Below are 47,570 nucleotides of genomic sequence, written 5' to 3' on the forward strand. Positions count from 1 at the left end.
GAAACGTCAGGTCCAGGCTGCTGAATTGGATTTCGAACAGTTCCAGTTCAATGCCAAGCGGGCTCTGAATGAGCAAGCTGGTGGAGGGCCTGAAGCGGCTCGGGCTCTCCAGGAGCAGATCGAGTACGAAAAAGCCCAGCGCGGCCATGCTCTCCAGGAGTTGAAAGACAAGCTGGAACGGGCAGAGAACCTGGAAATTGGCAGTGAAGTCGGTCATGGTACACTGGAACGTTCCGTAGAGATTACGGTCGGCAGCGACCTGGAAGCCCTGATGGGGGCGGAAATCGTCGTGGAAGACGGCAAAGTCGTCGGATTCAGAGCGTAAGCCTATGGAACAGCATATCGTGATTGGCAAAATTGTCGCCCCGCATGGCGTGCGGGGCGAATTTCGCATTATGCCGCAGACGGACCATCCGGAGCGGTACGCCAAAATGAAGAAAATCACCCTGGATAATGGGCGGGAATTCACGGTGGTCAGCCTTCGCCAGCATAAGAATGTGTATCTGATGAAGGTGGAAGGCATCGATACCATGGACGACGCAGAGACCCTTCGGGGCCGGACCATCGTCCTGCGCCCAGAAGAACTGCCCCCTCTGCCGGAAGGGCAGTTCTACGTCCGGGATATCATCGGTTTTGCAGTCGTCACGCCGGAGGGAGAGCCTGTGGGCACCCTGAAGGATGTGATCAGTCCCGGTTCCACCGATGTGTTCGTCATCGCTCCGCCCCAGGGAGAAGAAATCCTGGTGGCGGCCATTGGGGAAAACATCCGGAAAATCGACTGGGAAACGAAGCAGATCGTAGTTGTGCTGCCGGAGTGGATCTGATATGAAATTCGTCTTTATCACCCTCTTTCCGGAAATGATCAAGAGCACCAGTACCTGGAGCATCCTGGGCCGGGCAGCCAAGGAAGGCCTCCTTACCGTGGAGTGCGTGGATCCTCGGGACTATGCCACGGACCGGCACCGGAGCGTGGATGATACCACCTGCGGCGGCGGAGCCGGTATGGTCCTGAAGCCCCAGACCTATCTGGCTGCTTTGGATCGGGCCCGGGAACTGGCCCCTGGCGCCTTGGTAGCTGCCCTGACACCGGTAGGGGAATCCCTCCGCCAGGAGAGAGTCTGCCAACTGGCTCGGAGCGGCCGGGACTTGATCCTGCTCTGCGGCCATTATGAAGGGTTCGATGAACGGATCTTGGAAGAGGCGGATCTCCGGCTTTCCATCGGAGATTTTGTCCTTACGGGAGGGGAACTGCCGGCCCTGTGCCTCATGGATGCCGTGGCTCGGTTCATCCCCGGTGTATTGGGCAAGCAGGTGAGCGCAGAAGAGGATTCTTTCCATGACAGCCTGCTGGAATACCCCCAATATACCCGTCCGGTGGAGTATCAGGGCAAAACCGTACCAGAGATCCTGCTCTCTGGAGACCACGCAAAGATCGGCCAATGGAGACGGAAGGAAAGCCTGCGGGCCACCTTGCGCCACCGTCCGGAGCTGCTGCGGTCCATGCAGTGGCAGAAGGGGGACGGGAAACTGTTCCTGGCTGTGGAAGAAGAAGAAAAAGAGAAGTCCCGGGCAGAAGGGAAAAGCCAGGAATCCTGACTTTTTGGTTGCACCGGGAGCCGGCTGTATGGTATAATACAGCGTATGCATTAACGGGCGGTCCGCTGTTAGCACGTGGCTAGACATGAACGTCTTGGATTCTGAGGAGGAAATTATAAATGAACGTTATTGAAGCAATTGAAAAGGAACAGCTGCGTTCCGACATTCCTGAATTCCGTCCTGGCGATACCCTGAAAGTCTATGTGAAGGTCGTCGAAGGGACCCGTGAACGGGTTCAGCTGTTTGAAGGCGTTTGCATTGCCCGGAGCGGTGCTGGTGCCCGGGAAATGTTCACCGTCCGCCGCATTGCTTCCGGTGTGGGCGTAGAAAGAATGTTCCCTGTCCATTCCCCGCGTCTGGAAAAGATCGTTGTATCCCACAGAGGTGTGGTACGCAGAGCGAAACTGTACTATCTGCGTAAACTGACCGGTAAAGCCGCTCGTATCAGAGAACGTCGGTAATCGGATCAATGAGGCAGTTGCTCCGGCAACTGCCTTTTTTATTGCAAAGGAGAAGTCATGAACGAAGAAAAGAAATCCGGCTCCTGGCAGGATACGGTCAGTGACTGGCTGATCTCCATCATCGTGGCGGTGGTGCTGGCCTTTGGGATCCGTACTTTCCTGGTGGAACCCTATATGGTATCCGGTCCTTCCATGATGAATACCCTGCAGGATCGGGAACGGCTGCTGGTGAACAAACTGGTCTACTATACCCGCCAGCCTAAACGGGGAGAGATCATCGTCTTCAAGTATCCCAGCGATACCCGCCGGGATTTCATCAAACGGGTCATTGCCGTGGGCGGGGATACCATCGAGATCCGGGACGGAAAGACCTATGTGAATGGGAAAGCCTTGGATGAAAGCTATATCCGGGAACCCTTCCATACCAACCTGCCTAAGACTACAGTCCCTGCCGGCCATATCTTTGTCATGGGGGACAACCGGAACAATTCGGAAGACAGCCGGTTCCGGGATGTGGGCTTCGTGGACTTGAGCCTGGTGAAAGGGAAAGCCAGTGTCATCTTCTGGCCCCTGGGGCAAGTGAGGATGCTGCCGTGATAAAAGGGGTGTTGCACGTGTGTGATTTTCACACGTGCAACACCCCCGGTCTCATAAGCCGCATAGCGGCTCGGTCTCGGGTCTCGAGTCTCGAGCCGAATGAGAAATTTGCAAGCAAATTTTTTGAATGTACAAACCCTAATCTGCTAATGATAAGATATTCGTTTCTATATCCAGTACGATACTGGTTCTACACCTTCAAAAGAACCTGGCCATGGGGACAGGTTCTATCCAACGGCTCGCGACTCACGACTCGAGACCCGAGACCTCAAAAAGAGGCTGTTGCGCATGCAACAGCCCCTTGGTCACGGGTCGTGAGTCTCGGGCTTGTTAGTGCAGAATGAAGATCCAGTTTTGCCATCCCAACCGATTTTCTCTTATCGTCCTATAGAAAAAGAAAAGACGGCTTAAACGTCCAGGCTCGCAACCCGTGACTCGCGACCGGGGGTGTGAATTCATTCACACCCCCCTTTTACTGCACCAAATTCCCGATAATGACCTGCTTTTTCCATGATTCGCTTCTCTTGGGGAATCATGGTATAATGGGGCCTATGCAAACAGACCGGGCACAAGTGTGCCTGTTTTTAGGATAGAAAGGAAGTTTCCATGGAAAATACAATCGGCGGCAAAAAATTCCACATCCAGTGGTTCCCCGGTCACATGACCAAGGCCAAACGGATGATGGAGGCTAACCTGAAACTGGTGGATGTGGTGGTCGAACTCTTGGATGCCCGGATTCCCCGGTCCAGTGCCAACCCCATGCTCCAGCAGCTGCTCGGCAGCAAGGCGAAGATCGTGGTCTTGAATAAAACGGATATGGCCGATCCGGACCGGACTCAAGCCTGGCTGTCTTATTTCAAGAAAAACAGTTTCACGGCTCTGGAAGTGGACTGTCAGAAGGGCAAGGGAATCAAAGCTCTGGTCAGCGCCATCCAGAAAGCCGGGGAGCCCACTTTGGAAAAATGGCGGAAGAAAGGCGTCCGGAACCGGTCCATCCGGGTGATGATCGTAGGAATCCCCAATGTAGGGAAATCTACACTGATCAACCGGTTGCTGGGGAAGAACAAAGCAGCTGCCCAGAACAAGCCAGGAGTGACCCGGGGACCCCAGTGGGTGATCTTGGGCAAGGGACTGGAGCTCCTGGATACCCCTGGGGTCCTGTGGCCCAAATTCGATGATCCGGAAACCGGTTTCTGCCTGGCTGTCACTGGAGCCATCCGCGAAGAAGTCTTCGACCAGGAAACGGCCGTGCATATCCTGATCCAGCGGCTGCTGAAGCTGTATCCTCAGGAACTGGCTGCCAGTTATAAAATCGGACTGGCACCGGAAGACACAGTGGAAACCGTGGAGGAAAAAATCGCCCGGGCCCGGGGTTGCCTGAAAGTGGGTGGGATGCTGGACATGAACAAGACCATCCAGATGGTCCTCCGAGATTTCAAAACCGGAAAACTAGGCGCTTTCAGCTTAGAAAAGGCGCCTGGGGAAGGGGCGGAACCATGAAGTGGGGAGAAAGCCTCCAGGCTATCCGTCAAAAATTGAAGGCTGGTGCCGCACCGGAAGAATTGGCCGTATGGCGCCAAGATTCCCGGGCCGGAGTCCGGAAAATGCTGGAAGCCTACGACCGGAGACAAGCCGCCCAAAAAGCAGAACAGGAACGGCTGGAACGCTTCCAAGATATGGAACGGACCTTTTGGGGAAAAGGGATGGACCAGGTGGCTGGCTGTGATGAAGCGGGCAGGGGTCCCTTGTCTGGACCGCTGGTGACGGCAGCCGTGATCCTGCCCCATACCATCTGGCTGCCAGGGCTGAACGATTCCAAAAAAGTCACGGCTGCCCGGCGGGAAACTTTGTATCAGGAAATCTTGGAGCAGGCGGTGAGCGTGACCGTCAGCATCCTGGGGCCCCGGGAAATCGATCACCTGAATATCTATCAGGCGGCTAAAAAGGCCATGACTCTTTGCCTGACTCATTTGAAAGTCCGGCCTCAGGCGGCTATCACCGACGCCATGCCTTTGGAAATCCCAGGGATGACGGTGGAGGACGTGATCCACGGGGACAGCAGGAGTGCTGCAGTTGCGGCCGCTTCCATCATTGCTAAGGTGACCCGGGATCATCTGATGGAGAAACTGGATCAGCAGTACCCTCAGTACGGATTTGCCAAACACAAAGGGTATGGGACTGCCCAGCATCTCCAGGCCATCCTGGACTGCGGCCCCTGTCCCTGGCACCGGCGGAGCTATGAACCCATGAAATCCATGGAGCTGAAGGAAGAAGGCGTCAGCGAAAATCAGCTTCTGCAGCTGAAGTAGAGGGCAGCAGCTCTGGCCGCCAGTCGGGAGTCAGGAGTTTGGAGATTCAGGATAGGACCTGTCTTGATGCCAGGTCCTTCTGACTGTGCAGAATCAGGATGGAGGGAATCCTGGGATTTCATTGCCTGCAAATTTAACCAAGGGCTCCAGACTTCAGACTGATCCGGTAACAGCTCTGCAGCTATAAAAGGAGGTTATCAGTATGGTCCATCAGCGCCGCCGGTTCGGGAATCAGGGCGAAGATATGGCGGCTCGGTATCTAGAACGGCAGGGGTATGAAATCCTGGACCGGAACTACAGCTGTGCCTGGGGAGAAATCGATATCGTGGCCCGGCATTGGGGTGTGGTAGCTTTTGTGGAAGTGAAGAGCCGGCACAGCCTGAAATTCGGCCGCCCAGCCGCTGCTGTGACCCGGACCAAGCAGATCCGGCTGCGGAAAACGGCCTGGTGTTATCTCCAGGAACATCCGAGGTTCCGGCAACGGTGCCGGTTCGATATCATTGAAATCCTGGACCTTTATGGTAAAATTTCTCTGAATCATTTGAAGAATTGCTTTTAAATGTAAATTCTGCCAGCGGTCAGCTGTCAATGGTCAACTGCTGAAGGAAGCCAGCAGAGCTGGCTTTGAACTTGCAGCCGCTTTGTTTTTATCTACGATGAACAAACTACGACAAACAAGGAACGATTTACGATAAATGACGCACGATACGCAGCAAAGGAGCTGATCCCATGTATGCACGGACCTGGGGAGAGACTACCCGAGGCATCAACGGAGAAATGGTTACGGTAGAAGTGGATGTGACAAACGGCATGCCGGCCTTTGAGATGGTAGGGCTGCCGGATGTGGCGGTGAAAGAGGCCCGGGAACGGGTCAAGGCAGCGGTGAAGAATTCAGGATTCCGATTCCCCGACACCCATATCACGGTGAACTTGGCTCCGGCAGACTTGAAAAAAGATGGGGCCGGACTGGATCTGCCCATCGCTATGGGTGTCCTGGCAGCCAAACAGTATGTCACCCTGCCGGACCCTATGCCCGTCTTTGCCGGGGAACTGGCTCTGGATGGTTCCCTGCGCCCAGTGAATGGGATCCTGCCCATGATCATCCGGGCCAGGGAAGAGGGGATCCCAGCCATCTTCATCCCGTCCGGCAATCGGGCAGAAGGAGAATTGGTGGACGGGATCGCCGTGTATACGGCTGATGATCTGGGCCAGATCATCGATCATTTCCAAGGCAGGCAGCTTCTCCAGCCTTTGGCCAAGAAGGCCCTGGAATTGGAACGGCCTCAGGAAGAACTGGTGGATTTTGCTGATGTCCAGGGGCAGAAGGTGGCCAAACGGGCGCTGGAAATCGCCGCGGCTGGAGGCCATAATGTGCTGATGGTAGGGGCCCCTGGAGCGGGGAAGACCATGTTGGCACGGCGGCTGCCCACCATCCTGCCACCCATGACGGAAGAAGAAGCGCTGGAAGTCACCAAGATCTACAGTATCTCCGGTCTCCTCCAGGGCCATCATGGTATCATGGCGGAACGGCCGTTCCGCAGTCCCCATCATACCGTATCCCAGTCCGCCCTCATCGGCGGCGGCAGCATTCCCCGGCCGGGAGAAGTGACACTCAGCCACCATGGAGTCCTGTTCCTGGATGAACTGCCGGAATTTTCCCGGAGCGCTTTGGAAGTGCTCCGGCAGCCTTTGGAAGACGGGATGGTCACTATCAGCCGGGTCCAGGCTTCTCTCACGTATCCGGCCCGGTTCATCCTGGTGGCCGCCCAGAATCCCTGTCCCTGCGGTTTCTGGGGGGAAGAAGACCAGCTGCACCAGTGTACCTGCCGGCCGGGAGACATCGCCCGATACCAGAAAAAGATATCCGGTCCGCTGCTGGACCGGATCGATATCCAGATCCATGTCCCCCGGCTCCAGTATCAGGAAATGAAAAGCCGGAAACGGGGAGAAAGTTCGGCTGCGATCCGCCAGCGGGTGGTGGCAGCCCGGCAGATCCAGAGGGAACGGCTCAAAGGGACCCATCTGTTCTGCAATGCCAGTATGGGACGCCGGGAAGTCAAGGCGTATTGTCCTCTTTCTCCCCAGGCGGAAGCGCTGCTGGAAAGGTATTTCATCAGTTTGGGGCTCAGTGCCCGGAGCCACGACAGGATCATCAAAGTGGCTCGGACCATTGCAGATTTGGCTGGCAGCCGGGAAATCACATCTCTCCATCTGGGGGAGGCCATCCAGCTGCGGACCAGCATACAAGGATGAGGGGAGGCGGGCAGGTATGGAAATCGTGGTATTCCTTCTATACGGCATCCTGGGCTGCTGTACCGGCAGTTTCCTTTGCCTTTGTGCAGCGCGGTTCCAGCGGGATGAGTCCGTCTTCTTTCCCCGGTCCCACTGCGACCGCTGCGGCCATCCTTTGGGGACCCGGGATCTGATACCTCTGTTCAGCTATTTATACCAAAAGGGGCATTGCCGATATTGTGGGTGCAAACTGCCAGCTTCCCTATTTTGGCGGGAAGCGGCCACCGGCCTCCTGTTCATCCTGGCGGCCCGGCTCCCTGGGCCTCTATCCGTACTGGGGGTCCGCTGGCTCCTGATATCCCTGATGCTGCTCCTGTCTTGGCTGGATATGGACGAACTCCAGCTCTATGAAGATCTGCTCTATCCGCTGGGCATCCTCTTCCTGGTCCTGCGGATGCTGCAGGGAAAATCCCTTATTCAGGGCCTTGTCGGGGCAGTCCTTCTGGGTGGCTTCCTCCAGCTGATCCACTGGCTTTCGCCCCAGGGGATGGGCGCCGGGGATCCGAGACTGGCGGCTGTCCTGGGCCTTTGGCTGGGACCGGTCCAGGGATTCAAAAGCTTTTTCCTGGCCCTTGGAGCAGGCCTTTCTTTTGCCCTGGTACGGGGAATGCGGGCCAAGGAGAACCGTTGGGCCAGCGTCCAGGCTCCTGTGCCGCTGGCTCCCTTTTTCTGCGGCTGCGGGCTGCTGCTCCAGTTCTTGGATCTGGGGGGTCTGCCAGGGGGAACTGAGGGGCCCGGGATGCTGTATTTCCTGGGAGTACTGGACTGGGGCTCTCTGCAGGGACGGCACAGGCTGGAGGAGGCCATCCATTGGTTCCGGCGTATCCTGGAACCTTGGCCGGCACAGCTCCTGGGTGTCCAGTTGGGAAAAGATCGGGTGACCCTGGCTCAAGTGCGGCGAAAGGGAAAAAAATGGGAAGTGGAACGGGTTCAGGAACTATCCTGGCCGGATCGGATCCAGAAAAGCTTAGGGCGGAAGCAGACGGAAGAAACCATATGGTGGCTCCGGGAAGTGTGTGCCAAACAGGGCTTTACTGTCCGGCAGACAGTTTTTTCTCTGGCACCCGATCTGATGGTTTTCCGGGAATTGACCCTGCCAGGGCTGTCTCTCCGGGAACAGGAGGAGACTGCTCCCTGGGAGATCCTCCAGCAGATTCCCTACGGACCCGGGACTTTCCAGCTGGCCCTTTCTCCTTTTCCAAAGCAGCCGGACCTTCTCCTGGCAGGGGCTGTGTCCACAGAAGTCCTGGAAATCTGCAGGGATCTGGCTGACGGGATGGAATGGGAACTGCTGCAAGTGGAAGCGGCTCCTCAGGCTTGGGGACGCTGGTTGGAAGAAGAGCCGGCGGCTTTCCTATTGGCTCTGGGAGATGCCTCTCTCCAGGGGGCCTGGTACAGGAAGGGACAGCTGCTGGGCACCTGCCGTCTGGAGCCGACGGAGAAAATGGCGGAAGGAGGGGAGACCCTTTTGCAGCGGCTGTGGGAAATGGCCGGCCCTTCTGTGGCGGAACAGTTCCAGGAAGGGCCTACTGGAGTGTTCCTGGTTGGAGGACAGAAAGACGAACAACAGTCTTGGCTGGATTGTTTCCAAGTGCTCTGGGACTGTCCGGCGGCCAGCCTCTCCCTGGGACCCTGGTTCTGCTGGGCGCCCTATTATGAAGCAGGGAAAAAGGCACCTCTTTCGGCAGGTTTGTGCGGTACTTTGGGCAGTCTCCTGCCGAAAAGGAAAAAAGCTCCTTTCTGTTATGGTGCCGGTTCCCCTGGCTGCTTCCTGCAGCGGGAAGGGTGGAGCCGGCTGGGGAAGGGACTGCTGGCTTTTTCCCTGGTGCTCTGGCTGGCGGGGACAGGTGCCTTGTACCTGGCAGAACGGAATCTGGACCAATGCCGGCAGCAGCTCCAGCAGGCCTCTGGCTGGGAACACCTTTGGCAGAAGCAGCTGGAAAATAGGAAAGAACTGGAGCGGCAGGAGCGCATCCAAAAAGAGCAGAGCAGGCGGCCACTGCCATGGGGAGGAGTGCTCACCCTGCTAGGCCATACCCTTCCTTCCAGCTGTTGGGTGACCCAGGTGGAACAGGAAACGGGCCGGAACGGATCGACCCTTCTGCTGCAAGGGAAGAGCTTAGGACGGGAGAGCCTCCTCCAACTTGTACGGCGCCTCCAGAAGCAGCCTGGAGTGGCTAGTGTGCGTCTGGAACGGATGGAACATGGGAGTGAAGCCCCAAGGGTGGAAACCTTTGCCCTCCGGCTGCAATGGAAGGGAGGGGAATATGGGACCTGATCGAAAATCTGATATCATGCACTGGCTGCGGAAAGGGAAGCAACCTATAGGGATCTTCCTGCTGCTGGCTCTGCTGTGGGGCGGAGTCCTGTTCCCCTTGGGACAGCGAATCGGGAGAGGATGCCAGCAACAGCGGCAGCTCCAGCAGCGACTCCAGCACCTGGCTGCTTTTGCCCGGAGCTGGGATCCTCAGGAAGCCCGAGAGGAAGCCAGCCATCTCACAAAGGTGCGAAAGAAGAGGGAAGCCCCCGTATCCCGGGAAAACTGGCTGGAAGCCCTGACCCAGACTGCTGAGAACAGCCAGATCCGCTGTCTGCGTCTCCTTCCCCTGGAATCAGGAGAAAAGACGGGAGAAGCCGGTATCGACGTAGTCATGGAAGGTCCTTATCCCGGGTTCTTGCTTTTCTTCCGGCAGTGGGAAGAAACCTATCCGGGCACCTGGATCTGGGATGGGCGGCTGGAGAGCCGGGAAAATGGGAAAAAACTGCTCTTTCAGGGAAAATTCTTCTCTGGACCGATAAAAAGTTCCAAAGGAAGAGAAATCGGCAGGAATCATTGACCGACTTCGTTAATAATGAGATAATAGAATGTAAACGGATTATTTCCTGTTGAGGAACGTTTGCTTGTTACCGAGGGGAGGACCTATATTATGAGCATCAGCTGTGTCGCACCGCATGCACAGAAAAAAACGAAAACGTCAAAGGACCGGATTTTTGGAGCCAGTGAAGCTGCCCAGAAACGGATCAGCGAAATCGGAGCAGAAAACGTGGTCAACGCCACCATCGGCTGCATCCTGGACAATGATGAGAACTTCGTGGTGCTGCCTACCGTGAGCAAGGTCTATCGGAGCCTGAAAGATGCGGAATATTTCAAATATGCTCCCATCATGGGTCTGCCGGAATACCTGGAACTGGTGCAGAATGCCTGTTTCTGCCAGTCCCGTCCGGAAGGCTTTACGGCTGCCATCGCTACTGCCGGCGGTACCGGAGCCATCCACCATGCTGTCTGGAACTATACGGAATCCGGAGATACCATCCTGACTTCTGAATGGTACTGGGGAGCGTACAAACAGATCTGTGAGGATATGGACCGCCATCTGGATACGTATCCCATGGTCACGGAAGAACAAAAATTCAATCTGGCCGGCTGTGAACAGAAAGTCCGGGAGATCCTGTCCAAACAGGACCGGATCCTGCTGATCATCAATACCCCTGCCCATAATCCCACCGGGTTCAGCCTCACTCCGGAAGAAATCGAGAACGTAGTGAAGATGCTGGAAGAAGTCCTGTCTGGTACGGATAAGACGGCTGCCCTCTGCTTGGATGTAGCTTATATCGATTATGCCGGGGAACGGGAAGAAGTCCGGAGAATCTTCCGGAAGCTGTCCAATCTGCCGAAGAACATCTTCGGACTCATCGCCTATAGCCTGTCCAAGAGCTTTTCCATGTATGGCCAGCGCTGTGGGGCTCTGATCGGGGTCACCAGCGATGAAAAGCAGATCCTGGAATTCATCAATGCGAACAAATACACCAGCCGGGCCTGCTGGTCCAACTGCAACCGGGGTGCCATGGATACCTTGGATACCATCTACAGCGATCCGGCACTCCTGGATACCATCCAGCGGGAACGGGCCCATTATTACAGCATGATCCAGGAACGGGGCGATATCTTCACGGAAGAAGCACAGAAATGCGGGCTGAAGATGCTGCCGTATATTTCTGGGTTCTTCCTGTCCATTCCGGCCAAAGATCCGGAAGCCGTCTGCAATAAGCTCCATGAAGACAATATCTTCTGCGTGCCTCTGGCTGCCGGTGTACGGGTGGCTGTGTGCGGGGTGCCCAAGAAAAAAATCTACGGCATGGCTGCGAAGATCAAAGAAGCCATGGACGCTGTGGGGGAAGACTGAAAAATTAAAGACAAAAGGGGAGCGGAAGAGATGGAGATCATTGGGCCCGACGGAGCAAGGAAAAAGTATCAGGCAGGGACACCGCTTTTGACCATCGCCAGGGACTATCAGGCGCAGTATGCCAGTCCCATTGCTTTGGGGGTGATCAACGGCGAGATACAGCCTCTGCAGATGTGTCCCCGGGAAGGGGACCATGTAGGCTTCTACACCTTGGACAGTGAGATGGGGTATCGGGCTTACATCGCCACCTTCCAGTTCGCTCTGATCGCAGCCATGGCCCGGCAGCGGCCGGAAATCCGCCTGGAAGTAGAAAATACCTTCGGCCATGGACTGTACTGCGCTGTGAAGAACCGGATCTTCCTGAGCAAGTACGATCTGGAAGATATCACCCTCTGTATGGAAAAGATGATCCGGGATCAGGAGCCTATCCAGGTGAAACAGGTGGAACGGGATGGAGCCTGGCCTTATGTGGATCCCCATTTCTATCAGGATGAGGCACCGCTATTGGAAGCCCTCCCGGAAGAACGCCGGATCAAGATCTATCAACTGGGGGACCGGTATGCGTATTTTGTCACGCCTCTCCTGCCCAATCTGGGCTGCTTAAAGGCCTTCCAGCTCGTCTGGTTGGGGTCCGGGATCCTGCTCCGGTACGGACGGCAGGATCAGCTGGAGAAACTGGAACCCTACGTGGAACGGAAGAAACTGGCCCAAGTCTATGCCGATTCTGAAAAGATGGGGCAGGTGATGCATTGTCCTACGGTGGCCGCTCTGAATCAATATATCCGGGAAGGCAACAGCCGGGGGATCATCCAGATGTGCGAAGCCTATCATGAAAAATCCATTGCCCGGATCGCCGATGAGATCGATGCAGACGGACGGAACATCCGCCTGGTCCTGATCGCCGGGCCCTCTTCTTCCGGCAAGACCACGTTTTCCCAGCGCCTGGCGGTACAGATGCGGGTCAATGGCCTCCGGCCCATCCCCATTTCCCTAGATAATTATTTCAAAGAACGGGAACAGACGCCCCGGCTGCCCGATGGAAGCTACGATTTCGAATCCATCGAAGCCCTGGATACGGAACTGTTCAATGAACATATGGAACGGCTGCTCCGGGAGGAGACCGTAGAGATCCCTTACTTCAACTTCAAGACAGGGCATCGGGAATACCGGGGCCAGAAGGAATTCCTGGGGGATGACGGGGTCCTGGTGGTAGAAGGGATCCATGGGATGAACGAGAAACTGTCTGCCCGGGTCCGGCGCCGGAACAAGATGAAGATCTACATCAGTGCTCTGACCCCTCTTTCCTTCGATGATTACAACCGGATCCCCACTACAGATATGCGCCTCCTGCGGCGGATGGTGCGGGATTCCCAGTTCCGGTCCCACGATGCCCGCCAGACCATCCAGAACTGGAGCAAGGTCCGGGCAGGGGAAGAAAAGAATATCTTCCCCTTCAGTGAAGAGGCGGACATCATGTTCAATACTACGCTGATCTATGAACTGGCTGTTTTCAAGAAATATGCCTGCCCGCTCCTGGAACAGATACCCCGGGACGCAGCAGAATATCCGGTTGCACGGAATTTCCTGGACATGCTGCAGATCGTGGAACCCATCGATGATAAGGCCATTCCCAATAACTCCATTATCCGGGAATTCATCGGCCATTCAATTTTTGGAGATTTATTATAAGGAGAACAACATGCATATTTCTCAGCGGACGCTGCATATACCTACGTCTCCCATCCGGAAGCTGGCTCCCATTGCCAACCGGGTGGAAAAAACCAAGAAAATCTATCACTTAAATATCGGACAGCCGGATATCCCTACCCCGGAAAGCTTCTTTGAAGGGGTGGCCTCCTATCATCCAAAAGTGGTGGCCTATGGCAAATCCCAAGGGAACGAGAAACTGCTCCAGGGGATCCAGGACTATTATGCCGGCTGGGGAATGGAGTACGATCTGGATGATATCTTTGTGACCAATGGGGGCAGTGAAGCCGTTTCTTTTGCTGTGATGACTACCTGCGACCCTGGGGACAATATCTTGATGTTCGAGCCCTTCTATGCCAATTACAAGAGCTTTACCGGGGCCTACAATGTGGAAATCAACGGGGTCCCCACGTCCCCGGACACCGGCTATCATCTGCCGGATGAAGCCACGGTGGAAAAATACATCAACGACCGGACCCGGGCCATCTTGATCTGCAACCCGGGGAATCCCACTGGGGTGATCTATACCCGGGCGGAGATGGATATACTGTCCCGGATCGTCCGGAAATATGACTTGACCCTGATTGCCGATGAAGTGTACCGGGAATTCGTCTATGACGGGGTCTACACCAGCTTTGGCCAGCTCCGGGAACTGGATGACTATCTGGTGCTCATCGATTCCGTGTCCAAACGGTACAGTGCCTGCGGAGCCCGGAGCGGCTGCGTGATCACCCGGAACAAGGCACTCCAGCAAGAACTGCTGAAATGCTGCCAGGCCCGTCTGTCTTGCCCCAACATCGAACAGCTGGGAGCGGCGGCCCTGTACACCACCCCCAAATCCTACTGGGAAGAAGTGAAGAAGGAATATACCAAACGGCGGGATACCATCAAGGCCTGCCTGGCCCAGATGGAGGGAGTGATCTCTTCCGATCCCAAAGGGGCCTTCTATGTGATGGTGAAGATGCCCATCGACGATACGGAAAGATTCGCTAAATGGCTGCTGGAAGAGTTCGACATCGATGGAGAGACCATCATGATCACTCCGGGCAACGGATTCTATGCTTCCGATATGAGCCGAGGAAAGGACGAAGCCCGTCTGGCCTACGTGCTCAATACCGAAGACCTGAAAAAAGCCATGCGCATCCTGGAAGAAGGATTGAAGAACTATCCGGGACGGAAATAAGAAATGACGGGAGGGTGCTGCAAGCGTGCAAAGCTCACGCATGCAGCGCCTTCCCTTTCTGTCAGCTGACACACCAGGAACCCTGGCACCCTTTTTTCCTTCCCTTCCTCCGTTTTTTACGCTATAATAAAGGGTACGATTGAAAAACGAGAGGAGATGATCCCATGGCAGCAGGTTTTGCCCAGCTGAAAGTGAATGATACAATGGTGGACAAACTCCACCGGACTGGAAAATATATCCCGACGCCTGTGCAGGAGCGTGCCATCCCGGCTCTTTTGAACGGGCGGGACGTGATCGCCCGTGCCCAGACAGGGGTGGGGAAGACACTGTCCTTTGTGATCCCCCTGTTCGATAAAGTGGACCCGAAAAAAGAATTCGTCCAGGCACTGATCCTTTCTCCCACCCGGGAACTGGCCCAGCAGACGGCTGGCGAGATCCGGAAACTGGACGGGGATACTGGCATTTATACCCTGACGGTGAGCGGCGGACGGGATTTCGAGGAAGAAAAACGAAAAATCGGCCATAAGGCCCAGGTGTTGGTAGGGACTCCAGGACGGCTACTGGACCACCTGCGGAAAGGCAACACCAGCCTGGGCGGGGTGAGATACCTGGTGTTGGATGAAGTGGATGAGATGCTCCGCCAGGGCTTCGGAGAGGATATCGAGACTCTTTTGGGACTGATGCCCCAGGTCCATCAGACCATGGTCTGTTCCGCCACCCTAGATGAAGAAGTCCGGAAACTGAGCCGGAAACTCACCACCAATCCCCTGGTCATCGACATCGCTCCCCAGGAAGCCACCGCTTCCACCATCCACCAGATCTGCATCAAGGTCAGCGAGGAACACAAACAGGAAGCCTTGGCATCCTTGATCCGCCGGTACAATCCTTTTTTGATGCTGGTGTTCTGCTGCAGCAAGGAGCGGGCCATCGAGCTGTCTGACTGGCTCTACGGGGCAGGCTTCAACGTGGATGTGCTCCACGGGGATATGTCCCAGACCAAGCGACGTCAGGTGATGGAAAACTTCCGGAAGGCCAAGCTCCAGATCCTGGTTGCCAGTGATATCGCGGCCCGGGGCCTGGATGTGGAAGGCATCACCCAGGTGGTGAATTACGACATCCCCCACGACCCTGATTGGTATGTACACCGGATCGGACGGACCGGACGGGCCGGCAGCGAGGGGACGGCCATTACCTTCTACACCGCCGATGAGACCCGGTGGCTCCAGAACTTGGAGAAGAAGCTGGCCATCACCCTGGAACGGCAGAACCTGGCCGGGGAAAAAGTCCGGCGGACGGTGAAACCGGTACGTCCCAAGAAGAAACGGGTGCCCAGACGGGGCAAGAGTGCCGTGGGTCCTAACAAACGGGGAACCAAATACGCGGAAGCGTCCCGGAAACAGAAAAAGAAAGAAAAATAAAGAATAGCAAGTAAAAATGGAGAGGTGCTAACCATGAGTGAAGTACGTGTACGTTTTGCCCCCAGTCCTACGGGGTATCTGCATATCGGCGGGGCCCGGACGGCTCTGTTCAACTGGCTGTTTGCCCGGAGCCAGGGGGGAAAGATGATCCTGCGGATCGAAGATACGGACCGGGACCGGCTGAAGGAAGATTCCGTCTCCCAGATCATCACCAGCCTGAAATGGCTGGGACTGGATTGGGATGAAGGCCCGGAAGTGGGTGGGGACCATGGTCCTTATTACCAGTTCGAGCGGCTGGATCTGTACCGGAAATACTGCCAGCAGCTGGTGGACGAAGGTAAGGCCTACTACTGCTTCTGCTCTCCGGCGGATCTGGAAGCCCAGCGGGAAGAACAGCGGAAGAAAAAGCAGCCCTTCCATTATGCCGGGGTCTGCCGAGACCTGGATCCGGCAGAGGCCAAGAAGAGAGTGGCAGCCGGAGAACCTCATTCTGTCCGGATCAAGCTGCCTCGGGAAGGGACCATCACCGTCCATGATATGATCCATGGGGACGTGACCTTCAACTGGGACCAGTTCGACGATTTCGTCATCATGAAATCCAACGGCATCCCCACCTACAACTTCGCTGTGGTGGTAGACGACCATCTCATGGGCATGACCCATGTGCTGCGGGCGGAAGAACACCTGACCAACACTCCCAAGCAGCTGGTGATCTATGATGCTCTGGGCTGGAAGGCTCCAGAATTCGGCCACATGCCCATGATCCTGGCACCGGACCGGAGCAAGCTGAGTAAACGCCACGGAGCTACGTCTGTGGAAGAGTTCCGGGATAAGGGCTATCTCCACGAAGCCATCATCAACTATCTGACCCTTTTGGGATGGGCTCCCGGCAACGATCAGGAGATCTTTTCCCTGGAAGATACGGTGAAAGCCTTCGACTTCAGCAAGATGTCCAAAAAGGCCGCCATCTATGATGTGAAGAAACTCACCTGGCTCAACGGCCAATACCTTTCCAGCCTGCCTCTGCGGGAAATCGCCGATGCGGCGGTGCCTTTCTTCAAAGCAGCTGGGCTCATCGACGATACTTATCTGCCCGCCCATCAGGCCTACTTCGATCATCTGGTGGATGTGGTCCGGGTGCGGGTGAAGACCCTGGTGGAACTGGCAGAAGGCTCCCGGTATTTCTTTGAAGATGTAGACAGCTATGATCCCAAAGGCGTAGCCAAGTCTTTCAAGCCAGAAGCTGCGGATCTGCTCCAGAAAGCCCATGATGCCCTGGCCACCCTGCCAGTATTCGACCTGGCGACTACGGAAGCCTGCTACAACAAGCTGGCAGAAGAACTGGGCCTGTCCCTGGGCAAAGTGATCCATCCTACCCGTCTGGCCCTTACAGGACGGACCTTCAGCCCAGGCATGTTCGATGTGATGGTGCTGCTGGGCCGGGAAAAGACCCTGGAACGGCTGGAAAAGGCCATCGCCTTCATCAAAGAACAGGCCTGATGCCATGGACAAATATATCTGCCTGGATATCGGTGGCACAGCCATCAAATACGGCCTGGCAGACAGCAGGGGGAGACTGTTCAACAAGGACAGTCTCCCCAATTGCATCGCCAAAGACGGAGTGGAGGCTTTCCTGGACCAGGTGATGGGACTGATCAGCTCCTATCAGAAATATTTCAAAGTCCAGGGGGCAGCTGTTTCCATGGCCGGGATGGTCAATCCCCAGACGGGGGAAGTGATCCATGCTGCCCCTCATTTTCCGGGGCTCACCGGGGTCAATCTGGTACAGCTGGTCTCCCGCCGGCTGCACCTGCCCTGTTGGGTGGAAAATGATGTGAATGCGGCGGCTCTGGGAGAATACTGGCTGGGGAACGGACGGGGAGCGAAAAGCTTGTTCTGCATCACTATCGGCACCGGTATCGGCGGAGCTTTCGTATGGGATGGGCGGCTGTGGCCGGGACACTGCTTCACCGCCGGAGAGGCAGGCCAGGCTAAACTGGGGAGCCGGATCCCCTGGGAAGAAGGGGCTTCGGTGACCGCCCTGATCCGGAAGGCGGCCCGGCTGAAAGGAGTAGAACCGGAAAGCCTGAATGGGAAGATGATCTGCGAGATGGTCCGCCATGGGGACAGACCTCTCCATCGGCTGCTCCGGGAAACCGTCCACCAGTGGGCCACCGGCATTGCAGCGATCTGTTACCTGCTGAATCCCCAGCGGGTGATCCTGGGGGGAGGCATCATGGCCCAGGCGGATCTGTTGGAACCCATGCTCCGGGACAGCTTGCAGAAAGAGCTGTTGCCCGTGGTCCTGGAGCAGACCGCTGTGGCCTTTGCGGGCCTGGGGAACGATGCCGGGCTGATCGGCGCCCTGTATAACTTCCTGGCCAGGGAAAAGAAAAAAGTTGACAATACCTGTAATATACTGTACAATATTACGGTATCACTTTGAGCATGCGCCGTTAGCCCCGGCCCGTACCCAAAGACTCATCACTGGATACAGTTCAAGTTTGAGTTTTGATTAGGAGGAATAAGGATGAAAACATACATGGCCACCCCGGCTACCATTGAACGTAAATGGTATGTAGTGGATGCCGCTGACAAGACTCTGGGCCGTCTGGCTGCCGAAGTCGCCAAAGTGCTCCGCGGTAAAAATAAACCGACTTTTACCCCCCATATGGATACCGGTGATCACGTGATCATCATCAATGCGGCTCAGGTAAAACTGACCGGCAAGAAACTGGTCCAGAAGATTTACTTCCGTCATTCCGGGTATCTGGGCGGCGATAAATATACCAAAGCAGGGGATATGCTGAAAAACGACCCTGTAAGAATGGTAGAACTGGCTGTCCGGGGTATGGTTCCTCATAACCGTCTGGGCAATCAGATCATCAAGAAACTGCATGTATACGCTGGTTCTGAACATCCTCATGCTGCACAAAAGCCTGAAGTTCTGACCATCGATATTCGCTAAGAGGAGAGGAGAACTAGAAAATGGCAAAAGTTACGTATGATGCAACTGGCAGCCGCAAAAGCTCTGTTGCCCGTGTTCGCCTTGTTCCGGGCGAAGGCAAGATCGTAGTGAACGGCCGTGAACTGGGTCAGTATTTCGGCCTGAAGACCCTGGAACTGGTAGTCCGTCAACCGCTGGATACTACCGAAACCCTGGGCAAATATGATGTCATTGCCAACGTTGTTGGCGGTGGGATTTCCGGCCAGGCTGGTGCAATCCGTCATGGTATTGCCCGTGCCCTGCTGAAAGTGGACGCTGATTTCCGTCCTCTGCTGAAGAAAGCTGGCCTCTTGACCCGCGATCCTCGGGAAAAGGAACGCCGCAAGTATGGTCTGAAAAAAGCAAGAAAAGCTTCCCAGTTCAGCAAACGGTAATTCGTTCTGCAAACTGTTGCAAATTTATGCAAGAAGAAAGCGCACCCCAAGACGGGATGCGCTTTCTTTTTATTTCAAAGATGGATAAAACCTGCACAAAACCAGGCTGATTTTTTCTACAGGGTACAAAAAGGGTACCCACAGGGCACACAATCATATCTGATTGATGGCTTCGACAAACTGCCCAATCGTCTTGTGGGTATAGACACGGTTCGTAATATCTTTGGACGAATGCCCCAGGATGAGTTGGATGATCTTCAGCTCGACCCCGGCATTGCTCAGCAGAGTGGCACAGGTATGCCGGCAGTCATGGGGCAGGTGCTGCATGAGGCGCAGGTCCTGCGAGCGTTTCCAGACGTGCTCGTTCAGACAGTCATAAGAAACAGGAAGCTGCTGATATGTTAAACGAGAAATTAAATAATAAGTATTTCGATTGGAGATCCCCTAAGCTGCAAAGATATTACAGATTGAACAAGCAGAATTTGAAACTTGTGGTTGGTAACGGGGATAGAATGATAAACACATACTATATCGTAAAACGTAACAATCTAGCGATTTACCTACCCAAAGAAATCGTTGAAAAATTAAAAAAATAAATTTATAATGGCATCGAAGGGAGGTGGCGTTATGGAGACCTATAGACTGGATCCCGATAGAGAAACAATGAAATGTCCTGTATGCGAGAAGAGCGTTGTCGGGGATTTTGACGTATGTCCTGTATGTGGGTGGGAAAATGACTATGGTCAGCGGGCAGTTCCAAATGTGAGAGAAGGCGCCAATAAAATGTCCCTGAATGAAGCCCGTAAGGCCTGGAAAAAAGGAAAGCAAATTTACTGATGGATAACATCCGAATCATTTATCGTATTCTATCCGTGCTGGAAGCCAGCATGGATACAGAAACGTTCGATGAGCGCAGCCTTTCACCGGAAACCCTGGGAATCACCTGGGCTGGTTTCTAGCCCTGATGAGGATGCTAATCCAGGGAGGGCTGGTGGAAGGAATCTCCGTGGACGTGGATACAGATGGGCACTTCCTGGTCAGCAAAGGACGTCCAAGGATTACTCTGAAAGGCCTGGATCGACTGTACCCGGATGATTATGAAAGACCAAAGCCTAACCCCCCTATATCACCATGTGATTTAATATAACCGCATGCGGTACAGCTTGCTGAGGAAGGTATTCATTATCGTCGATTGTGATAGGAATTTGTTGCGTATCAGATAGAAATTTGAATAAAGGCGCCAGCCGTCCCTAGCGGGGCGGCATTTTTATACCCGAAAACAGGATGAAAACCAAAGACGCACTGACAATCGGAATCAAGCTGGGCAGGCTGCAGCAAACCCTGGACGTCTGGGAAGAGAGCAAACAATAGGCAGTTTTCGTTCCTTATGTTGGCGCCCATCAGTGCAGCATTGTCAATTACGGTCCCAGCAGCAGCCCGATGGGATATTTGGCTTCAGTACTGAGCTGGTGATGAAAACGGACCCAAAGTCCGCCCTGCAGGGGCGGGGGACCATCCGCAAGGATGGTGGTGGGGGCATCGGCGTCAGCCGATATTTTGCAGGGCCAGCAGACAAACCTGGAGCGTTGGGCAGGAACGCTGGAACAAGGAAGTGGTGTCCACATTTTCCTTTACTGTATCCCTGGACGGTGTGACCGTATCCCCGCCAAGGTATTCGGTCCTATCAGGACCTCATGCCCCTACCACCGGGCTTGGAGGGGACCCCTTACCCGCTGACGCAGGGCCTTTCCCTCTTTCAGGGAGACACATGCTGGTGTCGATTCCTACTCATTGCTGCATAACTATACTGTGATGAAGGCTTTACCGAGAACTTGTTGACACATACGTATCGTACAGAATTCTGTCACGACAGAAACGGTTTATGGTATAATAGACTGACAAAATGGTCTGAACTTCCTGCCAGATCCATCAATCCCCAAGGAGGCTTTCCTGTTATGAATAAAACCAGTTTGCTGCTGCTGCCCCTGATTGCGGGGACTTTTTCCTTTTCTGCGCCGGTCCGGGCCCAGGTATCGGCCAATGTCCCGGTGGACAGCCATTATTATGATTCCATCGACAAATTGTCCGGGATGGGCTATCTGGATTCCCTGCCCAATGGAGCGCGGCCCTACAGTCGGCAGCAGATGGCCCGCTGGGTGCGGGAAGCGGAAGAGAAAGCTGCGGAAAAACCTCTGCCGGCCTATCTGGCCGCTGATCTGGCTGCCTTGAAACAGTGGGTGGTACCGGAAGCAGAGGAAATCCAGAGAGAGGGAAATGGACGGGATCCCTTCCGGCTGCGGAAATTCACCGTAGGCACAGGCTATCTCCACAGTGATCGATTCAGCTACCAGGATCGGCGGACGGCTAGCGAATGGGCACCCTTTGGAGAGAAACGGAACGGGCATAAAATCGGCCGGAATGGCGGAGCCGGGGCGGAGCTGGAAGCTTCCGGGAACCTGGGCAGCGAAGTGGCCTTGGGGATCCGGGGCCGGGCTGCCTGGGACAAAGACAATGAAGGGACGGCCAGTCTGGAAGAAGCCTATGTGAAGACCCGGACTGGAGCCTGGTCTTGGGAACTGGGCCGGGAAGCCTTGATCTGGGGCCAGGGTGCCAGCGGGAATCTGCTCCTGGGGAACAATATGAAACCCATGACCTTGCTCCAAGCTCACTTGAACGAGCCCCTCCAGGCCGGAGGATTCTTCCGGTTCCTGGGCCAGGTGGATTTCCACGCCTTCTACGGACGGCTGGATGGAGACCGGGCTGAGGATGCGTCCAGATGGGGTCGGCAGGATTACGATCATCCGGGCCTCCTGGGGCTGCGTCTGGATGTGACCCCGACCCGGTGGTTCACCCTGGGGCTTTCCCGGGTATCCCTCCTGGGAGGGGAGGGCAACGGCTTGGATTCCCACGACTGGGGCAAGTGGAGCTACGGACACAATGCAGACCACAAGGACAAATGGGATGACATCGCTGGCTTGGATTTCCGTTTCCGTCTGCCAGGGGTCCAGTTCTATGGTGAAATGTACGGAGAGGATCAGGCTCACGGGCTGCCTTCGGATTGGGGATACCGGGGCGGGGCCTATTTTCCCCAGCTGACGAAGGACGGATCCTGGGATCTTCTCCTGGAAACGGCTTATACGAACCGGGACTGGTATACCCATGGGACGTACCAGGACGGGTGGACCTACAGCGGAGATATCCTGGGGGATACTATGGGCAATGATGCCCGGAAGTATTATGCCCGGGTGAACCATTATTTCCCCGGAGCGGACCGGCTGGGTCTCTATTACCAGCGGACGGAAAGAGACCGGGGCGCGGACGGACCGGTGGTCCAGGAAGCAGGACTGACGGGACGGAAGAGACTGAAGGAAAATCTCTACCTGAACGGGACCGTAGGGTATGCGGCTGTGAAGCAGGGAAACAAAGACCACGCACTGTTCGCCGGAGCAGAAGCCGAGTGGGAATTTTAAAGAAGGAGGTGCTGCACCTTCAACAGAACCTAGACATGGGACAGATTCTATCCAAAAGCGACTGACGTATGATGAAAGGGGTCGTTGCACGAGTGTGGTTTACACGTGCAACAACCCCTTTTATGCTATAATAGTACCCATCGAACAGGAGGTGGGGTTATGGGCCGTCGGATATTTTGGATACTGCTGGTACTGCTGCTGGGGTTCATCTGGGGACATTCCCTCCAAAACGGCACAGTATCCCAGGCAGAAAGCCAGTCCGTACTCCATTTGGCCCTGGCTCGGTGGGGAAGTCTGCCGGGCATGGGGTATCTGAACTTCTATACCATCCGGAAACTGGCCCATCTCACAGAATTTGCGGCCCTGGGAATGGTCCTTTCCGGGCTGGCTGGGTTTTATGGGAAACGGAGCCTCTTCTCAGTGCTTTGCTGGGGAGCCTGTGTGGGAGCGGTGGATGAATGGATCCAGCTGTTCAGCCCGGGCCGCAGTGCCCAGTTATCGGATGTGGTGCTGGATACCTGCGGGGTGCTGGCCGGGGCTCTGGTGCTGCAGTTGATGTATCGGCTGCTGCGGGGAAAACGGACAAAGGAGAAAGACGGACAATGACGAGATTGGAAAAGCTGAGCCGGGAGCTGGTGGATGTGGTAGTGAATCTGGGGTATCCAGCGGAACTGGGTGAGTTGATGGCCCAGAACTTGGGCACGGAGAGCACGGTGGAACGGATGATCCAGTACCTGCTCCATGTCCAGCCGGCTACTGCGGAAGAAATGGTGGATGAAATGCTGGCCATCTGTGACGAAAGGGACAAATGGGTCCAGAAGAAAAAGAACGAGTACTACAACCGGAAGGTCAATGAGTGGATCAACCGGTAAACGGGGAGTGCTGCACAGAACCTGCAGTACTCCCCTATTCTTTTTATCTATACCAATCCCAATCTTTTATCCATTATACAAAATTCCCGCTCTTTCTTATAATAAGACCCATGAAGAAACAATAACTATCTGATGGCTCAGAATACAGAGGGGGATTTTAAGAATGACTTTGCAGGCACCATTTCGTTTTGATATTGTAGGAAGTTTCCTGCGTCCGGACCGGATCAAAGAGGTCAGGGCCCGTTTTGCCCGGGGCGAGATCGCCGCCCTGGACCTGAAGCAGGTGGAAGACGAGGAGATCGCCAGGCTCATCGAAAAACAGAAGGCTGCCGGGCTCCACACTATCACCGACGGTGAATTCCGGCGGAGCTACTGGCACCTGGACTTTTTCTGGGGTTTCCAGGGAATCACCCACATTGAACTGGATCACGGCTACCAGTTCCACGGAGAGGAGACCACCCGGGGCACCGCCATCGTCACCGGGAAAATCGGCGGAGAAAATCATCCATTTGTGGAGCACTTCAAGTATGTGAAGGGATTTGAGGATTATGATACACTGGCCCGGCAGACCATGCCCGCGCCGGCACAGCTTCTGGCGGAACTGTACCGGGGAGACAACGGGAAAATCACCGATGCGGTGTACCCGGACCGGGAAGAGCTGCTACAGGATATTGCCGCCGCCTACAGGCAGGTAATCCGGGATCTGTACCATGCCGGCTGCCGGAATATCCAGTTCGATGACTGCACCTGGGGCATGTTCTGCGATACAGAATACTGGAACAAGCGCCAGAAGGGAGCTGTTTCCCTGAAGGCCATTGCGGAGGAATACCTCAGATTGAACAACCTGGCGCTGGAAGACCGTCCCAAAGATCTGGTAGTCACCACCCATGTGTGCCGGGGCAATTACCATTCCACCTGGGCGGCCCGGGGCGGCTACGGCCCCATTGCTCCGCTGCTGTTCGGCAGGGAGAATGTAGATGCTTTTTATCTGGAATTCGATGATGAACGGTCTGGAAGCTTTGCACCGCTGAAGGAAGTGGTTCCCGGGAAAAAGGTGGTGCTGGGCCTCATTACCACCAAGCGGCCGGAACTGGAAGACAGGGAACAGGTCATCGCCCGGATCCGGGAAGCGGCCCGGTATGTTCCCCTGGAAAACCTTTGCCTCAGTCCTCAGTGCGGTTTTGCCTCCTGCGAAATCGGCAACAGGCTGACGGAAGAACAGCAATGGGCCAAATTGGCTCTGGTCCGTTCCATCGTCCAGGAGGTATGGGGGAAATAAGGGGGCGGAGATGTGCAGCTCTTGACATCTCCTCTGTTTCCGACTATGATAGACACATGAATTACTAGTAAAATAATATGAATTAAAAGGGGAGCGATGAGATGAAGGGAAAGAAGAAACTTCTGCTGTTTTTAACGGGTATGGTGACGGCGGCGCTGCTGGCAGCCGGCTGCGGCGGCAGCGGCGGGGACAAGAAGAGCACCAGCAGCGGCAAGCCCATTAAAATCGGGGCGACCGCAGGGCCTCATGCGGATGTGGTCCATGCAGTGGCGGACGAAGCCAAGAAGCAGGGAATCAATGTGGAAGTGGTGGAGTTCTCCGATTACATCACCCCGGACAAAGCTCTGGCGGAAGGAGACTTGGATCTGAATAGCTATCAGCATGCTCCCTTCCTGGCCAACTTCAACAAACAGAACGGGACCAAGCTGGTACCCATCGGGAATACCATCCTGATGCGCATGGGCATCTACAGTGACAAGATCCATGACCTGAAAAAGATTCCAGACGGGGCCACGGTGGCCATTCCCAATGATCCTACCAACGGAGGACGGGGACTGGTGCTGCTGGAAAAAGCCGGCCTGCTCAAACTGAAACAGGGGGTGGGTTTCAAGGCCACGGTCAATGATGTGGTGGAAAACCCCAAGAACCTGAAGTTCAAGGAACTGGAAGCGGCCCAGCTGCCACGGAGCCTGGCAGATGTGGATCTGGCCGTAATCACCATGAACTATGTGATGAGCTCCGGCATGGATGTGAAGAAGCAGGGCCTGTTCTGGGAAAAGGATGATGAACCTCTGGCTGTGATGGTGCTGGCTGCCCGGGAAAAAGATAAGGATAGGGCGGAATATAAAAAAATCGCTGAAATCTTCCATTCCGAAGCCGTAAAGAAATTCATCGAAGAGAAATTCAAAGGGACCATTGTACCGGCAAAATGAAAGCAGGGGGTGCTGCATATGGCAGCACCCCCTGGTCGCGCGTCACGGGTCATGGGCCGCGAGCCTGGCCGTTCAAACCGGTTGTCTCATTTCTATATGAAGATAAGAGAAAATCGAATGAAGCTGTGAAACTGGATCTTCGGGCTACACCAACAAGCCCGCGACTCACGGCTCGCGACCCGCGACCTAAAAAGAGACTGTTGCATTTGCAACAGCCTCTTTTATCATTTCAATATTGGTGCCGAAGGCCGGACTCGAACCGGCACGCTTTGAGGGCGCTTGATTTTGAGTCAAGTGCGTCTGCCAATTCCGCCACTTCGGCAAGCGTGATGGATATCACAACAAAATTATTCTAGCATGGCTGGCTTCCTATTGTCAAGCCAAAGATTTCATAATGGCACATCCAGGAGAGTTTCTTCTTCCAATTTGACTGGACCACCGATGGTAAGACTGGTGATGTGCCCTTCTTTCCATTCGGCTTCGATATCGATCCGGCCGCCAGGCTCTTGGAGGGACGCCGCCAGGGAACGGTTCTGCCGCAGGGCCAGGGCAGCTGCTACAGCCGCCGATCCGCTGCCACAGCTATTTTCCCGATACAGGGTACCGGTAGAAGAAACGTAGACGATGGGCAGCATCTTCAAAGTGCTGATCTCAACCAGCATCAGACCATAGGCCTCTGGTTCCTTGCCTCGGGAAATCTCTCGCTGGAGAGAATAGAACAGCTGGTCCTGGTCCACTTCCTCCACATTCAAGGTGAAATAGATATAATGGGTGATGCCGGGCAGGACCACTTCCTGGCATTCTACGCTTTCCCGTTCATAAGAAAGTTTGACCTTTTTCATCCCTAAGGGAGGCGGGAGCTGGACGCTGGCATTAAAAATATGATCCTTCACTTTTTGGACTTTTACAGGAAGGGGAACCGGGCAGCCGCTGCAGGAAACATTGAACTCCCCTTCCTTTTCCCCCTGGAAGAAGAGGGTGCAGGCTCCGGCCGAACGGGTGGCATTGCCGCAGAATTCCCCTCCCATCATTTCTACGTGGGGCTGGCCATTTTCCAGAGAAAGACAGCCCACCTGCTCTACGGAGGAATCCAGAGCCAGGAGCTTCTGGTTCAGTACTTTCCGGATTTCCGGGGCTGCTGGATCCAATACAAATAAGGTTATGTTGCCGCTGGGATCTGCCTTGATGGTTCGGATTTGCATAGGCAACGACCCTCCTTTCTGTGCTGCATCTGTATGGAAAGTCCACATCATTCTTTTATAATTGAATCTTATAGTTTATATTATAGCGAGTTACAAGGCATTCGACAAGAAGAAATACTTGATTATTGGGTAATTTCTGAAAATAATAAAGAAAAAGAGGTTTTATGATAGAATAGGAAGCGTGTCAATCAAAAAGTTTACTGATGTATGGAGGGGCAAGCGTTGGGGTATCGTAAATCTTTCAAGAACTGGCTGTGTGCAAGCCTGGCTCTGCTGTTTCCTTTGGGAGCACAGGCATCTATACAGGATCTTGCCTGGCAGGACGGAGTCCCTGCCTATCAGGAAGTCAAGGGTTCCATCACCCATGATGGTCCCACTCTTATTTTTTCAGACAGCCCGGAAATGGTGGGGAAGACCGGCATCATGTATCGGGATACGGTGGAAGGGCCGGTACGGCTGTTCTTCCACCATGTGAACGATACCCATACGGACAAACGGCTGGCGGTGCTCCTGCGCCGGACGACTCTTCGGCCTATCCAGGCAGCTTTTGGCAGGACCGGCATCTCACGGCCTAATGAAGACTGGCTGGCGGCAGGGAAAGAAGCCCAGGAGCGGTACTACCGATCAGTGCCCAACGGACGGAAATTCCTGCTGAATGGACCCAGGGATATCCTGAACAACGGAAAAGGGTACATCCTCCATCCCCAGGAACTGGTGACGGGGATCGTGGACCTGACCTTCGATAAACCGGTAGAAGTGTCTTTCATCATGATGCCGGTAGAAGCGGATCCCCGGATCTCCGCAGAAGTGTATACCATCCTGCCTCCGGATCAAGGAGGCCATGTGCTCCGGGGAACTTTTGCAGGGGCTGATGCCCATGTGACCTTGGCAGGATCTTTTGATGCGGATGCCGGCGTGATATGGGGCGTGGAACTGGCCGATGACAGTAAAGATCCTTATCTCCGGGGGACGGATGTGACGCGGAATGTTCCGGTGGTGAACTATGGGAACTATGGAGTCATGTATGATGTAAACTTCCGGACCCACGGGAAGAATGCCACCCAGCTGCGGTTCAATCCTTACGGCGGGCCTTATGCAGGAGAAGGGATCCTGGCGGAAGAAGGGGGAACAGCTCGCTATCTGCGGATCCCTGACAAACGCCTCTCTTTTGGCTGGGACCATGATGGAGAAACTATGGTGCTGGGGACGGTGACTCCGGGGAAAAAGGGAACCTTCTATTTTTCTCCTCCAGGATCTTCCAATCTTCCGGTGCGGATTTTCTGGGAAGGGAGAGCCGGTACTTGGCAGCCGGAAAAATCCGGCAAGGTACGGACCGCAGAACAGATCCTGGCGGAACGGCTGGCTCGGAAAGAACAAAAGACGAGTAGCATTAAAAGAAAATAATTATTAAAAAGGCTTGACTATTTTCTAAGTTTGCTGTATTATAAGGGTGTCAAGAAAAAGGAACAACATGGGGGGAACAAAGAGCTGTGCGTGCGCTGTACAGCCGTTCTCTGCAAAGGATCCCCTAGTGGGGAAAGAAAAAAAGGAGGATTTGACAATGGCTGAATTGAAAGGTTCTCAAACTGAAAAAAACTTATGGACTGCATTTGCAGGTGAATCCCAGGCATACAATAAATATGGGTATTATGCCAGCGTAGCCAAGAAGGAAGGATATGAACGGGTTGCCCAGAACTTCCTGGAAACTTCCGGCAATGAAAAAGAACATGCCAAGATCTGGTTCAAGGCTCTCCATGGGGGCTCCATCCCTGATACGGTTGCTAACCTGAAAGATGCTGCTGCCGGCGAAAACTACGAATGGACGGAAATGTACAAGGAATTCGCAGAAACGGCCGAAAAGGAAGGGTTCAAGGATCTGGCTTATAAGTTCAAGGCTGTGGGTGCCATTGAAAAGCATCATGAAGAACGCTACAGAGCCCTGCTGAAGAAAGTGGAAGAAGGGACCATGTTCCAGCGCAGCGAAAAGACCGTATGGATCTGCTCCAACTGTGGCCATATCGTGGAAGCGGAAAAAGCTCCGGAAGTCTGCCCGGTCTGCGCTCATCCCAAATCCTATTTCATGGTCAACTGCGAATGCTTCTGAGCATGAAAATGGGGGTGTGAAAGATTCACACCCCCGGTCTCATAAGCCGCATAGCGGCTCGGTCTCGAGTCTCGAGCCGAATGAGAAATTTGCAAGCAAATTTTTTGAATGTACAAACCCTCATCTGCTAACGATAAGATATTCGTTTCTATATCCAGCACGATACTGGTTCTACACCTTCAAAAGAACCTGGCCATGGGGACAGGTTCTATCCAACGGCTCGAGACTCACAACTCGAGACCCGAGACCTCAAAAAGGGGCTGTTGCATGCGCAACAGCCCCTTTTTTTAGTGGTTGGTCATCCCCAGTCCTTTCAGCATCTCCATATCTTCTTTGATGGTGGTGCCGCTGGTGGTGAGCATATTGCCTGTAATGGATGCGGAGGCCCCTGCTTTCAGTGCCGTGGCTCCATTCTGGGGCAGCAGCTTCCGTCCTGCAGCCAGCCGGATGTTGGCAGTGGGATTGATGAATCGGAAAATGGCGATGGTCCGGAGGATCTCTTCCGCAGGAAGGGGTTTGCGACCTTCCATGCCGGTGCCGGGAATGGCCATCAGGGCATTGATGGGGATGGATTCGATACCCAGGCTCTGGAGGGTGAAGGCCATATCCAGCCGGTCCTGCCAGGTCTCGCCCATACCGATGATGCCCCCGGAACAGACGCACATGCCTTCCGCCTGGGCGGCTTTGATGGTCCGGATCCGGTCGTCGAAGGTGTGGCTGGTGCAGATCTGGGGGAAGTACCGGCGGGAGGTTTCGATATTGTGGTGGTAGCTGGTGACACCGGCTTCCCGGAGGCGGCGGAACTGTTCCCGGCTGAGGATACCGTGGGAAGCGCACAAATCGATGGTCAGGTCTTTTTTCATGGCCCGGTAGATCTCCAGGGCCTTTTCAAAATCTTTACCGGTAAGGGCCCGTCCCGATGTGACCATGGCGAACCGGTTGGCCCCAGCATCTTGATCGGCTTTGGCGGTTTCCATCACTTCTTCCTTGGAAAGGAAGCCGTATTCCTCACAGCCGGTATGGTGGCAGGCCGCCTGGGCACAGTATTTGCAGTTTTCTCCGCAGCGGCCGCTCCGGGCGTTGATGATGGTGCAGAAGTCCACATGGTTGCCGCAGAAATGTTTTTGGATCCGGCCGGCTTCTTCCTGGAGTTCTTCCAGGGGCTGGGTCAGGAGTTCCTGGACTTCCGGATCTGCCGGTTTCAGCCGGTATCCTTCCACAATCCGGTCCGTCAGTGCGCGCAAAGCTTCTATCTTCAATGATCTCATCCCTTCTGGTATAATATGCTTATCAGTATAAGGAAAGAAAATTTTCTCGTCAACTAGTCAAAATACAAGGTTAACATAAAAAGTATAAAGGAGGAAAATCATGGAACTGCTCTTTATCTACATGGATGGATGTCCCTACTGCCGACTGGCCAATGAGGTGCTGGAAGATCTGTTTGCCAGCCATCCGGAATACAAAAAGATCCCTCTGGTGAAGGTGAATGAAAACCGGGAACCGGAAAAACTGAAGGGTCGGAATTACTACTACGTACCCACTTTCTTCTATGGAGAAGAAAAAATCTACGAAGCCCAGCCAGGGGACGGCCGGGAAAAGATGGAAAAGATCCTGGGAGATTTTTTCCAAAAGGCTGCTGATTGATGAAAGGGGGTGTCGCACGTTCTGTGCAACACCCCCTTTCATTCCATCAATATTCTTTTGCAGGTTTCGTTCTTCATGACCATCTTCAGTAGCAGGTTCCCCAGCACTGTGACACTGAGGAATTCTCCGGCACCGATGTAGATCATGGCGGCACCTAAGGACAAGTCTGGGGGCAGGGCCGCCAGTACCTCTAGCTCGGCTCCGATCAGGATCCCGTTACTTACTACCGGGCACAGGGAGGCCAGGTAAGGGCTTTTCATCCGATGCATGGGCCAGATCCCCAGGAAAGTGGCCAGAGTGCCCAGGAGCATATCCGGCAGGCCAAAAGGGCTCCCCAGGTTGGCTAAAAAGCATCCGGCCGTGAGTCCGGGGATCCATTTGGGATTGTAGAAAGCCAGCAGGGTCAGGCATTCAGAAAAACGCACTTGGACGGGTCCGTAGCTGAGAGGGGCCAGGCCCAGGGTAAGGGCGGCGTAGACAGCAGCCAAAAGGGCATTCCGCAGCAGCCAGGTCTCCTTTCCCATCTTTCAAGCCTGTCCTTCCAGCAGACGGGCCTTCAGTTCTTTGTATTTCCGGGAATAGAAGGGCTTCAGCTGGGCTTCTCGGTGGTCATAGCCATAGGCTCGTTTGGAAATGGTCAGGATGGGGGGCGCCTGGATCCGCTTGGCTACGGCCAGGCCGCAGAACAGCTTCCACCACCGTTCCAGATCCTCGATGAAGGAACGGGCATCCGGGAAGAGCTGGTCCACCAGGCCTTTTTCACAGCCCAGATGTTCTTCCAGGGTCCCCTCCACGTACCAGGTCAGGAGTTCCTCCGGAGAAGTCTTGTACCAGCTTTCTACGAAAGCCTGGAGCAGGTAATCGTGATAGGGGTAGACCAGGGGATCACCGCCTTTGCCCACCGTCTGGGCAGCGGACAGTTCCGCACTGGGCTTGATCCGGAAGATTTCGTCCGGGATGACTTCTTTTTGGAATACAGCTTCATTTAGATACCGGCCTAGCGCGTAGACTTGGTGTTTCCACAAATCTCCGATGAGAGCCAGGACCCCGGCGATATCTCCGTAGAAGGTGGCATAGCCTACGGTCATCTCTGCCTTATTGGAGTTGCAGGAGAACCCTCCCCCGAAAAGAGAAGCCAGGCCGGCCAGCACACGGGCGCCCCGGTCCCGGGCCTGGATGTTCTCCGCGGCAAAAGGGGTGACTTTCAGATGGAATTCCTCGCCGGTGGCGTAATTGTGCACCGGAGTACTGCTGAACTGGAGGATGGTCTGATCCACCACTTCCTGGATGGGGAAGATGGCGTAGTGGGTCCCCAGGGCTTCTGCCATCTTCTGGGCCAGCCCTTTGGTGAGTTCTGAATTGTACTGGCTGGGCATATTCACTAAAAGGACGTTTTCCGGTCCCAGGATATCCACATAGAACGCTGCCGTCACGGCAGAATCGATGCCTCCCGAGACGCCGATGGTCATCTTCCGGATCCCCAGCTGTTCCAGGAACAGGGAAGCCCCGTAGCGGAGAGAAGTGTAGATGGCTTGGGCATCGGTCAGGGGAGGCTGGAGGCCTCGTTCTCCCTGGAGCCGGCCCGTATCTGGATCCCAGCGGCTCATCAGCAGATCTTCTTGGAAGGCTGGAGAATCAGTGATCATTTCTCCCTGGGCATCATACATGCAGCTGCAGCCGTCATAGGTGAATACATTCTTGCCGTTGTTCTGGATCCCTACATTGTTGCAGTAGATCAGGGGGATGCCGCAGGAACGGGACTGGTTCACGAACAGGTCGTGGCGTTTCCGGTTCTTGTGGAAGGTATAGGGGGAACAGGATAAGTTGCAGAGGATCTGGGCCCCATTCTTCTTTAACAGCTCCGGTACGTCATAATAGTAATTTTCTGTCCAGCCGTCCTCGCACAGGAGGACTCCCAGCTGCAGCTCCCGGCCTCGGATGGTCACGGCCACCGGCTTCACCAAGTCTTCGATGGAAACATTCCGGCCCAGTTCCGGCAGCAGTTTGGCGATGCTATGGAAATACCGGCTGTCATCGAATTCCCGATAGTCGGGGAGGGAAGTCTTGCTGATGAAGGGATAAGGCAGGCCGCCTCGGAGGAGTTTTCCGTCCTGGGCCACAAAAGCAGCGTTGTATTTCCGTACTCGCCCGTCTTCGTTGACTTTAGAAGGATCGGTGGCGATATTGCCGAAAATCACGCAGATCCCTTCACTGGCAGCAATGATTTCCTGTCCCCAGGCTGCACAGTCTTGGAGGAAGGCACTCTGTTCCCACAAGTCGCCTAGCAGATAGCCAGGGACCATCAATTCCGGCAGGAGCAGGATATCCACCCGGGCCTCCCGGGCTTTGGCGATAGCGGCCAGGGCCCTGCGGGTATTGGCTTCCGGATTTCCTGGTTCCACTTGGATTTGTGCACAAGCAATTTTTACGTCCATTTGTTTCTCGCTCCATAAATTGATATAATAAACCAATAACTGCTTTCATTATAGCAAAAGGGGACGGGATAGGAAAGGCGCCTTGAAAAGGACGAACAAAGAAAATTCTTCGCCTGTAAATGTTGCGTATATACATCGCATATGCTATGATACCATATGCGATAAGCAGAAAGTAGGGGGGACTATGTTATACATTAGCACAAGAGGGAAAACAGATATGGTGAGCTCCGCTCACGCGATTTCCAATGGACTGGCGGCGGATGGGGGACTCTTCGTCCCGAAAGAATTCCCACCCATCAGTTTGGCGGAAATTGATGCCATGCGGGAAGCGTCCTATAGTGACCGGGCCTTGACGGTACTGGCCCGCTTCTTGACGGACTACAGTGAAGACGAATTGCGGAACTGTGTGGAAACGGCGTACAGCAAGGATCGTTTCGGGGATTTCCCAGCCCCCCTGCACCTGCTGAAGGAGAACCTGGATGTGCTGGAACTGTGGCACGGCCCCACTTGTGCATTTAAAGACATGGCCCTGCAGATCCTGCCCCTGTTCCTGACCAAAGCGGTCCAGAAGACCGGGGAACAAAAGAAACTGGTGATCCTGGTGGCTACCTCCGGAGATACGGGAAAGGCGGCCATGGCCGGGTTCGCTGATGTGCCGGAAACGGAAGTCATCGTGTTCTATCCCCAGGAAGGCGTCAGCGATATCCAGAAGCTCCAGATGGTGACCCAAAAAGGAGCTAACGTCCATGCGGTGGCTGTGCAAGGGAATTTCGACGATGCCCAGACCGGGGTGAAGATCCTCTTTGGCAGCCAGCCTCTGGAGGAAGAGCTCCAGGAACATGGCTGTGCCTTTTCGTCTGCCAACTCCATCAACTGGGGACGGCTGGTCCCTCAGATCGTATACTATTTCAGCGCCTATGCCGATGCAGTGAACAGCGGACGGATCGAAAACGGGGCTCCGGTGAACTTCGCCGTGCCTACGGGGAATTTCGGAGACATCCTGGCCGGCTTCTATGCCAAACTGATGGGCCTGCCGGTGAACAAGTTCATCTGTGCCTCCAACAGCAATAATGTACTGACGGACTTCATCAATACGGGGATCTACAACCGGAAGCGCCCCTTCCACAAGACCATTTCTCCTTCTATGGATATCCTGGTCTCCAGCAATCTGGAACGGCTGCTGTTCGAGGAAACCGGCCACGATGCAGCACAGGTGGCGGAGTGGATGAAGGAATTGAACGAAAAGGGCGAATACAAGATCGGCACCGAGCTCCAGAACCAGATCCTGAAGGATTTCTTCGGGACATGGGTGGACGAAGTGGAAACCAAAGAGACCATCGGGGATGTATACAACAATTATGGGTATGTGATGGATCCCCATACGGCTGTGGCCTACAAAGCGATGGAAAAATACCGTCTGATGACGGGGGACGAAACCTACAGCATCGTCCTGAGTACTGCCAGCCCCTTCAAGTTCAATGATGTGGTCCTGGCGTCCCTGGATCCGGATACCTATGAAGGGAAAGGACTAGATCCCTTCGTGGCCATGGAAGATCTGAGCAAACTGGCGAAGATGCCCATCCCGGCCAGCATGCAGGAACTGCCCAAACTCCAGAGACGGGAAAGCGATGTGGTGGAAAAGGGCCAGCTGGAAGCAGAAGTGAAGAAGCTTTTGGGCTTGGAGTAAAGAGTTGACAGGGGGTGTTGCACGCAATGTGCAACACCCCCTTGTTATACCTCTTATAAGGAAGTAACTATAAAAAGTGTAACTTTTGTTTCAATTATCTCTAAAAATATACAGTTCCCGGCTTATTTTTTTTGACAAAGTATGGTATGATAGAGAACATATAGATTGATCGATTTTTTATATGATTCAAAGGGGAGCAAGAAATGGAAGTCACTGTTATTACAAACATCAGACGGAAAGTGCTGACCATGCTGTCGAAAATGGCTTACGACGGGAACCTGCCGGACCATGTCTATGACATCCTGCAGATCGTCAATGAGAACACTCCCAGGACCCGCTGCTGTGTCCACAAGGAACGGGCAGTCCTGAAGGAGCGGATCTGTGTGGCCCTGGGTGTAGATACAGATATGAACATCATCGAAGCGGCCAACAAAGCCATTTCTGAACCGGTGGACCGGACCCAGCACGTAATCGCTGTGCTGCCGGAAGGCTGCTCTGCCTGCCCGGTGAACAAATACATGATTACCGACGTGTGCCGTCGCTGCCTGACCCATCGGTGCATGAACGGCTGTCCGAAGAAGGCCATTTCCGTCTACCAGGGCCGTGCCCACATCGATTACGATATGTGCATCGAATGCGGCAACTGCAAGCGGGCCTGCCCCTACGGCGCAGTGGTGGAAATCGCCCGCCCTTGCGAAAATGCCTGCAAGGTCCACGCCCTCCATACTGGTACCAACAAAAAGGCAGAAATCGACAAGAACATCTGCGTAGAATGCGGTGCCTGCAGGGGTGCCTGCCCCTTCGGCGCCATCGAAGAACGCAGCCATATCGTCCAATTGATCCAGGCCATCAAGAGCGGAAAAGAAGTGGTGGCCCTCTTGGCTCCTTCCTTTGTGGGCCAGTTCGGACTGAAGGTCCATCCGGGCCAGATCGTCAAAGCCTGCCAGGAACTAGGGTTCGCTTCTGTGAAGGAAGTGGCCCTGGGTGCTGATATGACCACCATCTCCGAAGCGGAAGAATTCCTGGAAAAGGTGCCCACCGGTAAACAGAAAGTGATGACCAGCTCTTGCTGCCCGGCTTTCGTGGCTACGGTGAAACGCCATGCGCCGGAATTGGCTGACTGTATCTCCGATGCGGTGTCTCCCATGGTGGCCCGGAGCAAACTAGAGAAATATAAGCATCCCGGTGCCCTCACCTGCTTCATCGGTCCCTGCATCGCCAAGAAGGTGGAAGCCCGGGAACATCCGGATGAAATCGATTTCGTACTGACTTTCGAAGAACTGAAGTGCATGATGGACAGCCGGGACATCGATCCGGCCAAATGCGAGGAAGCCCCTTTCCATGCGGCCTCTTCCGCCGATGGCTGCAGCTTCCCCCAGGCGGCCGGGGTCAGCAATGCCGTCAAGGATTACGTCCGGGACAACCATCCGGAAGTGGATGTGGATGCTCTGAAGACCCTGTACTGCAACGGGCTGGATGAATGTCTCCAGGCTTTGAAAGATGTGGAAGCCGGAAAACTGGATATCCAGTATCTGGAAGGGATGGCCTGCCAGAAGGGCTGCCTCAACGGGCCAGGGGCTCTGACGGAACCGGGCCTCACCCGGGTGCTGCTGAAACGCTTTGCAGATACCACCCAGGCAGACAGCGCCGGCAAGATCGAACAGGCTATGGACGGCGTGAAGAACGTAGATATGGAACGGGTATATTTGCGCAAATAAACAGAGTGTGATAAAATAGCCGGGTATGAGTACGTTGAAACGAGGGCTCCATACCCGGCGTTTTCGAATTTATGTAGGAGGAATCAAGAATGTCAGGACATTCCAAGTGGGCGAATATCAAATTCAAAAAAGGCAAGGCTGATGCACTCCGTGGGAAGATCACCACGAAGATCGGCCGTGAAATCACGATTGCGGTACGCATGGGCGGTCCTGATCCTACTGGCAATATGAGACTGAAGCTGGCTCTGTCCAAAGCCAAGGCCAACAACATTCCCAAGGATAATATCAAACGGGCCATCGCCAAAGGCCAGGGTGCCACCGAAGGGTCCAACTACGAACAGATCACCTACGAAGGCTATGGCCCGGCTGGGGTGGCCATCATGGTCAGCGCCCTGACGGACAACCGGAACCGGACGGCAGCCGATGTGCGCCATGTATTCTCCAAAGGCGGGAATATGGGAGAATCCGGCTGTGTGGGCTGGATGTTCAAGAATAAAGGGGTCTTCACGGTAGAAAAGGAAGGGGCGCCTTCTGAAGACGAAGTGATGGAAGTGGCACTGGATGCTGGTGCAGAAGATATGGAGACCACTGACGATGCCTATGTGATCACCACGGCTCCGGAAGATTACGATGCAGTGGAAAAGGCTTTGGCCGACCACAACATCGAAGTGGCCATGAGCGAGCTGTCCCTGATCCCGGATAACACCGTTGCCGTCGCAGGGGAAGAGGCAGAGAAGGTCCAGAACATGATCGACGCGTTCAATGATCTGGACGATGTGCAGGACGTTTATACGAACGCTGACCTGCCTGATGAAGAATAAGGGGAACTGCTGTCTGCACTGAACAGCCATCCCAGGAGTACATATGGCCGGCCAGCTGGGGAATCCTTCCCTGGAGGCCGGCTTTTTCACCATAAGGAGGGAATTGCACATGCTGGCATTGGGTATCGACCCGGGTACGGCGATCTGCGGCTACGGGCTGGTGCGGCTGGAACGGAGCCGGCTGATCCCCGTCCATTATGGAGCCGTCTTTACGGATAAGGATATGCTGCCGGAGAGGCGGCTGAATAAGATCTATGAAGAGCTGACGGAACTGATCCAGCGTTTCCAGCCGGACTTCATGTCCGTGGAAAAGCTCTTCTTCAACCGGAATGTGACCACGGCCATCGCCGTAGGAGAGGCCCGGGGGGTCATCCTGCTGACAGCGGCCCAGGCCGGCATCCCGGTCTATGGATATACGCCCATCCAGGTGAAGCAGGCCATCACCGGGACCGGGCGAGCCAATAAGGAACAGGTGACCTATATGGTGCAGAAACTGCTCCATATCCAGGAAAAGCCCAAACCGGACGATGTGGCCGACGCCCTGGCCATCGGCATCACAGGGCTCAATTTCATCCGGGAACAGGAACTGCGGGAGAGGATGCGATGATTGGATTCATTACAGGACGAGTGGACCATATCGGGACGAATTTCTGCCTAGTGGACACCCAAGGCGTGGGCTACCGGATCTTTCTGAACACCGGGGACCTTTCCCGGATCCAGGTGGATCAGAAAGTGAAGATCTATACCTATCTGTCCGTACGGGAGGATGCCCTCCAGCTGTTCGGCTTCCTGTCCTACGATGCCTATTCTCTGTTCACCCAGCTGATCACCGTCAGCGGCATCGGGCCCAAGGTGGCCCAGGGGATCCTGTCCGCGGCCAAGGTGGACGCCTTTTATCTGGCAGTGAAGAATCGGGATCTGAAATTCCTCACCAAGCTGCCCGGGATCGGGAAAAAGACAGCTGAACGGCTGCTGCTGGAACTGAAAGATATGACGGGTCCGGAAGGAATGGAAGAGGATGGGACTGCAGGCGGCTATGAGGGCGATGTGCCGGACGACGACACCACGCCCCTGGGGGCGGTGGCTGAAGGGCTCAGCTACCTGGGTTATACCCAGGGGGAAATCGCCCAAGTGCTGAAGAAACTGAAAGTGACCGCTGACAGCCAGGCAGAAGACCTCTTGAAAGAAGCACTGCGCCTGATGGCCAGGAGGAGTTAAATGGAAGATACCAATCGTGTGATCGCCGGGCACGAGCAGGAACAGGACGGCTGGCAGTACAGCCTGCGTCCCCGGCGGCTGGCGGAATACATAGGCCAGTCCAAAGTGAAACGGAACATGGAGATTTTCATCCAGGCCGCCTTGAAACGGAAGGAAGCCCTGGACCATGTGCTGCTCTACGGGCCCCCGGGCCTGGGGAAGACCACCCTGGCCAACATCATCGCCAACGAATTGAATGTGAACATCCGGATCACCAGCGGGCCGGCGCTGGAACGGCAGGGAGATCTGGCGGCCATCCTCACCAACCTGAGCGACAGCGATGTGTTGTTCATCGATGAAATCCATCGGCTGCCCAAGACCGTAGAAGAAATCCTCTATTCGGCCATGGAGGACTACGCCCTGGACATCATCATCGGGAAGGGGCCGGCGGCCCGGAGCGTCCGTCTGGATCTGCCCCGGTTCACCCTTGTGGGGGCTACGACTCGGATGGGTGCTATCGCAGCTCCGCTCCGGGACCGGTTCGGGGTGATCTGCCACCTGGAATTCTATACCCCGGAAGAGCTCCAGATCATCGTGGAGCGGGCGGCGGAGATCCTGGGGGTCTCTATCGAATCCGACGGAGCCTATGAGATCGGCCGCCGGAGCCGGGGAACGCCCCGGGTGGCCAACCGGCTGCTGAAACGGGTCCGGGATTTTGCTGAAGTGGCCGGCCACCAGGTGATTACCCGAGATGTATGCCGGGATGCCATGGAACGGCTGGAAATCGATGACCTGGGCCTGGACCAGAACGATCGGCGGCTGCTGAAGAAGCTGGTAAAGGACTTCGGGGGACGGCCGGTGGGGGTGGATACCCTGGCGGCTTCCCTCAACGAAGAGACCGAGACTCTGGAAGATGTCTATGAACCCTACCTGATGCAGCTGGGCATGCTCCAGCGGACTCCCAAGGGACGGCAGGCCACCTTGGCCGCCTACCAGTATCTGGGGGTGCCCTATCCCACGGAGGACGGATCCCGATGAAAAAGAAACTGGGGGTTTTGCTTGGACTCTGCCTGCTGCTGAGCCAGGGATTGGCTTTGGCCGCAGGAGGCGGCCCGAAGCTGCGGGTAGGGCTGGCGGTGGACCAGTTCTCTGCGCCGATCAGTTCTGCCGGCAAGATCAAAGTGGTGGAACCGGGCGGAAGGACGACCGTGCTGCAGCCAGGGAGCCATTTCATCAGCGTGAAGAACGGCAGCCTTTATGCGGACCAGAAAAAACTGGGCAGCAGCCAGGTTTCCCTCTTGGCTGCCGATGCCAAGAATCCAGTGCTGGTCCATCAGAAGAAATACCGGGGAGCCCTGACGGTGCTCCTGAATAGCGGGAAAAAGAACCTGAACCTGGTGAACACCCTGCCGGTGGAACAGTATCTCTACGGAGTAGTGGCCAAGGAAGTACTGCCCCTGTGGCCGGACGAAGCCATCAAGGCCCAGGCCGTAGCGGCCCGGAGTTTTGCCTTGTACAGCCTGGATCAGAGAAAATACCCTAATTTCGATATCCGGGCCAACGAGCTGGGACAGGTGTACGGCGGGATCACCGCCGAGCATGCCAATACCACGAAACTGGTGGATGCCACCAGCGGGGTGGCGGCTCTCTATGGAGGCGCTCCCATCCAGGCAGTGTTCCACAGCAGCGGAGGCGGCTATACGGAAGCAGCCAGTGCCGTTTGGGGGAAGGAGATCCCTTATCTCCAGGCAGTTCCCGACTATGATCAGGATTCCCCCAGATACGCCTGGACCAAAGTGTTCACCAAAGTCCAGCTGACCCGGCTCCTGAGCCAGGGGGGCTATGATCTGGGTGACCTCCAGGGCATCCGTCTGTCTGCCCGGACAGCGGCTCCCATGCGCTGGACCCCTGACCGGGGTGTATCCGGCCGGGTGAAACGGATGACTTTCGTCGGGTCTAGGAAGAACGTCACCCTCACCGGGAGCCAGGTCCGTTCCCTGCTGAACCTGGACAGTTCCCTGTTCGATGTCCGGATCGGCCTGGAACGGCCCAAAGAGCTGGATGTGACCCTCACCAATGGATATGGGTATCCCATCGGGAAGAAGACCATTCCCATCGGCGGGGATAAAAAAGCAGATACGGAAGGCACCAGCGTGGGAGATATGCGCCTTTTCACCAATGTAGAAGGAGAAAAGGTGATCTTCACCGGCAACGGGTTCGGCCACGGGGTGGGCCTGAGCCAGTGGGGTGCCCGGGGCATGGCCCTTCAGAAGGATAAACGGGGAAAAAACAACGATTACAAGACCATCCTGTCCCATTATTATCAGGGGATCACGGTGAAACAGGTCTATTAGGAGAATAAAAAATGGAAGTTACTGATTTCGATTATGATCTGCCAGAGGAACTCATTGCCCAGACACCGGTGGAACCACGGGATTCTTCCCGGCTCCTGGTGATGGATAAGGAAACGGGAGAATTGGAACACCGGCATTTCTACAACCTGCCGGAATACCTGAAACCCGGAGACCTGCTGGTATTCAACGATACCCGGGTGATCCCAGCCCGGCTCCATGGAGTGAAGACCACGGGAGCCCATGTGGAGGTATTCCTGCTGACCCGGAAAAACGCCACGGACTGGGAAGTGCTGGTGAAACCGGGGAAAAAGCTCCAGAAGGGGGCCCAGATCAAATTCAGCGAGGAACTGAGCTGTGAGATCCTGGAGACCACGGATTTCGGAGGACGGATCGCCCGGTTCCATTATGACGGGATCTTCGAAGAGATCCTGGACCGGCTGGGGGAGACCCCGCTGCCTCCCTACATCCACGAAAAACTCAAAGACAGCGAACGGTACCAGACCGTGTACAACCGGGAACGGGGCAGCGCAGCTGCTCCTACAGCCGGTCTCCATTTCACCAAGGAACTGCTGAAGAAAATCAAGGATATGGGGGTGGAGGAAGTCTTCGTCACCCTCCATGTGGGCCTGGGGACCTTCCGTCCGGTGAATGAGAGCCGGATCGAAGACCACAAGATGCACCGGGAATTCTACACCGTTTCCCAAGAAGCGGCAGACGCCATCAACAAGGCCAAACGGGAAGGGCGGCGGATCATCGCCGTGGGCACCACCTCTGTCCGGACCCTGGAAAGCGCTGGGGCCAGCGGAGAAATGAAAGCCGGAGGGAACTGGACCAGCATCTTCATCTATCCTGGCTACCAGTTCCGGTTCGTGGATGCCCTGGTGACCAACTTCCACCTGCCCCAGAGTACGCTGATCATGCTGGTATCCGCTCTCAGCTCCCGGGAGAACATCCTCCATGCCTACAAGACGGCCGTGGAACAGAAATACCGGTTCTTCAGCTTCGGCGATGCCATGTTCATTCATTAAAGGAGAAAAAATGCATTCCGTCTATTTCGAACTCATCAAGGAAGACCCCCGGAGCGGGGCCCGTCTGGGGAAACTCCACACCCCCCACGGGACTTTCGACACCCCTATGTTCATGCCGGTGGGAACCCAGGCTACAGTGAAGACCCTGACCCCGGAAGAACTGTACGCCATGCATTCCCAGGTGATCCTGTCCAATACCTATCACCTGTTCCTCCGGCCGGGGACGGAGCTGATCCGGAAAGCCGGCGGCCTCCACAAATTCATGAACTACCAGCGGGGGATGCTTACCGACAGCGGCGGCTTCCAGGTGTTCAGCCTGGGAGAGATGCGGAAGATCACCGAAGAAGGGGTGATGTTCCGGTCCCATCTGGACGGTTCCCGGCAGTTCCTCAACCCGGAAGTGGCTACGAAAGCCCAGGAAGACCTGGGGGCGGATATCATCATGGCCTTCGATGAATGTATCCCTTATCCTGCGGATCACGCCTACGCCAAACAGTCCACGGAACGGACCACCCGCTGGGCACGCCGCTGCCTGGAAGCCAAGACCCGGGAAGATCAGGGGCTCTTCGGGATCATCCAGGGAGGCATGTACCCGGATCTGCGGGAATACAGTGCCAAGGCTATCACGGATATGGATTTCGCCGGTTTCGCCATCGGCGGCCTGTCTGTAGGGGAACCCCATCCCCTGATGTACGATATCCTGGACAAGACCACCCAGCACATGCCCAAGGACAAGGCCCGGTATCTCATGGGAGTAGGGACTCCCGACTGCCTGGTGGAAGGGGTGAACCTGGGAGTGGATATGTTCGACTGTGTGTATCCTACCCGGGTAGCCAGGAATGGCACCGCCATGCTCCCTACGGGACGGCTGGTGGTGCGCAACGCCCAGTACGCTGAAGACTGGCGGCCCATCGATGAGCACTGTGACTGCTATACCTGCCGCCATTTCAGCCGGGCCTATATCCGCCACCTGTTCAAGGCGGAGGAAATCCTGGCTCTCCGGCTCTTATCTATACATAATCTCCATTTTCTGATAAAATTTGCAGAGGATATGAGAACTGCCATCGCTAACGATACGTTCCCGGAATTCCGGGCAGCGTTCTTAGAGAATTATGAAACTACGAGGAGGTAATTTTTGATGGAAAATCTGCTTCAAATGGCCTGGCCTTTCATTCTCATGGGTGTGATCTTCTACTTGATGATCTACCGTCCCCAGAAACGGGATCAGAAGAAACGCAGCGAGATGCTGGATTCCCTGAAGGTGGGCACCAACATCGTCACCATCGGCGGTATCCTGGGCACCATCACGAAAGTCTATGAGGACAAGATCCGGATCAAAGTGGCGGAAGGCGTGGAGATGCACATCCGCAAAACAGCCGTAGGCGGCGTGATCACCTCTGCCTTCGACAAGAAGAATAACCGGAAAGCTGCCAAGAAAGAAGAAGCTCCTAAGAAGGACGAGGCCCCTAAGGCGGAACCGGAAAGCAAGCCCGCAGAAGTTGCCGAAGCTCCGGCAGCAGACGCCTCCAAGGCTGAAGGGATCGGAGAAGGAAAGTAATGGATAAGAAAGCGGTCCGCCAGGAAATCAGGGAGAAGATCCAGAAACTGAACCAGCGGGAAATCCATAAATACAACCGGGAGATCAACAGCCATATCGTCAACAGCCGGCTGTTCCTGGAAGGGAAAGTGATCATGGGCTACCTGGGAGAACCGGGAGAAGTGAACATCGACCAGTCCCTCCAGACCGCCCTCAACATGGGCAAGACTGTCTGCGTGCCCCAGATCCTGGAAGGACCAGGGGTCATGGCAGCGGCCCGGCTGGTGACCCTGAAGAAGCTGGGGCGGGATCGGTATGGCATCCGTACGCCCCAGGAACCTGTGGAAACCATCGCTCCGGAAGACATCGACCTGGTACTGACACCGGGCCTGGGATTCACGGCCCAGGGGGAACGGCTGGGACGGGGAGCCGGCTATTATGACCGGTTCCTGCCACGGTGTACCAAAGGGGTTCCCATGGCAATCGGGTATGAAGTGCAGGTCCAGAAAGAGCTGCCCACCAATGCCCATGATGCAAAAGTCCGTTATCTGTGTACGGAAAAAGGACTGCGGGTATGCAAGAATAACGGAAAATAAGGAGGAATCGTTTTGGAGGGTAAAAATCGGGTCAAGCTGCTGGTTTCAGTGCTGGCCATCGTGATTGCATTTGCCGTATTCATCAAGCCACTGGCCAGTACGGTAAAACAGGGCTTGGACCTGCAGGGAGGCACCCATGTGGTACTCCAGGCCCAGGAAACACCGGAGAGCAAGGTGGATGATGACGCCATCAACCGGTCCATCCAGATCATCAGCCGCCGGGTCAACGAACTGGGCCTGACGGAACCGGTGATCCAACGCCAGGGCAAGGACAAGATCATCGTGGAACTGCCTGGAGTAAAGGATCCGGAACAGGCCATTGCCATGCTGGGCAAGACGGCCATGCTGGAATTCAAGGATATGGAAGGGAACACCGTCCTCACAGGGAAGGACCTGAAAGATTCCAAGGCCAGTGCCGATCAAAGCGGGCAGCCGGTGGTCACGCTCCAATTCAGTGATGAAGGAGCCAAGAAATTCGCCGATCTGACGGCCCGGAATGTAGGCCGGCAGATCGCCATCCTGTTGGACGGCAAGGTACTCACCGCGCCTCGGGTCAGTGAACCCATCACCGGAGGCAATGCCCAGATCACAGGTTCTAAGGACGCCAAGGAAGCCGAACACCTGGCCATCCTCCTGCGCAGCGGCTCCCTGCCGGTGAAACTGGAAGTGGTGGAAAACCGGACTGTGGGACCCACCCTGGGACAGGACGCCAAGGATGCCAGCATGAAAGCCTTTGCCATCGGCCTGGCGGGAGTATTCCTGTTCATGCTGCTGTACTACCGGTTGGCAGGACTGGTGGCAGATATCGTACTGCTGCTCTACACCCTGCTGCTGCTGGCGGTGATGAAGGGCCTGAACGCCACTTTGACCCTGCCGGGTATCGCCGGGATCATCCTGTCCATCGGGATGGCTGTGGATGCCAACGTCCTGATCTTTGAACGGTTCAAGGAAGAAATCCAGGCCGGCAAGACTCTCCGGGCTGCTGTGAATTCCGGCTTCTCCCGAGCCTTCACCACCATCCTGGATTCCAATGTGACCACCCTCATGGCCGCAGCGGTGCTGTTCTATCTGGGAACCGGGCCCATCAAGGGCTTTGCAGTGACACTGGCCCTTGGGGTCCTGATCAGCATGTTCACGGCGGTGACGGTGACTAAGTTCATCCTCGGCGCCTTCATTGGCAGCAACTTTACGAAAAATCCGGCCTGGTTCGGGGCGAAAGCCTTCCAGCCGAAAGCGAAAGACGGAAAAGGGGAGGCGGCACGATGAATAAATTTTCCATAGTCAAGCATGCCAAGATCTTCTTTTCCATCACTGCGGTGGTGCTGATCGTAGGAATCGTTTCCATGTTCACCCGGGGATTCAACCTGGGCATCGATTTCACTGGCGGCAGCATCCTGGATATCAAATTCGACCAGCCGGTATCCGTAGCCCAGGTTCGGACTGTGCTCAGCGACCATCAGCTGGGCAGCAGTGTGATCCAGCTGGGCAGCAGCGACCAGCAGGTAGAAACCAGCCAGTCGGTCTTGATCCGTACCGGGATCATCAGCGACAGCCAGCGGGTGGAAGTGATGAACGACCTGACCGGCCGCCTGGGGAAGAATGAAGTGCTCCGGGTAGAAAACGTAGGGGCTACCGTGGGCGGCGACCTGGTGAAATCTGCCATCGGAGCAGTGGTCCTCAGCTGGGTGCTGATGATCATCTACATCACCATACGGTTCGAGCTGCGTTTCGCATTGGCCGCCATCGTGGCCCTGATCATCGATGTGCTGGTGACCCTTACCTGGTTCTCGGTGCTCCATCTGGAAATCGATTCTTCCTTCGTGGCTGCACTGCTTACGGTAGTAGGGTATTCCGTCAACGGCACTATCGTGGTGTTCGACCGGATCCGGGAGAACCTCCACACCCATCGCCGGAGCGAAAGCCTGGGGGATCTGGTGGATACTAGCATCTGGCAGACCATGACCCGGAGTGTATATACCACCCTGACAACCTTGTTTGCGGTGGTGGCCATCTTCCTGTTCGGGGGAGAGACCATCCACAACTTCTCCTTTGCCATGCTGGTGGGCTTTGGCAGCGGGTTCTATACCTCCACCTTCCTCGCCGGGAGCATGTGGCTGTTCTTTAAGAAGAAACTAGGGAGATAAGGCGCTTTGGCGCCTTACCTCCGGTCTCGGTCCGATTGACAGAACCCGTCCCTAGGGCCGGGTTCTTTTTTATTTGGCAGAAGCAGCCTGATGTCGGCGCCAGTAACGGATATCTTGTATTCAGTTGGATAATACGGTTTTCCATATTCATAAAATTTGGTTGCAAATTTTTTCACTCGGCTCGAGAACCGAGACCCGAGACTCGTGACCGGCTGCTGCTTTGGCAGCAGCCCATAAGGAAAGGACTGATACCATGAAAATCGCAGTGCCTATGTTTGTACGGGAAAAGGATAAAAAAGTCTTGGAAGCAGCGGCTCCTGGGGCAGAATTTGTCTATGGGAAGGCGGCAGCTGACCTTAAGGGAGCGGAAGTGATCATCGGCAATATCGCTCCTAAAAAGTTGGCAAATCTGCCGGACTTGAAATGGCTCCAGCTCAATTCCGCCGGAGCTGATGCCTACTGCAAACCGGGAATCCTGTCTCCTCGCGTGCAGCTGACCAACAGCACCGGGGCCTATGGGCAGGCGCTTTCGGAACATATGCTGGCCCTTGTCCTCTCCCTCCAGAAGAAGTTGTACCTGTACCAACGGAATCAGAGCCGACACCAGTGGAAGGACGAAGGGGAAGTGACCAGCCTGGCCGGAGCTACAGTGGTGATCGTGGGCTTCGGGGATATCGGCAGGGCCTTCGGGAAGCTGTGCCGCCTCCTGGGAGCCCGTGTGCTCGGCATCCGGCGGCACCAGGGTCCTGTCCCGCCTGAAACGGATGAAATAGGGACTCTGGCAGAATTGCCGAAATTCCTGGCCCAGGCGGATGTAGTAGCCAGTGTGCTTCCCGGAACGCCGGAGACCGCCCATTTCTATGATGCCCAGCTTTTCAAAGCCATGAAACAGGGGGCCTTGTTCCTCAACTGCGGCCGGGGCAATGCGGTGGTCCAGGCAGACTTGCGACAGGCCCTGCTGGAAGGACATCTGGCCGGAGCGGCCTTGGATGTGACGGATCCGGAGCCTTTGCCTCCAGATAGCCCGCTGTGGGATGTGCCCAATCTCCTGATCACGCCCCATATCAGCGGGGATTATCACCTGCCCCAGACTTGGGACCGGGTAGTGGCTATAGCCGCTCGGAACCTGCGGCATTACCTGGCTGGAGAACCTCTGGAAAATGCAGTGGATCGGAAAACGGGATATAAGACGAGTATATAAGGTCTGGAGGGGCTGTTGCACGTTAATGGTCGATGAGACCTCTTGAAAGCCCTTTTATCTGTGTCCTGTCATTATGGACTAAAAGAGGCATCGAAAAATGATCCATCATTTTTCGATGCCTCTTTCTTTGTCTTTCAGTCCGCCCCCTTGGGAGCGGGGGACCGTGCTTGCCCGGTGGTGGGGGTGTCTGTCGATTGACGTCGGTTGTCTCCGTTGCTGTC

Annotated in this window: 48 protein-coding genes and 1 tRNA gene (1 of these 49 cut by a window edge); 43 read left to right on the forward strand and 6 right to left on the reverse strand. The window is 55.3% G+C overall.

All coding sequences use genetic code 11. From position 1 onward, the window contains the following. The 19 genes from ACTUHY_RS03040 to rpsI all read left to right on the forward strand — a co-directional run. Positions 1 to 325, forward strand: partial view of a YlqD family protein gene (locus tag ACTUHY_RS03040; RefSeq protein WP_278673607.1) — the 3' portion only. 83 nt of this gene lie to the left of the window's left edge; only the last 325 of its 408 coding nucleotides appear in the window; its start codon lies off the left edge, out of view; its stop codon occupies positions 323 to 325. Positions 326 to 329: 4 nt separating this feature from the next. Further along, positions 330 to 824: a ribosome maturation factor RimM gene (gene rimM / locus ACTUHY_RS03045; protein WP_278673606.1), complete on the forward strand. Its 495-nt coding sequence runs from the start codon at positions 330 to 332 to the stop codon at positions 822 to 824. A gap of 1 nt (position 825) precedes the next feature. Beyond that, positions 826 to 1,596, forward strand: a complete 771-nt coding sequence (gene trmD, locus ACTUHY_RS03050; RefSeq protein ID WP_442826547.1) for a tRNA (guanosine(37)-N1)-methyltransferase TrmD — start codon at positions 826 to 828, stop codon at positions 1,594 to 1,596. A 119-nt stretch (positions 1,597 to 1,715) separates the two neighbouring features. Continuing rightward, positions 1,716 to 2,057, forward strand: coding sequence for a 50S ribosomal protein L19 (rplS, locus tag ACTUHY_RS03055; protein WP_278673604.1), 342 nt, complete (start codon positions 1,716 to 1,718; stop codon positions 2,055 to 2,057). Positions 2,058 to 2,114: 57 nt separating this feature from the next. Beyond that, complete coding sequence (gene lepB / locus ACTUHY_RS03060) at positions 2,115 to 2,654, forward strand: signal peptidase I (protein ID WP_278673603.1); 540 nt, start codon at positions 2,115 to 2,117, stop codon at positions 2,652 to 2,654. A gap of 606 nt (positions 2,655 to 3,260) precedes the next feature. Further along, positions 3,261 to 4,154, forward strand: coding sequence for a ribosome biogenesis GTPase YlqF (gene ylqF, locus ACTUHY_RS03065; RefSeq protein ID WP_442826548.1), 894 nt, complete (start codon positions 3,261 to 3,263; stop codon positions 4,152 to 4,154). After that, the gene (locus ACTUHY_RS03070) at positions 4,151 to 4,963 is read left to right on the forward strand and encodes a ribonuclease HII (protein WP_442826549.1); all 813 of its coding nucleotides are present in this window, start codon (positions 4,151 to 4,153) and stop codon (positions 4,961 to 4,963) included. The genes ylqF and ACTUHY_RS03070 overlap by 4 nt, the downstream gene beginning before the upstream one ends. A gap of 202 nt (positions 4,964 to 5,165) precedes the next feature. Then, positions 5,166 to 5,522: a YraN family protein gene (locus tag ACTUHY_RS03075; protein WP_442826550.1), complete on the forward strand. Its 357-nt coding sequence runs from the start codon at positions 5,166 to 5,168 to the stop codon at positions 5,520 to 5,522. Positions 5,523 to 5,692: 170 nt separating this feature from the next. Continuing rightward, the gene (locus tag ACTUHY_RS03080; protein WP_442826551.1) at positions 5,693 to 7,216 is read left to right on the forward strand and encodes a YifB family Mg chelatase-like AAA ATPase; all 1,524 of its coding nucleotides are present in this window, start codon (positions 5,693 to 5,695) and stop codon (positions 7,214 to 7,216) included. A gap of 16 nt (positions 7,217 to 7,232) precedes the next feature. Beyond that, the gene (locus ACTUHY_RS03085) at positions 7,233 to 9,533 is read left to right on the forward strand and encodes a prepilin peptidase (protein ID WP_442826552.1); all 2,301 of its coding nucleotides are present in this window, start codon (positions 7,233 to 7,235) and stop codon (positions 9,531 to 9,533) included. Next, positions 9,523 to 10,092 (forward strand): hypothetical protein, encoded by a 570-nt coding sequence (locus tag ACTUHY_RS03090; RefSeq protein ID WP_442826553.1) that lies wholly within the window; start codon positions 9,523 to 9,525, stop codon positions 10,090 to 10,092. Before ACTUHY_RS03085 ends, ACTUHY_RS03090 begins: the two co-directional genes overlap by 11 nt. 90 nt (positions 10,093 to 10,182) lie before the next feature. Next, entirely contained in the window at positions 10,183 to 11,439 is a 1,257-nt protein-coding gene (locus ACTUHY_RS03095) for a pyridoxal phosphate-dependent aminotransferase (protein ID WP_442826554.1), read from the forward strand. Between the two features lie 30 nt (positions 11,440 to 11,469). Beyond that, positions 11,470 to 13,128, forward strand: coding sequence for a uridine kinase family protein (locus ACTUHY_RS03100; protein ID WP_442826555.1), 1,659 nt, complete (start codon positions 11,470 to 11,472; stop codon positions 13,126 to 13,128). A 10-nt stretch (positions 13,129 to 13,138) separates the two neighbouring features. Beyond that, positions 13,139 to 14,329, forward strand: coding sequence for a pyridoxal phosphate-dependent aminotransferase (locus tag ACTUHY_RS03105; protein ID WP_442826556.1), 1,191 nt, complete (start codon positions 13,139 to 13,141; stop codon positions 14,327 to 14,329). A 164-nt stretch (positions 14,330 to 14,493) separates the two neighbouring features. Then, entirely contained in the window at positions 14,494 to 15,747 is a 1,254-nt protein-coding gene (locus ACTUHY_RS03110) for a DEAD/DEAH box helicase (RefSeq protein ID WP_442826557.1), read from the forward strand. 33 nt (positions 15,748 to 15,780) lie between these two features. Next, positions 15,781 to 17,247 (forward strand): glutamate--tRNA ligase, encoded by a 1,467-nt coding sequence (gene gltX / locus ACTUHY_RS03115; RefSeq protein ID WP_442826558.1) that lies wholly within the window; start codon positions 15,781 to 15,783, stop codon positions 17,245 to 17,247. A 4-nt stretch (positions 17,248 to 17,251) separates the two neighbouring features. Further along, entirely contained in the window at positions 17,252 to 18,193 is a 942-nt protein-coding gene (locus tag ACTUHY_RS03120; protein ID WP_442826559.1) for an ROK family protein, read from the forward strand. An 84-nt stretch (positions 18,194 to 18,277) separates the two neighbouring features. Further along, a complete protein-coding gene (rplM, locus tag ACTUHY_RS03125) occupies positions 18,278 to 18,715 on the forward strand; it encodes a 50S ribosomal protein L13 (protein WP_075580710.1) in 438 nt (145 codons plus the stop codon). 20 nt (positions 18,716 to 18,735) lie between these two features. After that, positions 18,736 to 19,128, forward strand: coding sequence for a 30S ribosomal protein S9 (rpsI, locus tag ACTUHY_RS03130; RefSeq protein ID WP_075580709.1), 393 nt, complete (start codon positions 18,736 to 18,738; stop codon positions 19,126 to 19,128). Between the two features lie 153 nt (positions 19,129 to 19,281). Here the strand turns inward: rpsI and ACTUHY_RS03135 are convergent, their stop codons facing one another. Further along, positions 19,282 to 19,569, reverse strand: a complete 288-nt coding sequence (locus ACTUHY_RS03135; protein WP_442826578.1) for a tyrosine-type recombinase/integrase — start codon at positions 19,567 to 19,569, stop codon at positions 19,282 to 19,284. A 186-nt stretch (positions 19,570 to 19,755) separates the two neighbouring features. On the opposite strand from ACTUHY_RS03135, the gene ACTUHY_RS03140 reads away from it, so the two are divergent. The 7 genes from ACTUHY_RS03140 to ACTUHY_RS03170 all read left to right on the forward strand — a co-directional run bounded on the left by ACTUHY_RS03140 (position 19,756) and on the right by ACTUHY_RS03170 (position 25,681). Then, on the forward strand, positions 19,756 to 19,965 hold the full coding sequence (locus tag ACTUHY_RS03140; RefSeq protein WP_442826560.1) for a CPCC family cysteine-rich protein: 210 nt from the start codon (positions 19,756 to 19,758) through the stop codon (positions 19,963 to 19,965). Beyond that, positions 19,965 to 20,087, forward strand: a complete 123-nt coding sequence (locus ACTUHY_RS03145; RefSeq protein ID WP_278673587.1) for a hypothetical protein — start codon at positions 19,965 to 19,967, stop codon at positions 20,085 to 20,087. The genes ACTUHY_RS03140 and ACTUHY_RS03145 overlap by 1 nt, the downstream gene beginning before the upstream one ends. 996 nt (positions 20,088 to 21,083) lie before the next feature. Further along, complete coding sequence (locus tag ACTUHY_RS03150; RefSeq protein WP_442826561.1) at positions 21,084 to 22,598, forward strand: capsule assembly Wzi family protein; 1,515 nt, start codon at positions 21,084 to 21,086, stop codon at positions 22,596 to 22,598. 159 nt (positions 22,599 to 22,757) lie between these two features. Continuing rightward, positions 22,758 to 23,204: a VanZ family protein gene (locus tag ACTUHY_RS03155; RefSeq protein WP_278673585.1), complete on the forward strand. Its 447-nt coding sequence runs from the start codon at positions 22,758 to 22,760 to the stop codon at positions 23,202 to 23,204. Continuing rightward, the gene (locus ACTUHY_RS03160; protein WP_278673584.1) at positions 23,201 to 23,470 is read left to right on the forward strand and encodes a hypothetical protein; all 270 of its coding nucleotides are present in this window, start codon (positions 23,201 to 23,203) and stop codon (positions 23,468 to 23,470) included. Before ACTUHY_RS03155 ends, ACTUHY_RS03160 begins: the two co-directional genes overlap by 4 nt. Before the next feature lie 163 nt (positions 23,471 to 23,633). After that, a complete protein-coding gene (locus ACTUHY_RS03165) occupies positions 23,634 to 24,749 on the forward strand; it encodes a 5-methyltetrahydropteroyltriglutamate--homocysteine S-methyltransferase (protein ID WP_278673583.1) in 1,116 nt (371 codons plus the stop codon). Between the two features lie 101 nt (positions 24,750 to 24,850). Then, the gene (locus ACTUHY_RS03170; protein WP_442826562.1) at positions 24,851 to 25,681 is read left to right on the forward strand and encodes a MetQ/NlpA family ABC transporter substrate-binding protein; all 831 of its coding nucleotides are present in this window, start codon (positions 24,851 to 24,853) and stop codon (positions 25,679 to 25,681) included. A 236-nt stretch (positions 25,682 to 25,917) separates the two neighbouring features. Here the strand turns inward: ACTUHY_RS03170 and ACTUHY_RS03175 are convergent. Then, positions 25,918 to 26,003 (reverse strand) — tRNA-Leu (locus tag ACTUHY_RS03175). Positions 26,004 to 26,070: 67 nt separating this feature from the next. After that, positions 26,071 to 26,883 (reverse strand): histidine racemase CntK family protein, encoded by an 813-nt coding sequence (locus ACTUHY_RS03180; RefSeq protein ID WP_278673581.1) that lies wholly within the window; start codon positions 26,881 to 26,883, stop codon positions 26,071 to 26,073. 222 nt (positions 26,884 to 27,105) lie between these two features. Between ACTUHY_RS03180 and ACTUHY_RS03185 the strand changes: the two genes are divergently transcribed. Continuing rightward, positions 27,106 to 28,287 carry a copper amine oxidase gene (locus ACTUHY_RS03185; RefSeq protein WP_442826563.1) on the forward strand — a complete coding sequence of 394 codons (1,182 nt, stop codon included), beginning with the start codon at positions 27,106 to 27,108 and terminating at the stop codon, positions 28,285 to 28,287. Between the two features lie 157 nt (positions 28,288 to 28,444). Continuing rightward, positions 28,445 to 28,987, forward strand: coding sequence for a rubrerythrin (gene rbr, locus ACTUHY_RS03190; protein ID WP_278673579.1), 543 nt, complete (start codon positions 28,445 to 28,447; stop codon positions 28,985 to 28,987). Between the two features lie 287 nt (positions 28,988 to 29,274). Here the strand turns inward: rbr and bioB are convergent, their stop codons facing one another. Next, positions 29,275 to 30,255, reverse strand: coding sequence for a biotin synthase BioB (gene bioB, locus ACTUHY_RS03195; protein ID WP_442826564.1), 981 nt, complete (start codon positions 30,253 to 30,255; stop codon positions 29,275 to 29,277). Between the two features lie 100 nt (positions 30,256 to 30,355). Here bioB and ACTUHY_RS03200 point away from each other — a divergent pair, with 100 nt between their 5' ends. Then, positions 30,356 to 30,631 (forward strand): glutaredoxin, encoded by a 276-nt coding sequence (locus tag ACTUHY_RS03200; RefSeq protein WP_278673577.1) that lies wholly within the window; start codon positions 30,356 to 30,358, stop codon positions 30,629 to 30,631. Positions 30,632 to 30,669: 38 nt separating this feature from the next. On the opposite strand, the gene ACTUHY_RS03205 is transcribed toward ACTUHY_RS03200, so the two are convergent. Next, positions 30,670 to 31,155 carry a QueT transporter family protein gene (locus tag ACTUHY_RS03205; protein WP_442826565.1) on the reverse strand — a complete coding sequence of 162 codons (486 nt, stop codon included), beginning with the start codon at positions 31,153 to 31,155 and terminating at the stop codon, positions 30,670 to 30,672. Between the two features lie 3 nt (positions 31,156 to 31,158). Further along, entirely contained in the window at positions 31,159 to 33,066 is a 1,908-nt protein-coding gene (nadE, locus tag ACTUHY_RS03210; protein ID WP_442826566.1) for an NAD(+) synthase, read from the reverse strand. A gap of 184 nt (positions 33,067 to 33,250) precedes the next feature. Here nadE and thrC point away from each other — a divergent pair, with 184 nt between their 5' ends. The 14 genes from thrC (at position 33,251) to ACTUHY_RS03280 (ending at position 47,349) form a co-directional block, all read left to right on the forward strand. After that, positions 33,251 to 34,753, forward strand: coding sequence for a threonine synthase (gene thrC / locus ACTUHY_RS03215; RefSeq protein WP_442826567.1), 1,503 nt, complete (start codon positions 33,251 to 33,253; stop codon positions 34,751 to 34,753). Between the two features lie 203 nt (positions 34,754 to 34,956). After that, complete coding sequence (locus ACTUHY_RS03220) at positions 34,957 to 36,471, forward strand: 4Fe-4S dicluster domain-containing protein (protein ID WP_442826568.1); 1,515 nt, start codon at positions 34,957 to 34,959, stop codon at positions 36,469 to 36,471. Positions 36,472 to 36,560: 89 nt separating this feature from the next. Continuing rightward, complete coding sequence (locus ACTUHY_RS03225) at positions 36,561 to 37,292, forward strand: YebC/PmpR family DNA-binding transcriptional regulator (RefSeq protein WP_278674943.1); 732 nt, start codon at positions 36,561 to 36,563, stop codon at positions 37,290 to 37,292. Between the two features lie 109 nt (positions 37,293 to 37,401). Continuing rightward, entirely contained in the window at positions 37,402 to 37,899 is a 498-nt protein-coding gene (gene ruvC / locus ACTUHY_RS03230; RefSeq protein ID WP_278674942.1) for a crossover junction endodeoxyribonuclease RuvC, read from the forward strand. Next, the gene (ruvA, locus tag ACTUHY_RS03235) at positions 37,896 to 38,510 is read left to right on the forward strand and encodes a Holliday junction branch migration protein RuvA (RefSeq protein WP_442826569.1); all 615 of its coding nucleotides are present in this window, start codon (positions 37,896 to 37,898) and stop codon (positions 38,508 to 38,510) included. The genes ruvC and ruvA overlap by 4 nt, the downstream gene beginning before the upstream one ends. Continuing rightward, entirely contained in the window at positions 38,511 to 39,527 is a 1,017-nt protein-coding gene (gene ruvB, locus ACTUHY_RS03240) for a Holliday junction branch migration DNA helicase RuvB (protein ID WP_278674938.1), read from the forward strand. Continuing rightward, entirely contained in the window at positions 39,524 to 40,843 is a 1,320-nt protein-coding gene (locus ACTUHY_RS03245; RefSeq protein WP_442826570.1) for a SpoIID/LytB domain-containing protein, read from the forward strand. The genes ruvB and ACTUHY_RS03245 overlap by 4 nt, the downstream gene beginning before the upstream one ends. Positions 40,844 to 40,854: 11 nt before the next feature. Beyond that, the gene (queA, locus tag ACTUHY_RS03250) at positions 40,855 to 41,871 is read left to right on the forward strand and encodes a tRNA preQ1(34) S-adenosylmethionine ribosyltransferase-isomerase QueA (RefSeq protein ID WP_442826571.1); all 1,017 of its coding nucleotides are present in this window, start codon (positions 40,855 to 40,857) and stop codon (positions 41,869 to 41,871) included. Between the two features lie 10 nt (positions 41,872 to 41,881). Beyond that, complete coding sequence (tgt, locus tag ACTUHY_RS03255) at positions 41,882 to 43,003, forward strand: tRNA guanosine(34) transglycosylase Tgt (RefSeq protein ID WP_442826572.1); 1,122 nt, start codon at positions 41,882 to 41,884, stop codon at positions 43,001 to 43,003. Positions 43,004 to 43,009: 6 nt separating this feature from the next. Next, a complete protein-coding gene (gene yajC, locus ACTUHY_RS03260) occupies positions 43,010 to 43,429 on the forward strand; it encodes a preprotein translocase subunit YajC (RefSeq protein ID WP_442826573.1) in 420 nt (139 codons plus the stop codon). Continuing rightward, positions 43,429 to 44,004, forward strand: a complete 576-nt coding sequence (locus ACTUHY_RS03265; RefSeq protein WP_278674929.1) for a 5-formyltetrahydrofolate cyclo-ligase — start codon at positions 43,429 to 43,431, stop codon at positions 44,002 to 44,004. Before yajC ends, ACTUHY_RS03265 begins: the two co-directional genes overlap by 1 nt. A 12-nt stretch (positions 44,005 to 44,016) precedes the next feature. Then, positions 44,017 to 45,270, forward strand: coding sequence for a protein translocase subunit SecD (secD, locus tag ACTUHY_RS03270; RefSeq protein WP_278674927.1), 1,254 nt, complete (start codon positions 44,017 to 44,019; stop codon positions 45,268 to 45,270). Further along, positions 45,267 to 46,148 (forward strand): protein translocase subunit SecF, encoded by an 882-nt coding sequence (secF, locus tag ACTUHY_RS03275; RefSeq protein WP_442826574.1) that lies wholly within the window; start codon positions 45,267 to 45,269, stop codon positions 46,146 to 46,148. The genes secD and secF overlap by 4 nt, the downstream gene beginning before the upstream one ends. A 253-nt stretch (positions 46,149 to 46,401) precedes the next feature. Then, positions 46,402 to 47,349, forward strand: a complete 948-nt coding sequence (locus ACTUHY_RS03280; RefSeq protein ID WP_442826575.1) for a D-2-hydroxyacid dehydrogenase — start codon at positions 46,402 to 46,404, stop codon at positions 47,347 to 47,349. The last annotated feature ends 221 nt before the right edge of the window (positions 47,350 to 47,570 follow it).

This window comes from Acidaminococcus nyctereutis, assembly GCF_052216985.1.
Lineage (GTDB): Bacteria > Bacillota > Negativicutes > Acidaminococcales > Acidaminococcaceae > Acidaminococcus > Acidaminococcus fermentans_A.

What these genes read in the sequence shown, in the direction of transcription:
- ylqF (WP_442826548.1), top strand. Translation starts at nt 3,261, where the DNA reads ATGGAAAATACAATCGGCGGCAAAAAATTCCACATCCAGTGGTTCCCC.
- bioB (WP_442826564.1), bottom strand. Translation starts at nt 30,255, where the DNA reads ATGAGATCATTGAAGATAGAAGCTTTGCGCGCACTGACGGACCGGATT.
- ruvC (WP_278674942.1), top strand. Translation starts at nt 37,402, where the DNA reads ATGCTGGCATTGGGTATCGACCCGGGTACGGCGATCTGCGGCTACGGG.
- ACTUHY_RS03100 (WP_442826555.1), top strand. Translation starts at nt 11,470, where the DNA reads ATGGAGATCATTGGGCCCGACGGAGCAAGGAAAAAGTATCAGGCAGGG.
- secF (WP_442826574.1), top strand. Translation starts at nt 45,267, where the DNA reads ATGAATAAATTTTCCATAGTCAAGCATGCCAAGATCTTCTTTTCCATC.
- rpsI (WP_075580709.1), top strand. Translation starts at nt 18,736, where the DNA reads ATGGCAAAAGTTACGTATGATGCAACTGGCAGCCGCAAAAGCTCTGTT.
- ACTUHY_RS03110 (WP_442826557.1), top strand. Translation starts at nt 14,494, where the DNA reads ATGGCAGCAGGTTTTGCCCAGCTGAAAGTGAATGATACAATGGTGGAC.
- ACTUHY_RS03245 (WP_442826570.1), top strand. Translation starts at nt 39,524, where the DNA reads ATGAAAAAGAAACTGGGGGTTTTGCTTGGACTCTGCCTGCTGCTGAGC.
- ACTUHY_RS03155 (WP_278673585.1), top strand. Translation starts at nt 22,758, where the DNA reads ATGGGCCGTCGGATATTTTGGATACTGCTGGTACTGCTGCTGGGGTTC.
- gltX (WP_442826558.1), top strand. Translation starts at nt 15,781, where the DNA reads ATGAGTGAAGTACGTGTACGTTTTGCCCCCAGTCCTACGGGGTATCTG.
- ACTUHY_RS03105 (WP_442826556.1), top strand. Translation starts at nt 13,139, where the DNA reads ATGCATATTTCTCAGCGGACGCTGCATATACCTACGTCTCCCATCCGG.
- ruvB (WP_278674938.1), top strand. Translation starts at nt 38,511, where the DNA reads ATGGAAGATACCAATCGTGTGATCGCCGGGCACGAGCAGGAACAGGAC.
- rimM (WP_278673606.1), top strand. Translation starts at nt 330, where the DNA reads ATGGAACAGCATATCGTGATTGGCAAAATTGTCGCCCCGCATGGCGTG.
- ACTUHY_RS03140 (WP_442826560.1), top strand. Translation starts at nt 19,756, where the DNA reads ATGGAGACCTATAGACTGGATCCCGATAGAGAAACAATGAAATGTCCT.
- ACTUHY_RS03220 (WP_442826568.1), top strand. Translation starts at nt 34,957, where the DNA reads ATGGAAGTCACTGTTATTACAAACATCAGACGGAAAGTGCTGACCATG.
- lepB (WP_278673603.1), top strand. Translation starts at nt 2,115, where the DNA reads ATGAACGAAGAAAAGAAATCCGGCTCCTGGCAGGATACGGTCAGTGAC.
- yajC (WP_442826573.1), top strand. Translation starts at nt 43,010, where the DNA reads ATGGAAAATCTGCTTCAAATGGCCTGGCCTTTCATTCTCATGGGTGTG.
- tgt (WP_442826572.1), top strand. Translation starts at nt 41,882, where the DNA reads ATGCATTCCGTCTATTTCGAACTCATCAAGGAAGACCCCCGGAGCGGG.
- nadE (WP_442826566.1), bottom strand. Translation starts at nt 33,066, where the DNA reads ATGGACGTAAAAATTGCTTGTGCACAAATCCAAGTGGAACCAGGAAAT.
- ACTUHY_RS03160 (WP_278673584.1), top strand. Translation starts at nt 23,201, where the DNA reads ATGACGAGATTGGAAAAGCTGAGCCGGGAGCTGGTGGATGTGGTAGTG.
- thrC (WP_442826567.1), top strand. Translation starts at nt 33,251, where the DNA reads ATGTTATACATTAGCACAAGAGGGAAAACAGATATGGTGAGCTCCGCT.
- ACTUHY_RS03170 (WP_442826562.1), top strand. Translation starts at nt 24,851, where the DNA reads ATGAAGGGAAAGAAGAAACTTCTGCTGTTTTTAACGGGTATGGTGACG.
- ACTUHY_RS03225 (WP_278674943.1), top strand. Translation starts at nt 36,561, where the DNA reads ATGTCAGGACATTCCAAGTGGGCGAATATCAAATTCAAAAAAGGCAAG.
- ACTUHY_RS03085 (WP_442826552.1), top strand. Translation starts at nt 7,233, where the DNA reads ATGGAAATCGTGGTATTCCTTCTATACGGCATCCTGGGCTGCTGTACC.
- ACTUHY_RS03120 (WP_442826559.1), top strand. Translation starts at nt 17,252, where the DNA reads ATGGACAAATATATCTGCCTGGATATCGGTGGCACAGCCATCAAATAC.
- rplM (WP_075580710.1), top strand. Translation starts at nt 18,278, where the DNA reads ATGAAAACATACATGGCCACCCCGGCTACCATTGAACGTAAATGGTAT.
- ACTUHY_RS03205 (WP_442826565.1), bottom strand. Translation starts at nt 31,155, where the DNA reads ATGGGAAAGGAGACCTGGCTGCTGCGGAATGCCCTTTTGGCTGCTGTC.
- ACTUHY_RS03165 (WP_278673583.1), top strand. Translation starts at nt 23,634, where the DNA reads ATGACTTTGCAGGCACCATTTCGTTTTGATATTGTAGGAAGTTTCCTG.
- ACTUHY_RS03145 (WP_278673587.1), top strand. Translation starts at nt 19,965, where the DNA reads ATGGATAACATCCGAATCATTTATCGTATTCTATCCGTGCTGGAAGCC.
- ACTUHY_RS03150 (WP_442826561.1), top strand. Translation starts at nt 21,084, where the DNA reads ATGAATAAAACCAGTTTGCTGCTGCTGCCCCTGATTGCGGGGACTTTT.
- ACTUHY_RS03090 (WP_442826553.1), top strand. Translation starts at nt 9,523, where the DNA reads ATGGGACCTGATCGAAAATCTGATATCATGCACTGGCTGCGGAAAGGG.
- ruvA (WP_442826569.1), top strand. Translation starts at nt 37,896, where the DNA reads ATGATTGGATTCATTACAGGACGAGTGGACCATATCGGGACGAATTTC.
- trmD (WP_442826547.1), top strand. Translation starts at nt 826, where the DNA reads ATGAAATTCGTCTTTATCACCCTCTTTCCGGAAATGATCAAGAGCACC.
- ACTUHY_RS03070 (WP_442826549.1), top strand. Translation starts at nt 4,151, where the DNA reads ATGAAGTGGGGAGAAAGCCTCCAGGCTATCCGTCAAAAATTGAAGGCT.
- ACTUHY_RS03280 (WP_442826575.1), top strand. Translation starts at nt 46,402, where the DNA reads ATGAAAATCGCAGTGCCTATGTTTGTACGGGAAAAGGATAAAAAAGTC.
- ACTUHY_RS03200 (WP_278673577.1), top strand. Translation starts at nt 30,356, where the DNA reads ATGGAACTGCTCTTTATCTACATGGATGGATGTCCCTACTGCCGACTG.
- ACTUHY_RS03075 (WP_442826550.1), top strand. Translation starts at nt 5,166, where the DNA reads ATGGTCCATCAGCGCCGCCGGTTCGGGAATCAGGGCGAAGATATGGCG.
- ACTUHY_RS03265 (WP_278674929.1), top strand. Translation starts at nt 43,429, where the DNA reads ATGGATAAGAAAGCGGTCCGCCAGGAAATCAGGGAGAAGATCCAGAAA.
- ACTUHY_RS03095 (WP_442826554.1), top strand. Translation starts at nt 10,183, where the DNA reads ATGAGCATCAGCTGTGTCGCACCGCATGCACAGAAAAAAACGAAAACG.
- ACTUHY_RS03180 (WP_278673581.1), bottom strand. Translation starts at nt 26,883, where the DNA reads ATGCAAATCCGAACCATCAAGGCAGATCCCAGCGGCAACATAACCTTA.
- rbr (WP_278673579.1), top strand. Translation starts at nt 28,445, where the DNA reads ATGGCTGAATTGAAAGGTTCTCAAACTGAAAAAAACTTATGGACTGCA.
- queA (WP_442826571.1), top strand. Translation starts at nt 40,855, where the DNA reads ATGGAAGTTACTGATTTCGATTATGATCTGCCAGAGGAACTCATTGCC.
- ACTUHY_RS03080 (WP_442826551.1), top strand. Translation starts at nt 5,693, where the DNA reads ATGTATGCACGGACCTGGGGAGAGACTACCCGAGGCATCAACGGAGAA.
- rplS (WP_278673604.1), top strand. Translation starts at nt 1,716, where the DNA reads ATGAACGTTATTGAAGCAATTGAAAAGGAACAGCTGCGTTCCGACATT.